The following is a 56,131-nucleotide window of genomic DNA, read 5'->3' as shown; positions in this document are numbered from 1 at the left end:
TCTATTGGCAGCTGGCTTTGCGCCTTTGCCGGATGTGCGGCGAGGGTCATGGCCGCAAGCGGCAGGACCAAAAGCGCTAGGGCCGCCAGACTGCTGCGCTGACGCAATTGTCCCGACAAGAGGAGCGTAGCAAGCACGTCAAGGCTCAGTAGCACCAGAGCAAGAGCTAGCAAGACACCGCCAAGGGGTTGCTCTGGTTGCACCTCATACCCTGTGAGGCGCAGGCCGGATCCCCATTGGGCCGGGTGCAGCTCATCCTCTGGGCGCAGGACATTTCGCGCCAGACTGCGTCCCGCACTCTGATAGAGCCCTGGCGGCAACTGTGGTCCTGTCGCATTGGCGACCAAATCGGGTCCGGCAACACCGGGCAGGGTCTCGGCACTCCGGAGGCGCCCAAACCCGTCCAGAACCGTGCTGGCCTGCCATGTCGTTCCTTCCAGACTCTCTGCGTCCGGTTGGGATGTGGCAGAAGAGACGGAAAGCCGTTCAAGCATTTGTACAAAAAGACCAGAGAGGGGCAGGCTGCTCCATTCCGCGTTTGCTGTCACATGGAACAGCACGACCTGACCGGCTCCCAACTCTTTGCGGGTCACCAGCGGGGTGCCATCTTCAAGTGCGGCGATCACCCGGCTGGCCAGGCTGGGATCGGGTTGCGCCACCACCTGTGAGGTGACAGAGACCTCCTGCGGGATGGTCAGGCCCTGAAAGGGTGAGTTCTCTGGAAAAGGAGCCAGGGTCTTGGGTTCCCCCCAGCTGAGCGCGCCGCCAATGCTGCGCCCGCCGATCCGCAGGCGAACCGGCATCAGGCGCTCCTCCTGACTGCGCGCCGTATCACTCGCGGCCAGTCGAGGACCGGCAAAACGCAGCAAGAGCCCGCCCGCTTCTACCCAATTGGCCAGATCCTCTTCCTGATCCGGGGCCAGGCGGGCGATATCAGCCAGGACTACGACATCGGGGTTTGCAGGCAGCAAGTCACTGAGACGCCCCTCCAGGAGATCCGCCGATGGGGCAAGTGCCTGCCGCAGATAATGCAGCTGCGAGAGCAGCGCCAGGCCCTCATCCTCTGATCCGGCACCGACCAGTGCGACTTCGCGGCGCCGCAGGCTATCATCGCTAAGGGCTACGGCCCCGGCAGAGGCCTGCCGTGGCAGCTCAAACCTGGTGATGCGCGCGGTGAGTTCGGCGGGCAGCGTGAAGCGGCTCTGTGTTTGGGTCTCACCCGTTGCAAAACTGGCCTGCAAAGAGGCAAGCACGGTGTCTTGCCCATTGGGATCACTGCCGCGCACCTGGATCAGTTGCGTTTCCTCTGCCGTTGCACGGCTGCGCAACAGGGTAAGCTGCAGGGCGCCTTCGGCCAGCTCAACAGGTCTGAGCCCATAGACAGGCAACCCGCTCTGGATCACGGTGACCTCTCCCCTAGCGGCAAGGGCTTCAGCCAGTTCTTTTTGGCCATCATAGGCAAGCCCATCGCCAAACCAGAGCGTGTCAAAGGCGCCCTCCATCTCGGCAAGCCGCTCTAGGCTCTGGGTGATCTGATCCGGCCCGGGCTGCCAGGGCTGGGGCAGAGTGCCGGGTAGCCGTTGCTGCCAGTTGGAGGCCGCCTGGAAGGTCAGGGCGCGTGGCTCTGTCAGGCGCAGCAGGGCAACCGGCCGTTCAGCGCGACCCGCCTGATCCAGACGGGCGGCGATCTGTTCGCGGGTTTTTTCCCACTCCGCCGCACCCGCCCAGGAAGCATCCAACACGAAAAGCAGAGGGCCAGAGCCCGCCTCTTCGCGATCGGGATTCAGGATCGGACCCGCTAGGCCAATAATGGCCGCCGCAACCGCCGCAAGCCGCAGCAAAAGCAGCCACCATGGGGTGCGGTCAGATTGGCTGTCTTCGTCCTTGAGTCCCAGGAGCAGCGTGATCGCCGGGAAGATCTGACGCCGCGGCGCAGGCGGGATGGCCCGGAGCAGCAGCCAGATAATTGGCAGTGTCAGAAGCGCCAGCAAAAGCCAGGGAGCCGTAAAACCTATGCCTGCAATCAAGGTCATGTGCTATGTCCAGACATCGCTTGAAAAAGCCACATTAGAGCCGAAAGCGGGCTTTGATCACTGCGATGTTGCCCCATCACCCAGCCCGAAGCACGGCAAAGCTTTTGCAGGGTTTCGCGCCGCTCCGCGAGTTTCTGCAGATAGCGCTCGCGCAGATCCGAAGCTTTGAGCGTTTCGTGCACCAGCGCTTTGGAGACGCTTTCAAACCGGGTCCGTCCGGCAAAGGGAAAGAGCTCTTCGCTGGGGTCCAAGACCTGAAACAGGACCCCGTGAACGCCGCGCTGCGCCGCCTTGGACAGGGCCTGTTCAACCGGTTCGGATGGGCCCAGGAAATCGGATATGAAAACAGCCTTGGCGTGGGGTGACATGGCGCGATCTTCGGGCGGGGCGTAGTCCGCCGCCTGATCTTGGCTCAGCGCTTCGGCAAGATGCAGGATCTGTAGATTGCCGGGGCGCGGTGGGAGCGTGCCGCCGGTCAGGCCCACGCGTTCACCTGCGCGCAGCATCAGGATGGATAGGGATAAACCCAACAGCCTGGCACGCTGAATTTTCTGGGGCAGTTGGTCGCTTGAGGCAAAGCGCATCGAGGCCCCCTGATCGACCCAGAGATGGACCGATTGGGCAATCTGTAACTCACGCTCGCGGACAAATTGCTGATCGCCGCGGGCAGAGCGGCGATAATCGATCATGCGGCGGCTGTCGCCCTGCTGCATGGGGCGGTATTGCCAGAAATCGTCCCCCAGTCCGGCACGCCTGCGCCCGTGCTCTCCAATCTGCACCGAGGCCGCCAATTGCTGTGCCTGCACCAAAAGGGGCGGTAGAGCCCCGGCCTCCACCTCGGACTGCTGGCGCAGTTGGGATGCTGTGGAGGAGGGGGAGTTGATCATGCGGCAAGTCCGCCGGATTTCAATTCCCGTGCAGTGCTTTGAATGAGATCGGCGAGATTGTCCCCGCGCGCCCGAGCGGCAAAGCTGAGCTGCATCCGGTGGCTGAGCACGGGCAGGGCCATATCCAGCACGTCATCTGTGCTGGGGGACAGGCGGCTTTGTAGCAGTGCGCGGGCGCGAACGGCCAGCATCAGTGACTGAGCCGCGCGCGGACCGGGTCCCCAGGCAACGGTTTGCGCCACGCGCTCGGATACACCGGGTTCATCGGGGCGGAAGGAGCGGACCAGGTCGAGGATCATCTCCACCACGCTTTCGCCCACGGGCATGCGCCGCAGCAAGGTCTGCGCTGCCGTCAGTTCCGCCGCAGTAAAGACCTGCTCGGCATGGGCGTCTTCTGTGCCGGTAGTGGTCAGGAGGATGTCCCTTTCGGTCTCGCGGTCGGGATAGGGCACATCGATCTGAAACAGGAAGCGGTCCAGCTGTGCTTCGGGCAGCGGATAGGTGCCTTCCTGCTCAATGGGGTTCTGGGTCGCCAAAACGTGAAAGGGCTGTCCCAGCGGGCGGTCTTGCCCGGCCACGGTCACCTGCCGTTCCTGCATGGCCTGCAATAGGGCCGATTGGGTGCGCGGGCTGGCGCGGTTGATCTCATCCGCCATCAGCAGTTGGCAGAACACCGGCCCCGGCAGGAAGCGGAAGGAACGGCGCCCGTCCTCGCCGGTGTCCAGCACCTCGGAGCCGAGGATATCGGCGGGCATCAGATCCGGGGTGAACTGCACCCGGTTGCCAGCCAGCCCCATCACGGTCGACAGGGTCTCAACCAGGCGGGTCTTGCCGAGGCCGGGCAGGCCAACCAAGAGCCCGTGCCCGCCACAAAGGAGCGTCGCCAGGGTGAGATCCACCACACGCTCCTGCCCGATGAACCGACGGGTGATCGACGCACGCGCCAGTTGCAGTTTCTGCTCCAATGCTTCGATCTCAGCCAGCAGCTCTGTGCCGTTGGCGGCAGCGTCATTGACGGGTTCGGACATGACATTCCTTTCGGGGCGGATATATGGTCTTACTCTATCGTGCTTGCGGGAAATGGCAAAAGCTATGAGTGGACAAAAAAACGTGACGCCATCGGTAGATGGGCTGGCCGCCTCACTGAAAGCGGCAGGGAATGCAGCGGGGCAGGAGGGTGGCTCTGCGAAACCCGGTGGCGGATTGCCGCCCGTTCACCTGTGGAACCCGCCGTTTTGTGGCGATCTCGACATCCGCATTGCCAGCGATGGGCGTTGGTTTCATGAAGGCGGGGAGATCCGCAGGGTGGAACTGGTCCGTCTTTTTGCTTCGATTCTCAAGCGCGAGGGGGAGAAGTTCTTTCTGGTGACTCCGGTGGAAAAGGTCGGGATCAGGGTGGAGGATGCGCCCTTTATTGCGGTGGATGTTGAAGCCTCGGGGCAGGGGGAACAGCAGGTGCTGCGCTTTACCACCCAGTTAGGCGATGAGGTGACAGCGGATGCCGAGCATCCTCTCAGGGTCGAGCAACCTAGCCCAGAAGCCGAACCCGCCCCCTATGTCATGATACGCAGCGGGCTGGAGGCGCGGATCGATCGTAAGAGCTTTTACCGGCTGGTCGAGCTGGGCTGTCATCATGAAGATTGGTTTGGTCTTTGGTCCGGGGGGGCATTCTTTCGCCTGCTGCCCTCTGCCGATCTGGCGTGATCCCTGCACACTGCTGCGTTTGGGGGGCAGACGGAGCGCTCTCCCTCATGTGGGCGGCGCAGGTTCCAGCAATTCGGTTTCAACAAAGCTGCAGGGAAAGTCGTTGCCGTTGATCACGTCATGGCGAACGCCAGCCTTGCGAAAATAGGGAACCCCTTCCTGCATTTCAGCTAGGCTGCGACTGCCATCCCCATTGTCGATCTCAAGCACCCCGGTAAAGAGCGGCACCACCACGTAGTCATACTCATGCTGATGCCAGCCGGTATTGTCACCGCGCTTGTCAAAAGACCATTCGGTCACCCGCACGCGATTGTTCAGGATCCTCTGGGTTCCCTTTGCCGTTCCTGCTGCGTCACACATAGTCACATCCTCCTGGTTGTATCAAAGCGGCTCAGGTTGCCGCAGTGTAGGGCCAGCTGACATCCGGGGTAGGGCCAGAACAAGGGGATGTTGTGGAGGTTCGGCAAGAGTTCACCGGAACGAGAATATAGGAAGAATGCAGTCTTTTCTTCCCTTGGCCTGGGTCGCTCACAAAGTTAAATTTTGTTTAGAAGATACGGAGGCTGCGCCAATGCCCAGATTTGCGGCAAATATTTCAATGCTTTTCACGGAACTGCCCTATCTGGAGCGGTTTTCGGCAGCCGCTGCGGCAGGGTTTGAAGCGGTAGAAGTATTGTTTCCCTATGAGGTAGCCGCAAAGGAGACCCAACGCGCGCTGCTGCGCAGCGGGATGGAGCTTTTGCTGATCAATGCACCGCCTCCGAATTACACCGGTGGGGCGCCGGGTTACGCCGCCGTGCCGGGGGGGCAGGACAGGTTTCAGCGCGATATTCGTCGGGTTCTGCGCTATGCGGATGTGCTGGGGGCCAAGATGATTCATATCATGGCAGGCTATGCCAAGGGGGGCGAAGCCTTTGATGCTTTCATCGAAAATCTGCGCTGGGCGGCGGATCAGGCGCCAAAGCAGCGCTTTACAATTGAGCCTTTGAATGCTGGTGATCAGCCCGGCTATTTCCTGGATGATTTTGATCTGGCTGGTGAGATCCTGGATGCGGTGGATCGGCCAAATCTGGGGCTGCAATATGACGCCTATCACGCGCAGATGATCCATGGGGATGCACTGAGGGTTTGGGAAAAACACGGTGCGCGTGCAGCTCATATTCAGATTGGTGCCGCCCCAAGCCGTTGCGAACCGGGAACGGGTCCGGTGGATTTCAAGGCTTTGTTTGAGGCAATTGATGCCAGTGGCTACAAAGGGTGGATCAGTGCCGAATAAAATCCCTCCACGCCACGGACCGAAGATAGTCTGGGATGGTTGCCCTAGAGCAAACTGTCACAGGGGGCTCCCGCCAATTCCGGGACATCCATAGGATGCCCCTCATAGTTGGGCCCAGCGCCGAGCTTTGCTCGGCGCTTTTGCTTTACTGCGAAGCGTTCTGGGTGCAGATCTGCACCTGGATGCGCCAAGGCAAGATTGTGTTTCATTGTTTCGCTTCAAGGGCTAGCCGCGCGACGGCTGGCGGCGCCCTTGACCCGAATGTTGTGGATCCAAACATAAGTATCAACGGGATTGCGTCGGGCCGTAGGTGCGGCGCTGGGCCCAACGGGGGAGATGCAATCTTTGATTGCAGCGAGACGGGCGGGAGGGCACCCTTGATTCTAGGCGAACCCCAGGGAGTGGCAAACCGCATGACCTGCATCCTCTTTGATTTGGACGGCACGCTGGTGGACAGCGAACCGCTGTGCAACCAGGCCCTGGGAGGTTTGCACCACCCCTTCTGCATTGCCTCTAGCGGCCCGCCGGCCAAAATACGCTCAGCTCTGGCCAAAACCGGGTTGGAAAACCTGATCCGAGACCGTCTCTTCAGCTCTTATGACATCGGCAGTTGGAAACCGGATCCCGGCCTGTTTCGGCATGCGGCGAAGGCAATGGGGGCGTTTCCCGCTGACTGCATCGTCGTGGAGGACAGCGCAGCGGGGCTGAAGGCAGCTCGCGCAGCAGGCATGAAAGCACTGCTGTTTGACCCCGGAAACCTCCACCCGGAGGCGCCCAACCGCCTTGCTGACTATGGCCAGTTGGACGCCGCGCTTGCCAGACTGAACAGGTCTTAGCCAGCCCCTCGGCTCGCGTAGTTAATGCGCTTCGGCCCAGTTTTGGCCCTGTCCTGCTTCAACCAGCAGCTTCACATCCAGATGCACTGCTGGATTGGCTGCGCCTTCCATGACCTCTTTGGCCACTGCGATGGTCTCTTCCACCGCCGCTTCTGGCACCTCGAAGAGCAATTCATCGTGCACCTGCAAGAGCATGCGCGCGGGCAGATGGGCGATGGCGCCCGGCATGCGGATCATGGCGCGGCGGATCACATCCGCAGCAGTGCCCTGGATGGGCGCATTGATCGCAGCGCGTTTGGCAAAGCCCGCCCGCGGCCCCTTGGCGTTGATTTCAGCCGTGTGGATCTTGCGCCCAAAGAGGGTCTGCACAAAACCGTGCTCCTTGGCGAATTCCACGGTGCTGTCCATATAGCGGCGGATGCCGGGGAAGCGCTGGAAATAGCGGTCGATAAAGTCCTGCGCTTCCTTGCGGGGAATGCGCAGATTGCGTGCCAGGCCAAAGCCCGAGATGCCGTAGATGACACCAAAGTTGATTGCCTTTGCCTGACGCCGGATATCTGGCGTCATCTCTGCCATGGGCACATCAAACATCTCCGAGGCGGTCATGGCGTGAATGTCCTGCCCTTCGGCAAAGGCCTGTTTCAGCGCGTCGATCCCGGCCATATGGGCCAGGATGCGCAGCTCAATCTGGCTGTAGTCGAGGGAGAGAAGCACATTGCCTTCCCCCGCCACAAAGGCCTCGCGGATGCGGCGGCCTTCTTCTGTGCGCACCGGAATGTTCTGCAGGTTCGGATCGGTTGAGGCCATGCGTCCGGTGCTGGCTCCGGTCTGGGCATAAGAGGTATGCACCCGCCGGGTCTCTGCATTGATGTGATCCTGCAGCGCATCCGTATAGGTCGATTTCAGCTTTGACAGTTGGCGCCAGTCCAGCACCAATCCGGGCAGGGCGTGCTCGGTTGCCAGATCCTCCAGAATATCCGCCCCAGTGGCATAGGCGCCGGTTTTGCCCTTTTTACCGCCGGGCAGCTCCAGCTTGTCAAAGAGGATCTCACCTAGTTGCTTCGGTGAGCCAACATTGAAGTCAGCGCCCGCCATCTCATGGATTTCAGACTCTAACCCGGCCATTTTCTGGGCAAAGGCATTGGACATGCGGCTGAGAACCTCGCGGTCCACCTTGATGCCATGGCGCTCCATCTGCGCCAGAACCGGCACCAGTGGACGCTCCAGAGTTTCGTAAACCGTGGTCACCTGCTCCTGATGCAGCTGTGGTTTGAACAGCTGCCACAGGCGCAGGGTGATGTCGGCGTCCTCGGCCGCATAGGGCACTGCATTTGCAATTGGCACCCGGTCAAAGGTGATCGCGGATTTACCGCTGCCCAGGAGCGGCTTGATCGGTATCGGTTTGTGATCGAGGTAACGCTCCGAGAGCGTATCCATCCCATGACCATGCAGGCCAGCGTGCAGCGCATATGACATCAGCATGGTGTCGTCGATGGGGGCGACATCGGCGCCATAGCGATGCAGGATCTTGGCGTCATATTTCATGTTCTGCCCGATCTTGAGGATCGCAGGATCCTCCAGCACGGGTTTCAGCATCTCCAGCGCTTGGTCCAGTGGCATCTGCCCCTCAGCGAGCCCCTCACCGCCAAAGAGATCATCGCCGCCAACCTTATGGGTCAGCGGGATGTAACAGGCTTCCCCCGGTTCAACACAGAGCGAGATCCCGACCAGATCCACCACCATTTCGTCCAGGCCGGTGGTTTCCGTGTCCACCGCCACATAGCCCCGCTCGCGGATCTGGGCGACCCAGGGAGCCAGCTCTTCGGCGCTGGTGACGCATTGGTATTTTTCCGCATCGAAAGGCACCGCTTCTGGAGGCGTCACCTCGGTTGACGTACCCTGCTGAGCAGGAGCTTCGGGGATCGCAGGGGCCTCCAGCCCCAGTTGATCCGCCATGCGTTTGGTCAGGGTGCGGAATTCCATTTCCGCCAGGAAGGTGAGCAGGGTCTCCGCCTCCGGCTCCTGCACCTCCAGATCGTCGATGGTAAAGTCCAGCTCCATGGCGCAGTCCAGCTGCACCAGCTGCTTGCTCAGCTCGATCTGGTCGCGTTTCTCGATCAGAGTCTGGCGGCGCTTGGGCTGTTTGATCTCTTCGGCGCGGTCCAAAAGCTCCTCAAGCGAGCCGTATTCATTGATCAGCAGCGCCGCTGTTTTAATGCCAATACCAGGCGCTCCGGGAACGTTGTCGACGCTATCACCGGCAAGCGCCTGCACATCAACCACCCGGTCCGGACCAACGCCGAATTTCTCATGCACGCCATCTGTGTCGATGCGCTTGTTCTTCATAGCATCCAGCATCTCAACGCCGCCGCCGACCAGCTGCATCAGATCCTTGTCCGAAGAGATAATCGTGCAGCGCCCGCCAGCAGCGCGGGCCTGATGGGCGAGGGTGGCGATGATATCATCGGCCTCATAGCCTTCGACCTCTTTGCAGGCGATATTGAAGGCGCGGGTGGCGTCGCGGGTCAGTGGAAACTGCGGGCGCAGGTCTTCAGGCGCCGGCGGGCGGTTGGCCTTGTAGAGATCATACAGATCATTGCGGAACGACTTGCCTGAGTGATCAAAGATCACCGCCACATGGGTTGGGGCATCGGGGCCTTTGTTGTCTTCAACCTGTTTGAACAACATGTTGCAGAACCCGGCTACGGCACCGATCGGCAACCCGTCCGACTTGCGCGTCAGCGGCGGCAGTGCGTGATAGGCGCGAAAGATAAAGGCGGAGCCATCGATCAGATGCAGGTGGCAGCCTTTGCCGAATGTTGTCTCGCTCATGGCCCGTCGCGCTCCCTTGGGAATTTGTTTCCGTTCTGTTTCCCCGGTTATCGGTGATCCGGGGGCGAAGGGCAATTACGTTTCCAGGTCTTTGCCACGGCGCGCGTGGTTTCAGGTTCTCGGGGCTGATTGACTGTGATAGATCCGGGGTCTTCTGATTTTTTGGAACAGGACGGGTCAAATGCAGCTTCAGGGAAAAACCGTTATTGTCACAGGTGGCAGCGATGGCATTGGGCGTCACATCTGTTTGAAACTCGCCGCAGAGGGCTGCAACCTAGCCATTCTGGGCCGCAACGAGGCCCGCCTATCTGCCGTTGCTGTAGAGGCCAGAACACTTGGCGCAGCAAAGGCGCGGGGGTATTCTGCCGATATGACCGATGCCGCAGCACTCCAATCCGTTGTGGCGGAGATCGAAGCGGATTTTGATGGGGTCGATATTCTGGTCAACAATGCCGGGATCTGGCACAAGGCGGGCCCCTTGGACACCATCTCTGACGAGATGCTGATCGCCACGGTGCAGACCAATCTCACAGGTTTGATGCAGCTGACCAAAGCAGTCCTTCCGCGCCTGCGCAGCCGTGATGAGGCGGCAATCCTCAATGTTTCTTCCAAGTCAGGCGTGGTCGCACAGGCGGGGCAGTCGGTCTATACCGCGACCAAATACGGTGTGCGTGGTTTTACCGATGTGCTGAAAGAGGATGAGGCCGAGAGCGGTGTGCGCGTTGCGGGTCTCTATCAGAGTGGCACCAACACGGGCATGTTTGTCAAGGCAGGCGAAGAGGTGCCGAACCATATCTTCACAGAGCCAGAGGATCTGGCAGATGTGGTGGTCTTCATGTTGTCGCGCCCAGCCAAGCTGTGGATGCATGAGGTGCGGGTCGAAATCTGAGACTTTCTCAGAGGTCTTCTCGCTGAAAACCCATGCCGCTCGCCGAGCAGCCTCCTCGGCGGGCGTTGGGCGCCTTTTGAAACTGCTCTATGAAAATCGAGGACAAGCTCTTTAACACCGCGCGAATTTCCCGTTTCTTGAGGCAGGTTTGTCGAAAGAATTTTAGATGCGTATTTCCCTTGTCCTGTTGTTGTCCCTTTTTGCAGTACCATCCTGGGCCGAAGAACCTTGCCAACTGAGAAACAATTATTGTGTTCCAATCGTCGCCTGCACCAAGGATGGCGCTGATTTCTTTGTGGGCAGGGCCTATGGAAAGGACGGCGGCCCGGTGCAAGCTCAATCCAAGAACGGGCGAAAATGTGAGGGGCGCTGGTGGCGCACCCTCATTGGTACGGGCAAAGCGGAACTGACCTGCTCTGACGGGTTGGAAGCCAAGATTTCCTACTCCTATTTTCACAAGGGCTCTGGCACCGTCCTGGGCAAGGCGCGCCTTTCAGATGGCGCGCGCATGTCCTTTTGGGCAGGTCATCGAATCCTTCCATATGTGCTGCACAGAGAACGGCATCGAACTGAAATGATAGATTGCGTTAGAGAGGCGCTTTGAGGCAGGCCTAGAACACTCCCAATGCCAGTCCGGCGCCGATTGCTTGGCCCAGATCTCGGCAGTGCTTCAACCCGTTTTCTGGAATGGTTTTCTCTGCCAAAATGTCTTCGGGTGTCTGCGCATGTGTGCAGAGGATCAGCGGTGCCTGAACCTCTTTCAGGCGCCAACCCGTCGCGATGCGGGCCAGTTGTTTGGCCGCTCCCGAACCATCAGATCCGGCGCAAATCATCTGCGCATAGGCACGGCCTTCGATCTGCCCCAAAATAGGGTAGTAGCAACGATCAAAGAACTCTTTCATCTCGCCGGACAGCGCGGCGAGGTTCTCTGGCGCGCAGAAGATGTAACCAGTGGCGGCAATCAAATCTGCTGGCTGGGCATCTGCGGCTGCTAGTAGCGAAACTTCGATTTCCTCGCGCGCGGCATCCGCCGCAGCCTCCGCCATCTGGCGGCTGCCGCCAGTGCGCGAGTGATAGACAATCAATAGATGTGCCATGGTTGCCCTCTGCTATTTCGCTCGAACCGCCCGATTTAGAGCCTAATCTGCCAGGTACAGCGCGTGGGATAGGGTGACGGAATAGGGCGTCGGGGTCCAGAGCCCAAATCGGCGGCCAGAGGCCCGGATCATGCGCGCAATCCAGGTGTTGCAGGTGCGGAACAGGTGAAATCTCCCTCGTGCCTCAAAGAAGCGATCACTCTGGGTCAACCCGGGGTGTTGCAAAACTTGGATTACCCCATCAGAACCGCGTGCAAAGCTCGCATCCAACGCCTTCAGAAAGGCCGCATACTCCCCTTCGCTAAAGGCGATTTCGGGCAGGTCCAGATGTGGATCAATCCTGCCAAGCACATCTGCTCGAAGGACGGAGCTGTCGCCGAAGAGGCCCCGACCGATGGCTTTGAGTGTGATGTCGCCATAGTCGCCGCTGGTTGTATAGAAGTCTTTGGCGCCCCAGCCCAAAACCAGCCAAGCAGCCTCACTGTGATTAAGCTCGGGTAAAACAGGCTCTAAAAGGGCGAAATACGCCTTGGTTGGCGCATCAAGAGGGATCAGAAAATCGTAGTGTATCGGCCCAGCTGCTAGTAGAACCCGATAAGGTCGACCCCAGGGTGCCGTGGTTTCCTGCCCGGCAGGTAGAACGGCACCGAGGAGGGCGGCTAGAAAGTAGGCCGCGAGTAGCCCGACCGGCCAGCGCAGTGCTCTGGCCAGCGCGTAGATCACCCAGCCACTTTGTCTGCGTAGTCTTTGTGGATGTATTTGCAGTCGCAATAGGGGCATTCGACAAAGCCGTCGCCTTCGGGGATCTGCAGGTAGACCCGCGGATGGCCCAAGGCACCTTCGCTGCCATCGCAGGCAACACGATAGCTCTCTACGATTTTGGTTTCCGGCGCTTCGATGGTCATCGCTGGCAGTCCTCTCGGTTTTAGGCTAGGCGCATTTCTGAACCCTTGTATGGGCGAAGGAAAAACCAGGGGCAAGAGCCGCGATGACAGAACAGGCAATCCGTATCGAAGCATTGCGCAAAACCTACAAGGGCGGCAAAGGCCAGCCCGAGAAACAGGCCCTGAATGGTGTGGATCTGGAAATTCCGCGCGGTTCTGTTTTTGGGCTCTTGGGGCCCAATGGCGCAGGCAAGTCTACCATGATCAATATCCTGGCGGGGCTGGTGCAGAAGACCTCTGGCAAAGTGACGATCTGGGGCTTTGATCAGGATGCAAACCCTCGTCAAAGCCGTGCCTCGATTGGCGTGATGCCGCAGGAGCTGAACCTCGACCCGTTCTTCACCCCGCGCGGAGCGTTGGAGGTTCAGGCGGGTCTTTATGGGGTGCCAAGATTGGCGCGGCGCAGTGATGAGATCCTAGAGATGGTGGGGCTGACGGATAAGGCCCATGCCTATGCGCGCACTCTTTCTGGTGGTATGCGGCGGCGGCTCTTGCTGGGCAAGGCGCTGGTGCATCACCCGCATATTCTGGTCCTGGATGAACCCACAGCCGGGGTGGACATCGAGTTGCGGCAGATGCTCTGGGCCAATATCCGCAAGCTCAATCAGCACGGCATGACCATAATCCTCACCACCCACTACCTGGAAGAGGCCGAGGAGATGTGTGATGAGATTGCCATCATCAACCAAGGGGAGCTGGTGGTGCGCGACAGCACGGCAAATCTGCTGGGTCGGCTGGATGCCAAATCCATGGTGGTACACCCCGCTTCACCGGTGGTGGACCTGCCACAGGGCACCGGCCTCACCTCTGAGCTGCGCGATGATGGAGCGGTTTTGCTGCGCTACCACAGCAACCAGACCAGTGCCGAAGAGGTTCTGGCCGCCGTCCACGCCGCCGGGATTTCCATTCGGGACGTCAAGACCAACGAAGCTGATCTGGAAGATGTCTTTCTGTCCTTGACCAAATCTGGGTGAGGCACTGGTCAGGCTTTCTGACGCAGGCCTTGCTGGCACGAGCAGATTTTTAGCCCGAAGTATCTTTTTGGCTGTGCGGTGGCGAACTGTGGTTTGCAAGAGCGCCTAGGGCGTCAGATTTCGTTTCAGAGCGGAGACCCTCTGATCGGGTGGGCTGCTGCAGGCCGGGAATTGCTGGCACGTAACCCCGGCGAATGTTTCGAACCCGTCCATTCATCCAATGACGCAGGGCATAGCGATAGAGCAGGGTTTTGACTGGGCCGAAATCCTGCTGATGATGGGCATAGAAATCATCAGGCGTATCCCAGAGACCTAGATCTTCGGCAATGCCCGTTGCTTGGATAAAGGTATCCTCCCCCCGCCATTCAACAGCGGGATCTGCTAGGCAATCGGTGCCCGCCCCATAGGCACAAAGCGCGTTCACCTGCGGGAAGGCGCGCTGCAGCGCTGTCAGAAAACGCTCATCCAGAATGAAGCCTTCCAGCTTGATCCAGTGCTCGCCGATCTGCACCTCGACCCAGGAATGCAGGATCCGCGCCGGAGCAATCGCATAGGCCAGCTCTGGCACCAAGCCACGTTGCAGTGCCTTGTGAATGGTGAAGCCATGCAGGCGGCAAGGAAGATCGAGGGCCCGCAAGAGCGCCATCAGCAGCGTCGCTTTGGTGTTGCATTGCCCATAGCCATCGGCCAGCACCTGAGAGGCCGGAATGTCATCCGCTTGGTTGTAGCCAAAAGCGATTTCATTGCGGGTGAAGTCATAGGCCGCCCCAACGCGATCATGGGGCGAAAGGTCGTGCCAGCCGCGCTGGGCGATGAGCCGTTTTAAATCGGGATGGGTGAAGTTCAGCAGGGCACTTGCCTGAAGTAGCGTGTTGGGCATGGTCATGAACGATCTTTCACAAGGGTTTCCTGGGTCAGATCGGGTTATGCGGCCTCTAGCTGCTAGAGCTTCAAGCAGTTTCTTGAATGGCGTGCGCCGTTGCCTGCGCACGCTGGGATAGGTTTTTGTTTTCTTTTCCTAATGGCAGGTAAATTGTTTCGCGCGCGAAACATTTTCACCCTCAGCTGCGGTCGATCCGGGCCTGATAACAATTGTTGCGGGAGGAGCGCACATGGACATAGGCCACCTTGTCATTCTCCAGAATGGCTTCGGCCCGGGCGATCATCTCTGACTGAGGGATAACAATGCCGGTGCCATAGACGATCCGGTCATCAGCGCTGTAGCCCTTGATCAAAAAATCTGGCGGGGTTGTCAGCACCTGCGGCAGGCCCTCTCCCTCATGCCGTTCGCAGTGATCTGCACAAAGAAAGATTGGCCCGGTTTCCGCATAGGGCTGCGCCGTGGGGAAAGGGCGATGGGCTAGGATCAACATCTCGGCACCTTCAGGGATAAACGTCAGGCAATGGCGGCAGGGGTTACCTCCTCCATGCGAGGTGCTGCGCTCAACAGGGTTGCCATAAGCATCCTTTCCTCCGTTTTGTAGAGCTCGGACCTCTTCAGTAGGCAGGGCGCAAATGCGGGTCATGTCGTTTCCTTTTCGTCGCTGAGTTTCTGCCAAACTCTATCCCCCGCGACGGCCATGGGGATCGACCCGTTTCCTGCCCATTCACAGACGAGTCGATGGCTGTGATCTTTTCGAAAGTTTCCCGCTTCAAGCCTGGAAGCACTCGGTTCAGACTAACGGGCTACAGCCATGTAGAGGCTGCCTCCCAGGAGGCAACTGCCGCCAGCCTGATCAAAACGACGCCTTGCCACGGGTGATTGGAAACCCTGGCGCAGGCGCGCAGCCAACAGCGCATAGGCGCCTAGAACACCCGCAACAATCACCGAGGAACTTGCCGCGACCAGAAGGTATTGCCCCAGAAGATCGGCCCCGGGGTTCAGGAACTGGGACAGGAAGGCGACGTAGAAGATCAGGGCTTTGGGGTTCAGGATTGCGGTCAGAAAGCCTGCGCGAAGGCTGGATCTGGCGATGTCTTGGCGTGGCTCAGACAGGTGGGATGCTTTGTGTGCACCGCGCAACTGACGCCAGCCCAACCAGGCCATATAAAGAACCCCGGCCCATTTTACCGCCTGGAACAGGTTGGCCGAGGCCGCGAGGATTGCCCCGACCCCTAAAAGCGAAAGCGCGATTATCCACAGGCCGCCGATCAGCTCACCCAGGATGCAAAAGGCAGCGGCGCGCATGCCATGTGACAGGGCCTGTCCCGTCACCATCATCACACTGGGGCCCGGAATGATCGAGATCACGGTATAGGCCAGGACAAAGGTCAGCCAGAGTTCAAAGGTCATCGCCTGTTCCACCTGTATTACGGCATCCGCCATGGGTTTCGGATTATCGATCAGAGAATGCGCAGAAAGCTGGGCAAAGGCCACTTCTGGCGCGGTTTCGCATCATGATAACGCCAACTGTGGCAGGAATGACGGTTCACCCCGGTGGTGCAAGAGGGTAGAAGGCGGTAACGCCTTGAAAAATTGCTTCTGCGGAGCCCTGATATGACCAGCCCGAAACCTGTTGTCCTATGCATACTTGATGGCTGGGGCAGCGCGGCACCTGGTGCAGCCAACGCCCCCTTTCTGGCACAGACCCCAACGCTGGATGTGATCGCCAAGACCTGTCCGGTGGCAGAACTGATCACCCATGGGCCGGATGTAGGCCTGCCAAGTGGGCAAATGGGGAACTCTGAGGTGGGTCATACCAATATCGGTGCAGGCCGAGTGGTGGCAATGGATCTGGGGCAGATCGACCTTGCCATCGAAGATGGCTCTTTCTACCGCAATGAGGCGCTGCAAGCCTTCATCGCAAAGCTGCAAGAAACCGGAGGGGCCGCGCATCTGATGGGGCTTGTTTCGGATGGCGGAGTGCATGGCCATATCACCCATATTCTGGCGGCCATCCGCGCCATTACCGATGCGGGGGTTCCGGTCTGGCTGCATGCTGTCACCGATGGCCGTGATGTGGCGCCGAAATCGGCTTTTGGCTATTTTGCCGAGCTCAGCGAGAAACTGCCCGAAGGCGCACGTATCGCCACCGTGACTGGGCGCTATTTCGCCATGGATCGCGACAACCGCTGGGAGCGGGTGAGCGAAGCCTATGGGGCCATGATCAAGGGTGAGGGCCGCTTTGTGCGCGATGCTCACAATGCAGTGGACCATGCCTATAACCAATCGGAAAGCGACGAATTCATCAGCGCTTCGGTGATTGAAGGCTATGAGGGCCTGAAGGACGGCGATGGTTTCTTCTGTCTGAACTTTCGTGCCGACCGGGCACGTGAGATCCTGCGTGCCATCGGGGAGCCCGGATTTGCTGAGTTTGACACCGGCAAGCGCCCCGCGCTTGCAGCCCTCCTGGGCATGGTGGAATACTCCGAAAGCCACAGCAGCTATATGACCACCGCATACCCCAAGCGGAAGATCGTCAATACTCTTGGCGAATGGGTGGCGAAACAGGGCAAAACCCAGTTCCGCCTGGCCGAGACCGAGAAATACCCGCATGTGACCTTCTTCCTCAACGGCGGCAAGGAGCAGCCCGAGGAGGGCGAAGACCGCTTTATGCCCAAGTCGCCCAAGGTGGCGACTTATGATTTGCAGCCGGAAATGTCGGCCCCCGAGGTGACCGGCAAATTCATCGAGGCGATCGAAGCGGGCTATGACCTCATTGTCACCAATTATGCCAACCCGGATATGGTGGGTCATACCGGGGATCTGCAGGCCGCGATCAAGGCCTGCGAGGCGGTCGATCAGGGGCTCGAGCAGGTGGTGGCTGCTCTGGAGAAAGCCGGTGGCGCCATGTTGGTCACTGCGGATCACGGCAATTGCGAAGTCATGGTTGATCCAGAAACCGGGGGTGCTCATACCGCTCATACCACCAATCTGGTGCCCGTTGCCCTGCTGGGTGGGCCCGAGGGTGCAAAACTGCGCAACGGACGTCTGGCGGATCTGGCCCCCACTCTGCTAGAGCTGATGGGGCTGACCAAACCTGAAGAGATGACCGGAGAAAGCCTGCTTACATGATCCTGCGCCCTGCCTGGTTGAGCCGCCTTGCCGCGGCCTCTGTGCTTGCACTTCTGGCGCTGCCCCTGCGGGCAGAACAGGACCCTGCCGCTGCCGCAATCGCAGCGGCGGCGCAGCTGGAGCAGGCAACGGTGCAGCTGGAACAGGCCGAAAGCGCGCGTGATCGGGTAAAAGCCCTGACCCAAACCCTGCGCGCCTATGAGGCGGGCTTGGGCGCCATGCGCGAAGGCCTGCGCCAGGTCGCGCGCCGCGAAGCGCAGGTTCTGGCGCAATTGGATGCCCGTCAGGATGAGGTGGCCGACCTCTTGGGCATTCTCCAGACGATAGAGACCTCCGCCCCACCGGTGCTGATGCTGCACCCCTCGGGTCCTTTGGGGGCCGCGCGCTCTGCCATGATGGTGGCAGAGGTCACACCCGGCCTGCATGCCCGCGTAGAATCGCTGCGCGCGGATCTGGAAGAGGTGCAGTCCCTGCGCCTGTTGCAGCAAAATGCTGCTGGAACCTTGGAAAAAGGGTTGAGCGGCGTGCAGGAAGCCCGCACCGCGCTGTCTAAAGCGATTGCGGATCGCACCGATTTGCCGCGCCGCTTTACTGCAGATGCAACACGCACGGCGATATTGATCTCCTCAACCGAGACCCTTTCGGGATTTGCCAGCGGATTGGCGGAAATCGCAATAGACGGGGAGGTCGCACCCGCGACGGCGGATATCTCTGCGTTGCGCGGTGAGCTACCTTTGCCATTGGAAGGCCTGGTTTTGCGCGGGTTTGGCCAAAAGGATGCAGCCGGGATCGCCCGGCCCGGCCTGTTGGTCGCAGCGCGTCCCCGGGCTCTGGTGACCTCTCCCACGGCTGCAACGATCCGCTACCGTGGGCCACTTTTGGACCTGGGCAATGTCATGATCCTTGAACCTCAGCCCGAGACCCTCTTTATTCTGTCAGGACTCGCAGAGGTTTTTGGCGATGCCGGTCAGGTGATCCCAGAGGGGACGCCGGTGGGCCTTATGGGTGGAGATACCCCGCAAGCTGGTGCCATTTTGTCACTTAGCGGTGAAGGGGGTGGAACTGACCGGACAGAAACGCTCTATATAGAAGTCAGAATGGAAAACAGCCCGGTGGACCCTGAGACATGGTTCCGCACCGGAAAAGGTGGATGAAAGTTTCATGAGAAAATTTGCCATGGCCGCTTTTGGCGGTACGCTTGCCGGGATTGTGGCGACAACCTATGTGGCGGGTCCGCTGCTGGCACAGGAAGGTGTGCGTGAGGCGACCGTCTATGAGCAGCTGGATCTTTTTGGCGATATTTTTGAGCGTATCCGCGCGCAGTATGTCGAAGATGTAGATGAGAAAGAGCTGATCGAAGCCGCGATTGGCGGCATGCTCTCCTCGCTTGATCCACATTCCAGCTACCTTTCTCCGGATGATGCCGCCAGCATGCGGGTGCAAACCCGTGGTGAATTCGGCGGTCTTGGCATCGAGGTCACCCAGGAAGAGGGCTTTGTCAAAGTCGTCTCCCCGATCGACGGCACCCCAGCGGATGAAGCCGGGATCGAAGCCGGGGATTTTGTCACCCATGTGGATGGGGATAGCGTGTTGGGCCTCAGCCTTGATGAGGCGGTGGATCTGATGCGTGGGCCGGTGGGTTCTGAGATCGTAATCACCGTTGTGCGCGAAGGTGAGCCTGAGCCCTTTGATGTCTCGATCATCCGCGACACCATCAAGCTGACTGCCGTGCGCGCCCGCACCGAGGGCGAGACCGTGGTCTTGCGCATCACTACCTTCAACGACCAGACCACGCCAAACCTGGAATCTGGCCTGGCCAAGCAGATCGAAGAGGCGGGTGGGCCCGAGAATGTGAACGGCATTGTTCTGGACCTGCGCAACAATCCCGGCGGTTTGCTGACCCAGGCCATTCGGGTGGCCGACAGCTTCCTTGAAAGCGGTGAGATCGTCTCCACCCGTGGGCGCAACCCCGAAGATGGCGAACGTTTCAACGCCACGCCCGGTGACCTCTCTGCGGGTAAGCCCATCGTGGTGCTGATCAACGGCGGTTCTGCCTCTGCGTCTGAAATCGTCGCCGGCGCGCTGCAGGATCACCGCCGTGCCATCGTCGTCGGCACCAAGAGCTTTGGTAAAGGCTCGGTCCAGACGGTGATGCCGCTGCGTGGCGAAGGGGCAATGCGCCTCACCACCGCGCGCTATTACACCCCGTCGGGTCGCTCCATCCAGGCGCTTGGCGTCTCTCCTGACATCGTTGTCGAACAGCCGCGCCGCCGCGCCACCGAGGAAGAGGAGGAGGCCAACGGTCGCCGTACACGTTCCGAGGCGGACCTGCGCGGAAGCCTGAACAATGACAGCCTGACCGAGGATGAAATCCGTCAGATCGAAGAGGATCGGGCAAAGGCGGAAAAAGCGGCGGAACTGCGTGAGCAAGACTATCAGCTGGCCTATGCAATCGACATTCTGAAAGGGCTTGTCGCCCTTGGGTCGAAATAGTGCTGTGCTGTGAAAACCAAGGGGCGGAGTCCCGGGTTTTCAACCGCTACAAGACAAATGGCCGCCTCGTGAGAGGCGGTCTTTTTACTGCTTTATCCTCTGCTTCAGGCCAGTGTCGACGGGGCGGAGTTGACCGTTGCGCGGCGCGCACCTATTCTGTCAGAGCAAACATGGAGAATGTATGTCCCGGTAAAAGGGGGAAGCGACAGCGGCTTCCCGCAGCAGTTTCATCTCAGCCTTCCCCAATGGCCAGCGCCAATGGGAACGGATGTGCTGCACACCCGAGATCCAGAAATTCCTTGGCTACGGCTCCGCGCCCAGGCCACTCCATGAAAGTTTCAAACCAATGATACGGGATTATTCCCAATTCCTCCCGAGCGAGGGAGATCAGACCGAAAAAGCAGCAGAGCTTGACCCGCTGACACAGCTTGGCTGGCAAAACTTCTTTGCCCATCAGACCCTGGACCGCGACTTACGTGAAACCCCGCCAGTTCGGGTGACCTCTGCCCACCGCAATGGCTTGCGGGTGCAGGGCGAAGAGATAGACGAGCTGATACCGCCGGGGCCAGAAGCCACGGTTGGCGATTGGCTGCTCCTCAATCGGGCCCTGCCTGCCAATAGCGAAGTGCTGGAGCGCAAGAGCCTGTTCAAACGCCGTGCGCCGGGTCATGACCGTTCAATCCAGTTGATCGCAGCCAATGCCGATACCAGCTTTATCGTCACCTCCTGCAATCAGGATTTTAACCTGGCCCGGCTGGAGCGGTTCATTGCATTGGCCTTTGAGGCCGAAGTGATGCCGGTGATCCTGCTGACCAAGCCGGACCTCTGTGACGACCCGATCCCTTATGTGGAGCAGGCGCGCAGCATCTCCGACCGGGTGCCGGTGGTTTTGCTTAATGCCAAAAGCCCCGAAGCCAGGGAGCAGCTGGCCCCCTGGTGCAAGCCGGGACAGACCCTGGTGTTTCTCGGCTCTTCCGGGGTGGGGAAATCCACCCTGGTCAATGCGCTTTTTGGAGAGGGGCGGGCAGCAACCGGCGAAATTCGTGAAGACGACGCGCGCGGCCGACACACCACCCGCCATCGGCAGATGCATTTCATGCCAAATGGCTGCGCTGTGCTGGACACTCCGGGCATGCGAGAGCTGCAGATGGCCGAGGCCGAAAGCGGTATTGCCGATTTGTTTGCGGATCTGGAAGAGCTGGCCGGGCAATGCAAATTCCGCAACTGCGCCCATGAAGGTGAACCGGGCTGCGCCATTGCAGCGGCTATCGCCAGCGGCGAGGTGGAAGAGGCCCGGCTGCAGCGCTGGAATAAGTTGAAAGCAGAAGAAAGCTTCAACACGGCCTCGCTGAGTGAACGCAAAGGCAAGAGCAAGGCGCTGCAAAAGACCATTCGCGCGGTCCAGAAGCGCAATCGCAAGAGCGGGCGCTAGCGCCTGGGATACCTAGCCTCGCCAGCCACTCTGGCGGGGCGCATCACACGCAAGCGTGATGAAAAAGATTTGCGATTAACGCCCGGAAACCGGCGACGGGCGGCGGATTGATTGGCTAAGCTTTGGCCATGATGTTCGATCTTCCTGATTCCAAAACCCTCTACGCGGCGCTATGTGCCCGCGACGAAACCTATGAAGGGCGCGCCTATGTGGGCGTGACCTCTACCGGTATTTTCTGTCGCCTCAGCTGCCCGGCGCGCAATCCCAAGTTTGAGAACTGCCAGTTCTTTGCCTCGCCGGGCCAATGTATCGAAGCAGGGTTTCGGGCCTGCAAGCGCTGCAAACCACTGAAAGCAGCGGCCGGGGATGACCCGATGGTGCAACCGCTTCTCGATGCATTGGAAGCGCGCCCGAGTTATCGCTGGGGCGAAGGTGATGTGGTGGCAATGGGGTTTGACCCCTCAACCGTGCGCCGCGCCTTCAAACGCCATTTTGGGATGACCTTTCTTGAAATGGCGCGACAGCGGCGGTTGCGTGATGGCTTTACCACGCTCAAAGCCGGTGAACCGGTGATTGCCGCACAGATTGATGCGGGGTTTGAGAGCCCCTCTGCCTTTCGCGCGGCCTTTGCCCGGCTGGTGGGACTGCCGCCCGGGGCCTTCCGCAAGGATGCGCTGTTGCAGGCCGATTGGATCGAGACCCCGCTGGGGGCGATGATTGCCATTTCCTGTCCGCACCGGCTGCATCTCTTGGAATTTGCCGACCGCAAGGCCCTGCCGCGCGAGATGCAGCGGCTGCAAAAGGCACAGCCTGGTGGTATTGGCTTTGGTCGCCCGGAGCCAACCCAGCAAATCGCCGAAGAGCTGCACCGCTATTTTGACGGGGAGGAGGCCAGTTTCAAAACTGACCTGGCTCTGCATGGTACAGCCTTTGAGCAGGAGGTCTGGCGCTATCTGCTGGAAATCCCCGCAGGGGAGACCCGCAGCTATTCGCAGATTGCGCAGGAGCTTGGTCGGCCTTCTGCAACCCGGGCCGTTGCGCGGGCCAATGGCAGCAATCAGATTGCCGTTGCGGTCCCCTGCCACCGGGTGCTTGCCGCCGATGGTGGCCTGACTGGCTATGGCGGTGGGCTCTGGCGCAAGCAGCGCCTGATAGAGATTGAAACAGGATACAAACAGAGGCTTTCAGCATGAGTTATCAGACCAGGGCACTTGCATTTGCGCAGCGGCATCAGCCAGGTGATCCCATTGTTCTCTACAATATTTGGGATGCCGGCAGTGCGCTTGCGGTGGAGCAGGCCGGGGCGCAGGCGCTCGCAACGGGCAGTTGGTCCGTGGCGGCAGCACAGGGCTATGGCGATGGGGAGCAGCTCCCACTGGATCTCCTCCTGACCATCGTGCGCCGGATTTCGGAGAGCTGTGAACTGCCGCTGAGTGTTGATTTTGAAGGTGCCTATGCGGTGGAACCGGAACAGGTGACGCAGAATGTGCAGCGCCTGGTTGAGGCCGGTGCCATTGGTCTGAACTTTGAGGATCAGATTGTTGGTGGCGAAGGTCTTTATGATGTCGCGACGCAGGGCAAACGCGTGGCTGCTGTTCGCGCAGCCAATGAAGACTTTTTTATCAATGCGCGTACCGACCTGTTCCTGAAGGAAAAAGACCGCTCCAAACATGAAGCGCTTTTGCCTGAAGCGCTGGAACGTGCTGCGACCTATGGTGAGGCAGGGGCCAGCGGCTTCTTTGTGCCGGGCCTAACGGATACCGAGCTGCTGGCGCGTTTTTGCGGTGCTTGCCCGTTGCCGGTTAATGCAATGATGCGGGGGTTGTCGATTTCTGATGCGGCAATGGCAGGCGTTGCGCGCTGCAGCTATGGGCCAATGCCCTATGCCAAGGCAATGAAACAGGTGGCAGAGGCATTTTCTGCGCTGTCCTAGAGTGTCTTCAGGCAGGGGACTCTTTGACATTGCCAATGGCTGCGGCAGCCCGTTTTGGAACTAGCTGGTTTCCACACAATGGCGGCGAAACGCGCGTTTCAGCATGTCCAGCTCAGCGCGCAGAAGATCGATTTCTGCGCGCATGTCATCAACCCCTGCGTCACCCGCAATCAGGGTAAAGCTGTCCAGCCTTTGCCCCTGTTGGCCAGCCTCTGTGATGACAAAGGTCTGCACCCCATCTGAGATGGCTTCTTGTGGGATGGTGATCTTAAGGTTCCACTCATCATCCGCCGTGCCCTCGCTGACTTCAACGCCCTCCAGGGGTTGATCTTGAAACAGGACTTGGATCTCAGGCGGCTCCCCTGCGCCAGTCTTCTGGCGAATGATGCCTTCCCAGGTGCCATTGCGAAAACAGGTTTTGCTGATAGCAAGATCGGCCATCTTGGGGTTCCTCAGATATTGGCGCGGCGATGGCGCGCAAAGGTCAGATCGCGTATGGTAACCTGGTTCATAACGGGGCCTTCAAAGATCAGGTCCAGCCAGATCTTCTCTATTCGTTTTTCGTTCAGGTTTGAGTAGGCCATATCATATTCGATTGTGGCCTGTCGTAGTCCAGCAGGGAGTTCCCGGACGAGTTGATCTGTGTTGGGGCCGTGGCGAACGTTCAGACGAGCGAAGATTTCCAGCGGCTTTTCGGTTTCGATGATCGTATCGATGCGGATCAGGTTCTGCTTGGTCAGACCCTTGCAGGCTTCCACCGGCAGATCCACGACTAGCGATAAGAATGAGCCATCGAAGTTGAACACATCCATGCGCAGGCCGAAAGGCGCCAGATCCTCTTCGCGGCTGTTGCGCAACTGACGAAGAGTCAGCTCTGATGTGGTGCAATCGTGAAATAGGGTGATCTCTTCGCCCAAGGTGGATTTCGACGGAGCAGAGGCGATGCCGGGGCTTGGCAGCGGGCCGCGCCACAGCTCCGGGCGCCAGGACCAATCGGTGCCATGGGGGCGTGGGAAGAAAGAGGAGCCGATCTGCGGCAGGGCCAGTCGACCATCAGCGACATGGATCAAGCGATCCAGCGCGCTGCGCAATTCCTTGGCCTGGGTGCGCTGCTCTCTCAGACCTGCCAGAGGAGCTGTTTCCGCTTGTGCGGCTGCACGACGCCACCGTCGAAGCGCATTGCGATAGTTCAGCTTTTCGAAAAAGGCGGCCATCGTTGGGTTTTGCTATCCTCTTGCCTGGGCTTCTGCCCGGATCCAGATCATTGACTTGTGGTTGGCCCGCTTTCTGACAGGCTGAAACCTAGGTCAATCTAGCCGCTTTAGGTCACTGAAATAAACCGGCAATCCGCTGCCCGAGTGAGAGTTTTTTACGCGGTTTCGTTTCCGGATGCGCGGAAACCGCGTCTTCGTCGGGCCTGGGCCTGGGGCGCAATAGGGCCGCGGGTTGCTGAATCTGGCGGGCCGCTTGGGAGGGGGTACCTTCCAAAGTTGGCTCTGGCGCGCTCTGCAGGCTGGCTTCCAGGCTGCGGCGGGTCATTTCGCGCAGCACTTCTGCTCCGGCCTCTCCCAGCATTGGGCTGCCTTCTGGAGCATAAAGCGCAAGCACCACCAGAGAACCGTCCAGCACAAAGGCACCACGCCAGTGCTCTGGGCTGGCCCCCTGGGCAAAGCTGGACCCTGTTGCCCCATGGCTTGGCCAGTGCAACCGGACCAAAGGAAGCAATCCGCTGTCATCATAGTGCAGCAGCTTGGCACCAGCCGCAGTATGGGCCAGGTCCCCGGATCCGGGTGCTGCATCGCCTTTTGCTTCGCCTATCGTGGCGGTTATGACTGCCGCGCGGTGCTTGCCGAACCAGCTGCTGCCCTGCATGAGACTGCAGCGCGGCAAGAGAGCAAAGCCGCCATCGGCTTCCTGGCGTAGGATTTCGGGATCAAAACAATGCCCGGAAGGGGCTGCAAGGGTGATTTTCCCGTCTGCAAACTGTGCCTGATTGCGAGAGGTTGGCACCTCCCTTTGCGGCCCCGAGCTGGATAGAAAAGCAAATGAGGAGCGGCTATTTGATGTATCTGCACAGCCGGACAAAAAGAGGCCGGCCGCCAGAACCGGGACCGTCAATGCGCCGCGCTGAAGCGCAGGCCGCATGGATCGCAATAGGGAAGATCGCAATGGAGGAAAAAGAACCTTGGTCATTCTGGCGGCAGGTCGATTGGCCACTGTGCTTACACTCCCTTACCTCTCTGGTGGAGGCTAGATTTGTCTTGTTGCCAGTGGCTTAGCGCTGGCCAAAGGAGGGGGCAAGGGCAGGTGGCTTGTCCTGCACAAAAGATCGCTGGGACTGTGTCCTTGTAAACCGACAAAGGGGCTGCGAATCTTATGGCGCAACTGGCCTTGTTGGATGTCCGGTTTCTTCCCTACTCCCCAGATGTAGAGGTGACACGGTTTTAGGGGGCAGCGGCAAGGTCACAAGCAACACCAAAAGAGGTTTGCAGCAGAAAAGACACAAGCCCTGCGGATTGGCTTGTCTGTGGTGTTGTGCTCTGATCGGGTGTGCCCAAAAGATCGATTTGGTTGTCAGGACGAGAAACACCCATGAACAGAGCAGATTATCAGCCGCAAGAGATCCTCAGCGCGCCTTTGCGCGAGGTGGCACAGATCTGGCGACTGGTGCTGGCTTTGGTGCTGATTGGCGTTGTGAGCACGCTCTTGAGCACGGTTTTTCTGCTCTCTGCGGTACGCCTGGTGCCAGGAGCCTGGGCCTGGCAATTGGCGGATGGGCTGAACCCGGTTGCAATGTTCCTGCTTCTGATGAGCTTCTCTTTCATGACCTTGGCCACGGGTATGGCAGCCCGGTTGCTGCAACGCCGCTCTCTGGTTTCGGTTCTGGGCGATTGGCCCCTGTTTGTGTTCCAGTTTCGCCGGGTTCTCCTGGGTATGTTCCTGTTGATGGGCGTGGTTTTCCTATTGCCGCCCTATGATATGGGAGAGCCGCTCAGGCCGAATTTGGCCTTTGGTGACTGGCTCTTGCTACTGCCGCTGTCGCTCCTGGGGGTGCTGATTCAGACTGGTGCCGAAGAAATTGTCTTTCGCGGTTACTTTCAACAGGCCCTGGCGGCACGGTTTAAATCCCCGTTGATTTGGTTGCTGCTGCCTTCGGTGTTGTTTGGTCTGGGGCATTACATGCCTGCGGAAGCGGGGGAGAACGCATGGCTGATCTGCCTTTGGGCGACTGTGTTCGGCCTTTTGATGGCGGATCTCACCGCGCGGTCGGGCACGCTGGGGCCCGCGATTGCAGTCCATTTCGCCAATAACATCGTGGCCTTGTTGCTTATTGCCTCTCCGGACAGCCTGAATGGCTTGGCGCTCTATCTTTCGCCCTACGCGTTGTCAGATACAGAGCATTTGCGATCCTGGCTGCTGGTGGATGGGGTGTTCCTCTTGGTGACCTGGCTGGTGGCACGGCTGGCTATAAGGCGCTGATTGCAATTCGTGGCAACTGCGCTTATCTGGGGGGCAAACCGGCCCCGGCCCGATTGGCCCTGACCTTGATTGGCCCTGACAGAGGCAAGATATGAACTGGATCACCAACTACGTCCGTCCACGGATCAACTCTATCTTTTCGCGCCGAGAGGTGCCTGAGAACCTTTGGCACAAATGCGATGAATGCGGCACCATGCTGTTTCACCGCGAGCTGAGCGACAATCAGAACGTCTGTACCAATTGCGACCACCATATGCATATCACACCGCGGGACCGGTTCACCGCGCTGTTCGATGGCGGTGTCTTCAATGAGGTCGCGGTGCCAGAGCCGATCGCGGATCCGCTGAAGTTCAAGGACCAGAAGAAATACCCCGACCGCATGAAGGCGGCGCAGAAGAAAACCGATGAGAAAGAGGCCATGCTGGTGGCCGCAGGCGAAATCGGGCGCACTCCGATTGTTGCCGCGGCGCAGGACTTCTCTTTCATGGGCGGTTCCATGGGCATGTATGTGGGCAATGCGATCATTGCCGCCGCTGAAGAAGCGGTGAAACTTGGCCGCCCGCTGGTTCTGTTCTCTGCGGCCGGTGGTGCTCGCATGCAGGAGGGGATCCTCAGCCTGATGCAGATGCCGCGCACCACTGTGGCGGTACAGATGCTGAAAGAGGCTGGCCTGCCCTATATCGTTGTATTGACTCATCCAACCACCGGCGGGGTGACGGCTTCTTATGCAATGCTGGGGGATGTGCATATCTCTGAGCCCAATGCGCTGATCTGTTTTGCGGGACCGCGTGTGATCGAGCAGACCATTCGCGAAAAACTGCCCGAGGGCTTCCAGCGCGCGGAATATCTGTTGGATCACGGTATGTTGGATCGGGTGATCTCGCGCACCGAAATGCGTGACGAGCTTATCAAGATCATTCGCATGATGATGCAGCTTCCGCCACAGATCGTGGGTGATCTGCCTGCACCGGAAGAAGGCGAAGAAGCCGCGAATGCGCCTGTTGATGCCGCTGCCAGCGAAGAAGCAGCACAGTAAATTTAGTTAGAAAACTCTGCCTGGCTTGCAGTCAGGCTGCGCCCATCCCGCCCGACACGGGGTGGGCGCTTTGCTTCCACCCCGCCGGGACGGGCGCGGCTACCGCAGGAATACCGCGGCAAACCCGGTTCGGAGGGTCAGACAGGACCAGGCTGATGACACAGAGCTCCGATGCAATCCTCGCCCGCATGATGGCGCTGCACCCAAAGATCATTGATCTGACCTTGGATCGGGTCTGGCGCTTGCTGGCGGCCCTGGACAATCCGCAGGAAAACCTGCCGCCGGTGATCCATCTGGCGGGCACCAATGGCAAAGGCTCCACACAGGCGATGATTCGCGCCGGTCTGGAGGGCATGGGTAAGTCCGTTCATGCCTATACCTCTCCGCATCTGGCCCGTTTCCACGAGCGCATTCGTCTGGCTGGAGAGCTGATCAGCGAGGAACACCTGAGCGAGATCCTGGATGAATGCTATGCCAAGAACGGTGGCATCGACATCACCTATTTCGAGATCACTACCTGTGCGGGACTTCTGGCCTTTGCCCGTACCCCGGCGGATTACACCCTGCTGGAGGTGGGCCTGGGGGGGCGCCTGGACGCCACCAATGTGATCACTCCTGAACTCAGCGTGATCACCCCGATCTCGATCGATCATGAGCAATTCCTGGGGGATACCCTGGCCAAGATCGCTACCGAGAAGGCAGGTATCATCAAACGCGGCGTGCCCGTAGTGGTTGGCCCCCAGGCGGATGAGGCACTGGAGGTCATCGAGGCCACCGCTGCCCGTTTGGGCGCGCCGTTGATTGCCTATGGGCAGCAATGGCATGTGCATGAAGAGCACGGACGGCTGGTGTTCCAGGATGAGCGCGGATTGCTGGATCTGCCTCTTCCTGCGCTGCTGGGCGCGCATCAGATCCAGAATGCCGGGGCAGCTCTTGCAGCTCTGCGCTACCTTGGTGCGGATGAGGCGGCCTGTGAGGCGGCGATGGTCAATGCAGAGTGGCAGGCCCGTATGCAACGTCTGAAGACCGGACCCCTGGTCGAGATGGCGACGGAAGCTGAACTCTGGCTTGATGGTGGTCACAACGCGGCGGCGGGTCTGGCGCTGGGGGATGTGCTTTCCAAGCTGCCCAAACGCCCGACTCATTTGATCTGTGGTATGCTGAACACCAAGGATGTGACAGGCTACATGGCGCCGCTGGCCCCTCAGGTGACGAGCCTCACTGCGATCTCCATCCCGGATGAGGTAAACACGCTGAGTGCCGAAGACACGGAAGCAGCAGCGCGGGACGTGGGCATCAAGGCCTGTACAGCAGAAAGCACCCAGGTGGCGCTGAAAGCGATCCTGGCAGAGGAGCCGGACGCGCGGGTGCTGATCTGTGGCTCGCTTTACCTTGCAGGTCACATCCTGCGGGAAAACGGCTGAGCGACCTGTGCAAGAGCAGCTCGGGTGGGGCTCCCGCCCAGCTTCGATCTGAAGATCTCATCCGGTTGGGCCTGGCGCCGCTGTTGCGGCGCCGGACGGGAAGAGCCCTGAGCGCAAAGCCCAAAGAAAGGGCGTGGCAAAAGAATGCACTGAGAAAGCGCATAGGTGTCGACCCATTGGTGCAGGCTGTTTCTTACAATCAAAGACCTGGGAGCAAAGACCGAGGAGTAAAGCCCGAGGGGCGGCGTGCAGTGGACGGCCTCCTCAGAAGTCAGTGCGGTCAGAAATCGATGGCAATGCCCTTTTTCTCCCAATCGCCATAGCGGGCCGGGTCCAGCCCGTCACGCCCGCCATATTCCGTGGGCGGGGGGGCTTTGGTTTGGGCCTCTTTGCGGCGCGCGGCAGCCTCGGCGAGGGCGCGCTGGGCGGCAGGGGGCAGGCTGGGGTCAATCTCGGGGCTTTCCGAAGCTGCATTGGTAGTGGCAGGCTCTGACGGGGTTTCGGCGCTCATAGCGGGTTCCTTTATGCTGGGGCCATGATATACGCCCCACCTGGCTGGGGACAAGTCGCCTGCTACCGAGAGAAACATACTTAACCGGCGACCCGCGCCACAGGAGTATCTGCGATGACCAGTCCAAAATCCGGTCCAAAACCCGGCCCGAAGTCCGATGGCATCCCAGCCCGCCGCACGGTGATCTACCTATTGGACCAGGTTCTGGGAGAGGGCAGGCTGCTGTCGGAATGCTATGCGGCTGGAGCTCTGGAGCGCCTGGCACCGGATGAACGCGCCCGTGCGCAACGACTGGCCGCGGAAACCCTGCGCAGTCTGGAACGGGCAGATCGTATCCTGCAAAAGCACCTGAAGAAATCGACGCCCCTGACGGTCCATAATGCCCTGCGCCTGGGCACGGTGGAGCTTTGCCAGGGTGGGGCGGCCCATGGGGTGGTCAATGCCATGGTGACCATCATTTCCAAACACCGCCGTCACGGAAAACTCAAAGGTCTGGTCAATGCTGTCCTGCGCAAGGTGGCAGAACAGGGCCCGGCCGAGTGGCAGAAGCTACGGGTGCCGCGACTGCCAAAATGGCTGCGCAGCCCCCTGGCAGAGGCCTGGGGCAATGAGGCGATGATGGCCATCGAGGCGGCGCATTTTACCGGCGCGCCCATTGATCTTACCGGAAAGAGAGGGGCAGACCTCTCTGCCTTGCCGGGGAAAAGACTGGCCACGGGGTCCTTTCGACTGGCCGAGGCGGGGCAGGTCTCTGCGCTGCCGGGTTATGAGGCCGGGGACTGGTGGGTTCAGGATGCGGCTGCGGCACTGCCCGCCCAAATGCTGGATGCAAAGCCGGGTGAGCGGGTTCTGGATCTCTGTGCCGCTCCCGGTGGTAAGACCATGCAGATGGCGGAGGCCGGCGCGCAAGTTTTAGCGGTTGATACCTCCGCGTCGCGGATGGAACGGTTGCAGGAAAACCTGACCCGAACCGGCCTAAACGCGGATCTGATCGTGGGCGATGCCCTGGAGCAAACCGGGCAATATGATGCGGTGCTGCTGGATGCGCCTTGTTCGGCAACCGGTACGATTCGTCGCCACCCGGATCTGCCTCATGCCAAGGATGGCAGCGGTTTTGGTGCTTTGATCGAGCTGCAGGCCCAGATGCTGGCCCATGCCTGGAGCCTGGTAAAGCCGGGCGGCCGACTGGTCTATTGCACGTGCTCGCTTTTGCCCGACGAAGGCGAATGCCAGGTCGAGGAAGCGCTGGATATGTTCCCGGATATGACAGTGGATCGCAGCGCTGTAGAGCTGCCAGGGGTGGAGCCGGATTGGATCACCGAAGAAGGTGGGCTGCGTCTGCGCCCCGACTACTGGTCTGATCGCGGCGGCATAGATGGCTTCTATATGGCGCTTCTGCGCAAATCCGCCTGAGCCTTACCCAAAGGTTGCATTCCCCGGTGACTTGCAGCCTTAGTCGGTCTATTGTTTCGGCAAAACGCCTGCAGTTTTTGGCATCGAGGGCGTGAGGCAGAGAGCATGTCCAGATATGACAGATTGGCGGGCCGCGGGACCCGCCTGATGAATAGGCTGTATGCCTGGCGCGCCCGCAAGCAGCCAGCGGCGACGGGCTTTGTCTCGCAGCCGGAACCCCGCACGATTGGCAGTTTTGCCCGTGGACGGCAGCTGGTGGCGGGCAACCTGCTCTTTGCGGGCTATCTGGTCGAATCAGAGACCACGGGCCTGTGGGAGGTTGCCGCTCCCGATGCGGCCTTTGAGGCAGAGCGTCAGGGCTTTGGCTGGTTGGATGACCTGGCTTCGGTGGGTGACATCCGCGCCCGCGTGAAAGCGCAGAACTGGGTCTGGGGCTGGATCAAGGCCCATGGCAGCGGTGGCCTGGGCACTCCGCTGGCCTGGAGCCCGGATCTGACCGGGCGTCGTTTGATTCGCTGGATCAACCATGCGCTCTTTTTGCTGAGTGGGCAGGACCGGGCAGAGAGTGATGTCTTCTTTCGCTGTCTTTCGCAGCAGACCTGGTTCCTGTCGCAGCGTTGGCAGGGGGCCTCTCCTGGGTTGCCCCGGTTTGAAGCGCTCACCGGTCTGATCTATGCGGGATTGGCTCTGCAGGGCCATGAGGAGCTGGCAGACCCGGCGGTGAAGGCGCTGGCGCTGGAATGTGAAACCCAGGTGGACAAAGAGGGTGGGGTGCCAACCCGCAACCCCGAAGAACTGCTGGAGGTCTTTACCCTGCTGACTTGGGCGGCAGCGGCGCTGCATGAAGCGGGACGCGCTGTTCCGGCCGCGCAAACCGCCGCAATCGAGCGGATTGCACCGGCCCTGCGTACCCTGCGCCATGCGGATGGCGGATTGGCCCGTTTCCACGGTGGCGGGCGCGGGCTGGAGGGTTGGTTGGACCATGCCCTGGCCGCAGCCCATGTTCCGGCGGTGCACAGCGAAGGGCTGGCCATGGGCTATGCCAGGCTGGCCGCGCGCCGCACTACGGTTGTGATTGATGCCTCACCTCCGCCAAAGGGCGCGGCTTCTGCCAATGGTCATGCCTCGACGCTGGCCTTTGAGCTGACCTCCGGCCGTCGGCCTTTGATCGTCAACTGCGGCTCTGGTGAGACCTTTGGGATGGAGTGGCGCCGGGCAGGCCGCGCGACGCCATCGCATTCGACGCTGTCTCTTGCGGGGCATTCCAGTGCCCGTCTGGCGGAGCCGGATCGTGCCACCGGGCAGGAACTGCTCATGGATGCGCCGACGAAGGTGCCGGTGGAGCTGCAGGAAATCGCGGATGGTATGCGATTTCAGGGGGGACACGATGGCTATCTTAAGGCTTTCGGCCTGACCCATGCGCGGACTCTGGATCTGGCTTTTGATGGCCGAGCGCTGGTTGGGGAAGACCTGCTCATTGCGATGGAAGAACAGGATGAGCGGCAGTTTTCCAAAGCGCTGGACAAAAGCGGGGTTGCAGGGATCGGCTTTGAAGTCCGCTTGCATCTCCACCCCGAAGTCGACGCGGCGCTGGATTTGAATGGCACGGCGGTTTCAATGGCCCTTAAAAGTGGTGAAATCTGGGTGTTTCGGCACGATGGGGTCTGCAATTTGAAGCTGGAGCCAAGTGTTTTTCTGGAAAAAACACGTCTGAAGCCCCGTGCGGCAAAGCAGATTGTTTTAACCGGGCGCGCAATCGAGTATGCGACACGCGTCCGGTGGACGCTGAGCAAGGCGCAGGAGACTGCTGTTGCGATCCGCGATCTCAACCGGGACGAGCCAGAGATTTTTGATTGAGCCTGCTAAGGACTGCCTGCCATGACCGAAATGACCCCCATCCGCCGCGCCCTTCTTTCCGTCTCCGACAAGACTGGATTGATCGATCTGGGTAAGGCTCTGGCCGAACGCGGCGTTGAGCTGCTCTCGACTGGTGGCTCCGCCAAATCACTGCGCGAAGCGGGCCTCACCGTCAAGGATGTCTCTGAAGTTACAGGGTTTCCTGAAATGATGGATGGGCGCGTCAAGACCCTGCACCCCAAGGTGCACGGCGGTCTTCTGGCCCTGCGCGGCAATGCGGATCATGTCAAGGCGATGGAAGAGCATGACATCGGGCCCATCGATCTCTTGGTTGTGAACCTCTACCCCTTTGAGGAGACCGTGGCCAAAGGGGCGGATTACGACACCTGCATCGAAAATATCGACATCGGTGGCCCGGCAATGATTCGCGCTGCGGCCAAGAACCACGGTGATGTGACCGTTGTGGTTGATGTTCAGGATTACGATAAGCTTCTGGGTGATATGGATCAGCATGGCGGCGCAACTTGCCCAAAATTCCGCCGCAAGCTGGCGCAGGTCGCCTATGCCCGCACCGCCGCCTATGACGCGGCTGTTTCCACCTGGCTGGCCGGCGCGCTGGATCTGGAAGCGCCGCGCCGCCGCGCCTTTGCCGGTGAGCATAAGCAGACCCTGCGCTATGGCGAGAACAGCCACCAGAAAGCCAGCTTTTACACCGATGGCAGCAACCGCCCCGGCGTGGCAACCGCCACCCAGCTGCAGGGCAAGGAGCTTTCTTACAACAATATCAACGACACCGATGCAGCCTTTGAGCTGGTGGCAGAATTCGACCCGGCTGAGACCGCTGCCGTGGCGATCATCAAACACGCCAACCCCTGCGGTGTGGCACGCGGGGAAACCCTGGTTGAGGCCTACCAAAAGGCCTTTGACTGCGACCGCACCTCTGCCTTCGGCGGTATTGTGGCGCTGAACCAGCCGCTGGACGCCGAAACCGCCGCCAAAATCGTCGAGATCTTCACCGAAGTGGTAATCGCGCCCGGTGCTTCTGATGAGGCCAAGGCGATCTTTGCCGCCAAGAAGAACCTACGCCTGTTGCTGGCGGATGGCCTGCCGGATCCGCGCCAGCCGATCACCGCCTACAAACAGGTTGCCGGCGGCGTGCTGGTTCAAGACAAGGATGTTGGCTATGTCGGCATGGAGGACCTGAAGGTAGTGACTGAAAAGGCCCCCACAGAAGAGCAGATGCAGGATCTTCTGTTTGCCTGGAAAGTCGCCAAACATGTCAAATCCAACGCCATCGTCTATGTCAAAGGCAGCGCCACCGTGGGTGTCGGTGCCGGTCAGATGAGCCGTCTGGACAGCGCCAATGTCGCTGCCTCAAAGGCGCAGCGCATGGCTGATGAGCTGGGTCTGGAAGAAAGCCTCGCCAAAGGCTCTGCCGTCGCCTCTGACGCCTTCTTCCCCTTTGCCGACGGTCTGCTGGAAGCGGCAGCGGCTGGCGCCACCTGTGTGATCCAGCCCGGCGGTTCGATGCGCGATGATGAGGTGATCGCCGCGGCCAATGAAAAGGGCATCGCCATGGTCTTCACCGGCATGCGCCACTTCCGCCACTAAGACGCAGAGACGAGAGATGACGGCAGCACGCATGATGTTCTGGGGCGCTTTTTGGGCCTTTCTGGTGGACCAGGCCAGCAAATATCTGGTGGTCCATTGGATGGGGCTTTCCCAGCGGCTCAGCATCGATGTGCTGCCGCCCTTTCTCAACTTTCGCTACGGTGAGAACACCGGCATCAACTTTGGTCTCTTTGGGGGCGGTGATGAGATCGGGCGCTGGGTCCTGATCGCGCTGCCCTTGGCGATTTGCCTTGGGTTGGCGCTTTGGGCTGGACGCGACGCCAGCAAAGGGCCTGTGGTCCATTGCTCTGCTGGTTTGGTTATTGGCGGTGCTCTGGGGAATGTTGTGGACCGTTTGCTCTATGGGTACGTTCTGGACTTCCTCAACATGTCCTGTTGCGGCATCAATAATCCCTTTGTTTTCAACCTCGCGGATGTCTTTATCTTTGCGGGAGCGGCGGGTTTGATCCTGTTTGACAACAGCAGCAAAAAGGCTGCGTGACCTCTTGCGCGGAATGGGTTAAAACCGCTGGGAAACTTGCAGGAGACTTGGGGAAATGAGGTTTTCTCTGACAATTTTGGTACTCACAAGCGCCCTTGCTGTGTCTGGTTGCGTCCAGAAAACCCTGCGGGATATCCGGCAGACAGGGGCCGGGCCGGATGAGTTCCTCGTACTCCCAAGTAAACCGCTGAGTGAGCCGACTAGTTACAGTGCTCTGCCGACGCCTACACCGGGTCAAAGCAATCTGTCAGATCCGAATCCTCGCGCCGAAGCTATTGCAGCATTGGGTGGGAGACCCGAAGCACTGATTCCGGGTGAAGGTATTCCTTCCAGTGAAGTTGGGTTGGTCACGGCCTCAAGTCGCTATGGCGTTGAGCCCAACGTACGTGCCGTGGCAGCTGCAGAAGATGCCGCCTTCCTCAAGCGCAAGCGCAGGGGTGGCAAGATCAAGATCGCACCAGTGGATCGCTATGAGCAGATCTATTCAAAGCAGACATTGGACCCGTTTGCTGCAAATGCAGCTTTCCGGCGCGCCGGGGTCGCAACACCCTCTGCACCCCCATATGTGAGCGAATAGAGAAAAGCATCCTCTCTCACAAACGAGTTGGACCGCCTGACAGAGAGAGGGCGGTCTTTTCAGTTCCAGCTCTTCAGTTTTCGCCAAGAGGCGAGCTCTCTCGGCCCAAATCGACACGTTCAAAAAAGCTGGATCAGAAGGCATAGGCGCCTGCCAGTTGGCCGCTATGGGTTTTTTGTTGATCCGGTCCTACGGCTCACATTTTCGGTAGTCCCGCTTGCACAAGCTGGGCAAGCGCGTAGGTTGAATGAAGCAGACGAACAGAGAAATCCAAAGCACAGGGCTGCGCGGATGGACCTAAATTGGATTGTTGTAGTGGTAATAAGCAATGCTCCATTTTGAAACCAGGCCCATGCCCCGCTCTGTGCGATGGGACAAAAAGCCTTTCCCACGGATGGAAAGGCCAAAAAAAGGAGGATGCCTCATGATCCGCAGGATCGTACTGGCGGCAGCAATCTTGACCGCCGGGTTAACAGGAGCCCGGGCTGATACCAGCCAAGGTGGCAGCGAAATCACTGATCAAATCACATCCTTCAGCCTCGATAACGGGATGCAGGTGGTTGTGGTTGAAGATCACCGCGTACCGGTGGTGCAGCATATGGTCTGGTACCGTGCCGGCTCTGCCGATGAGCCGATCGGGCAATCCGGTGTCGCCCATTTTCTGGAACACCTTCTCTTTAAGGCGACGGATAAGCTGGCGGCAGGGGAACTCTCTGCGACCGTTGCGGCCAATGGCGGGCGCGACAATGCCTTTACCAGTTACGATTACACCGCCTATTTCCAGCGTGTTGCTGCCGATCGGCTGGAGCTGATGATGCAGATGGAGAGCGACCGTATGGTCAATATCCGTCTTACCGAGGAAGATATCGTCACCGAACGCGAGGTGATTCTGGAGGAGCGCAATCAGCGCACCGACAACAACCCCCGCGCTCTCTTTGGTGAGCAGCTGAACGCAGCACAGTATCTCAATCATCGCTATGGCCAACCGATCATCGGTTGGCGCCACGAGATGGAAGAGCTGGACATGGCGGATGCGCTTTCCTTCTATGGCACCTACTACGCACCAAACAATGCCATCCTGGTGGTGTCCGGTGATGTCGACCCTCAGGAAGTGAAGCGCCTGGCAGAGGTTTATTATGGTGCAATCCCCGCCAATCCAGAGCTGCCGCTTGTACGACAGCGCAGCAAGGAACCTCCGCAGACTGCGGAGCGTCGCCTGACTTATAAGGATCCGCGCGTTGCCCAGCCCTATCTGCAGCGCAGTTATCTGGCACCAGAGCGGGACGCAGGGGCGCAGGAAAAGGCGGCTGCCCTTTACCTGTTGTCTGAAATCCTGGGAGGGGGGACCACCTCCTATCTGGCCAATGCCCTGCAGTTCGACCAGCAGGTTGCGGTCTATACTGGCGTTTTCTATTCCGGCACCTCACTGGACGATACCAGCTTTGATTTTCTCGTTGTGCCCGCTCAGGGTGTCAGCCTGGAGGAAGCAGAAGACGCATTGGATGCCAGCGTTGCGCAGTTCCTTGAGGAAGGGGTGGATCAAGAGCAGCTGGACCGGATCAAACTACAATTACGCGCCTCCGAAGTTTATGCCCGCGACAATGCCGAAGGGATCGCCAACCGCTATGGGCGGGCGCTGAGCAGCGGGTTGTCGATCGAGGATGTGCAGGCCTGGCCGCAGATCCTGCAATCCATAACCGGAGATGAGATCATCGCAGCGGCACAGGAAACCCTGCGCCCGCAAAGCTCGGTCACTGGGTATCTCATGCGCCAGGAGGAGGCCGAATGATGCGTTTCAAGACTATGATGGTTGCCCTCTGTGCCTGGATCTTGCTTGGAGCGCTGCCTGGGCGGGCTGAGATCAACATCCAGGAGGTGACCTCTCCTGGCGGCATCAAGGCCTGGCTGGTTGAGGACCACTCGATCCCTTTCACCGCGCTGGAGCTGCGGTTCCGCGGCGGCACCTCTCTGGACGCACCTGGAAAACGGGGTGCGACCTATTTGATGGCAGGCCTTCTGGAGGAAGGCTCTGGCGAGATGCAGGCGCAGGAATATGCCCGCGCACTGGAGAAGCTGGCAGCCTCCTTTGGCTATGACGCCGATCGTGACAGCCTGTCGATTTCAGCGCAGTTTCTCAGCGAAAATCGCGACGACGCCATGGCGTTGTTGCATCAGACATTGCATCAGCCGCGCTTTGATCAGGACGCCCTGGACCGGGTGCGTGCTCAGGTCCTGGCCGGTCTGCGTTCGGATCTGAAAGACCCCAATGAAATCGCCGGTCGCGCCTTTGCCAAGATGGCCTACGGCGATCACCCTTACGGCAGCCCCGGCAAGGGCACGATTGACAGCGTATCCGACCTCAGCCGACAGGATATGTTTGACGCCTATGAGGCGATTTTTGCCCGCGATAGGCTCTATGTGAGTGCTGTGGGCGACATCTCTCCGGCGGAGCTGGGCGCGCTGCTGGACCAGCTGCTTGGTGATCTGAACGAGGCAGGTGCACCGCTGCCTGGCCCAGCGAATGTGGCGATTGAAGGCGGCGTTTCCATCGTTGACTATGACACGCCGCAGTCGGTGGCGCTCTTCGGTCATGTCGGCATCACCCGGGACGATCCGCGTTTCTTTGCGGCCTATATCATGAACCAGATCCTGGGCGGGGGCTCCTTCGAGAGCCGTCTGATGACAGAGGTCCGCGAAAAGCGCGGGCTGACCTATGGGGTCTATGCCTATCTCTACCCGCAGGATCTTGCCTCGGTCTATCTGGGGCAGCTGGGGTCGGCGAATGAAAAGATGGCGGAAGCGGTGGAGGTTATTCAGAGCGAATGGCAACGTCTGGCAGGTGAAGGCGTCACGGAAAAAGAGCTGGCAGATGCCAAGACCTATCTGACCGGCGCTTATCCGCTGCGTTTTGACGGCAATGGCCGCATTGCATCAATCCTGGTCAGCATGCAGATGGACCGGCTGCCTATCGACTATGTGAAGACCCGCAACGACCATATCAATGCGGTGACACTGGAAGAGATCAACCGGGTAGCCTCGGAAATCCTGCTTCCAGAGCAACTGCATTTTGTTGTGGTTGGTCGCCCCGAAGGTCTTCGCGAAAGCAACTAACGCCCTTTTTGGGGTGGGCAGCGCCGCGCGTCAGCGTGGCGCTGGGCCCAACGGGAGTGGATCTGTCAAAGATCCAGCGACGGGCGGGAGCTCCCCGTGGCGATGGTCTTCCTGCGCCGGGGCAGCGTACTATTTCTTGCTGGCAGAGGCAGCGCGCAGCATATGTCCCATCATCTCGCCGGTGCTGCCTGAACCACGCTGATAAAGCGCGCCGTCGACTGCCAGCACCGTGCCGCTGATATAGCTGGCCTGATCTGAGCTCAGGAACAGGCAGGCATTGGCGACATCCTCACAGGCGCCGAGCCGTCCCAGCGGAATGCTGCGGGTGAGGCCCTTTAGCACTTCCGGGCTTGGCGCCAGACGCTTGGCGCCCTCGGTGCCGTCGATAAAGCCGGGCACCACCGAATTGACCCGGATGCCCTCCAGCCCCCACTCCATGCTCAATGTGCGGGTGATTTGGTCGACACCGGCCTTGGCGGCGCAGACATGGGCCTGGCCCTCATAGGGCAGGTAGGACTGCGGGGCAGAGATATTGATGATGCTGGCACCGGGGCGCTTCAGATGCGGATAGGCCGCCTTCATCACATGGATGGTGCCCATCAGGTCAATATCGATCACGGTCTTGAAGGCATTGACCGACATATCCGCCGCCAGAGCCGGAAAATTGCCCGCAGCACCCGAGACCAGCACGTCAATCTCGCCATAGGCTTCCTGGATTGCGGCAAAGCCCTCGGCAACGGCCATCGCATCGCGCACATCAAAAGCGATGCCCATGGCGGTCTGCGCGCCCGCGCTTTCCAGCGCGGTCACGGTATCGTCGACCTTGTCCTGAGAGCGGGAGGCAACGGCCACGCGGGCGCCCGCTGCGGCAAAGCTCTCGGCGATACTGCGGTTGATACCGCTGGTGCCGCCGATCACGACCACTGTTTTGTTGTTGAAATCAAAGACGGTGGCCATGGCAGTGCTCCTGTTTGCCTTGGGCTATTCCCCGTAGGGCACCCAGATGTTTTTGACTTCCGTACTTTCTAACAGGAATTTCCGGCTGTGATCGACAGACCAGTCAGGCGACGTGGCGTTAGCCACCCAGCTGCGCTTGAGGTTGCTTGCAGAGGCAAGCTCCACCGTTTCAGCCACATCAGAGGAGGAGAAGCTCCAGACCGCATCCACATTCATATGTGAGGCCAAGGGGCCTGCGATTTCATCCGCAGAACCAGTGAGGATGTTCACCACCCCGCCTGGCAGATCCGAGGTCTCCAACACCTGGTAGAAATCGGTTGCTACCAATGGGAAGGGTTCTGACGCGAGCATGACCATGCGATTGCCCATGGCAATGGCAGGCGCCAGGACCGAGACCAACCCCAAGAGCGGCGCATCATCCGCGCAGAGCGCACCGATGACGCCAACCGGTTCTTTCATCGCCAGTGCCACCGCCCGCATTGGCACCCCATGGGCCTGACCATCATATTTGTCGGCCCAGGCAGCGGCGGTGAAGAGCCGCTGGATCGAGGCCTCAACCTCCTTGGCGCCGCTCTTCTTGCCAGTCATGGCATCGATGCGATGGGCAAACTCCGCCGCCCGGGCAGAGAGGTTCTCACCGATGTAATAGAGGATCTGTGCGCGCAGGTGCCCGGTTGTCTTGGACCAGCCCTTGGCGCCCGCTGCGGCCTCAACCGCGTTGCGCACATCCTTGCGATTGGCCAGACCAACCTGACCCAGAAGATCGCCCTTTGGGCCATAGACGGATTTTGAATATCCGCTATCGGGGCGGGCTTGCTTGCCACCGATATACATTTTTGCGGTGCGGTCTATCACATCCACAGGCGCGCTGCCGGGTTTGCCTTCAAAGGCCGCAACTTTGCTGCGCGCTTTGCCCTTGGTTTTTTCACGGGTATAGGCCGAAAGCCCCTCCCAGCCACCTTCGCGTCCAAAGCCGCTTTCACGAACCCCACCAAACCCGGCGGCGGCATCAAACATATTGGTGCCATTGATCCAGATGACCCCCGCTGCCAGTTGCGGCGCAATATCCAGGGCCAGATTGATATTCTCGCTCCAGACCGAGGCAGCAAGGCCGTAACGGGTGTTATTGGCCAGTTCCACTGCCTCTGCCGGGGTGCGGAAGGTGCAGGAGACCAGGACCGGGCCAAAGATCTCTTCCTGCATCAGCGTATCAGCAGGAGAGAGGCCTTCGATCAAGGTCGGAGGGAAATAGCAGCCCTGATGCGGTAGGCGCATCTCCGGCTGATAGGTCTCACCGGCGGTATTGGCTTTGACCATGCCTGCAACCGTATCCAACTGTACCGGATCAACAAGGGCACCAATATCGATGGATTTGTCCAGCGGATGGCCCAGCCGCAGCTTGTCCATGCGGGCCTTCAGCTTCTTGTAGAAACGCGGGGCAATGCCCTCCTGCACCAAAAGGCGCGAGCCGGCACAGCAAACCTGACCCTGATTGAACCAGATCGCATCCACCAGCCCTTCGACAGCGCTGTCGATATCTGCGTCATCAAAGACGATGTAGGGGGACTTTCCGCCCAGCTCCAATGTCAGTGCCTTGCCGGTACCAGCGGTGGCTTCGCGGATCTTGCGGCCCACGGCGGTGGAGCCGGTAAAGGCGATCTTGTCGACCTCTGCATTGACGATCAGCTCACCCACAGAGCCATCGCCGGTGACGATATTGACGACACCCTTGGGTAGGCCGGCCTGGCGGCAGATATCCGCAAAGAGGAGAGCGGTGAGCGAGGTATATTCCGCGGGTTTCAGCACTACCGTGTTGCCCATGGCAATGGCGGGTGCCACTTTCCAGGCCAGCATCAAAAGCGGGAAGTTCCAGGGAATGATCTGACCGCAAACGCCCAGGGCCTCTGCATCGGGCAGTTCACTTTCCATCAGCTGGGCCATGCCGGCGTGATAGTAGAAGTGGCGCTGCGCAAGTGGCACGTCGATATCACGTGTCTCGCGGATTGGTTTGCCGTTATCCAGGGTCTCCAGCACCGCAAAAAGGCGAGAGTGCTTCTGCAAAAGCCGCGCCAGCGCATAGAGGTACTTTGCGCGGCCAGGGCCCCCCAGTTTTTCCCATTTGGGCTGTGCAGAACGGGCGGCCTTTACCGCGCTTTCCACATCTGCCTGTGTGGCCTGGCTGAGGGTTGCCAACACTTCGCCGGTGGCAGGGTTGCGGCTTTCAAAGCCATCGCCGGGCGTGGTGAATTCGCCATTGATGTAATGGCCAAAGCGGTCGCCCTGGTCGACCAACCAAGCCAGTGCCTCGGCAGCGCTTTCGGGTGCGGGGCCATAGTCCATGGATTCGAACTTCTCTTTGACGGTCATAATCTGTGTCCTTTCACGGGGCGCCAATTGCCCCAAAACGCCGAGATCATCCTGAGGCAGGAGATCTCGAGGCGCGGGTTAGCCCATGGCGTGACGGTGACCGGCGGAATAGGCGCCGGTGATGTGGTGCTCCAGCTGGCGCTCGATATCGCCCAAGAGCGAGGAGGCACCAAAGCGGAACAGATCCGGCTGCAGCCAGCGGTCCCCCAACTCTTCTTTGATCAGAGCCAGATAAACCAGCGAATCCTTGGCCTTGGAAATACCGCCCGCTGGCTTGTAGCCGACGCGGAAACCAGTGCGCTCATAATAGTCGCGGATGGCGCGGATCATCACCAGAGAGACGGGCAGGGTGGCGTTGACGCTCTCCTTGCCGGTGGAGGTCTTGATGAAATCGGCGCCCGCCATCATGCAGACCAGCGAGGCACGCGCCACATTGCGCAAAGAGCCCAGCTCGCCGGTGGCGAGAATGGCTTTTACATGGGCTTCGCCGCAGGCCTGACGAAAGGCCCGCATCTCGTCATAGAGCGCCTGCCAATTGCCAGAGAGTACATGGCGGCGCGAGATCACGATGTCGATCTCGGTGGCGCCGGCTCTGACGCTCTCTTCGATCTCCGCCACTCGCAGGTGGAAGGGCGACAGTCCCGCCGGGAAGCCGGTGGAAACCGCAGCGACTGGAATATTGGTGCCTTTCAGGGCTTCGACAGCGGCTGGGATCATATCGTGATAGACGCAGACCGCACCGGTGGTGATGCCCTCCATGCCGAGTGCTTTCAGCATCTCTGGTCGCACTGGCTGGCGTGCCTTGGCGCAGAGGCGGCGGACGCGGGGCTCGGTGTCATCGCCTGACAGGGTGGTCAGGTCCATGCAGGTGATGGCCTTCAGCAGCCAGGCTGCCTGGTTGTCCTTTTTGACGCTGCGCCGTCCGGGCAGCGTGCCGCAGCGACGCTCGATCGCTGAAGTATTGGCCTGCACGGCGGCGACCCAGTCCAGGTCCAGCGGCATGCCTGGGTTGCGCGGCTCATCGCCATGCGCCTCGGTGGCGCGGTGTTCCATGGTTTGGCTTTCCATTCCGGGGTCCTCAACAGAGTTCTGCGCGAAAGTCGCACGGGTGCGGCATCTTGGCAAGAAATCCCGGGCCAAATTCGGGGGAAATTTGACCTTTTGGACAAATAATATGCTCTTTGTTGCGAATAATTCGCATTTTCATTGACAGTATTGAGAATCATTCTCATATAGACAGCAGGTTTGAATTTACGGAGGCTGCATCCCATGCGGTTCAAGAATCTCTTTCTGGCGGCGGCTGCTGCTGTTCTGGCGGCAAGCCAGGCCTGGGCCGAGGCCCCTCTCAAAGTGGTGGCGACCACTGGCATGATTGCAGATGCCGCGCGCCAGGTGGGTGGCGATGAGGTTGATGTGAAGGCCCTGATGGGGCCGGGCGTGGACCCGCATGCCTACCGCCAGACCCGCTCCGACATCGTGGCGATGACCCGCGCCGACCTGGTGCTGTGGCATGGCCTCTATCTTGAGGCGCAGATGGAAGAGTTCTTCCATGATCTGGAGCGTAAGCGCACCGTGGTGGCAGTGGCCGAGGGCCTGCCCAAGGATGTGTTGCGCGGGCATGATGATTATGCCGACAAATTCGACCCGCATGTCTGGATGACGCCTGCGCTGTGGAAACTGGTGGTGGGCGAGGTGCAAAAAGCCCTGACAGAGGCGCGTCCTGAGGCCGCAGATGAATTCGCCGCCAATGCTGCGGCGCATCTGAAAGACCTCGACCGTCTGATCGCCTATGGTTCGGAAATGCTGGCCCGCGTGCCCGAAAGCAACCGCGCCTTGGTCTCTGCTCATGATGCATTCGGCTACTTTGGCCGTGACTATAATTTTGACGTTCTGGGCATCCAGGGCATCTCCACCCAATCCGAGGCTGGCCTTAACCGTATCGGCACCCTGGTGGACCTGCTGGTCGAGCGCGGCATCACCGCCGTCTTCGTAGAAAGCTCGGTCTCTGACCGTTCTGTTCGCGCCCTGATCGAAGGAGCTGCGGCCCAGGGCCATGAGGTCACCATCGGCGGTGAGCTGTTCTCCGATGCCATGGGGGCGGACGGCACCTATGAGGGCACCTACGTGGGCATGCTGGACCACAACTTCACCACCATCGGCGGTGCCCTGGGCGCGGAAGTGCCCGAGCGCGGCATGGACGGCAAACTCTCGGCGGGGCTCTAAGATCATGACAGTGGAACTTGCCAGCATCGAAGGCCAGCGCCCGGACGGACAAGAGCGGGAGCAGGATCTCTCCAAAAGCCCGCTTTCGATCCGCGGTCTGACGGTCACCTACGGGGAAAAACCCGCGGTCTTTTCGGTCGACATGACCGTGCAGCCCGGTCAGATGACCGCAATCATCGGCCCCAACGGGGCTGGCAAGTCCACCATGCTCAAAGCCGCCCTTGGCATCGTGCCGCCAGTTTCTGGCCGGGTGCAGGTCTTTGGCCGGCCCCTTGAGGAGCAGCGCGCCCGCATCGCCTATGTGCCGCAGCGCGCCAGCGTCGATTGGGATTTCCCCACCCGCGTCATTGATGTGGTGCTGATGGGCCTCTACCGCGAGCTGGGCCTGCTTTCCCGCATCAGGGGCGAACACAAGGCCCGCGCGCAGGAGTGCCTCGAACGTGTTGGCATGGCCGATTTTGCAGAGCGTCAGATCGGCCAGCTCTCTGGCGGCCAGCAGCAGCGGGTCTTTCTGGCCCGGGCCCTGGCGCAGGGGGCGGACCTCTACCTTCTGGACGAGCCCTTTGCGGGCGTTGATGCAGCAACGGAAAAGGCGATCATCTCGGTGCTGAAATCGCTGCGCGCAGCGGGCAAGACCGTGGTCGTGGTGCATCACGATCTGGCGACGGTGGCCGAGTATTTCGACAATGTCTTCCTGATCAATACCCGCCGCGTGGCCGAAGGCCCGGTGGCCGAGGCCTTTACCGAGGCGACGCTGCAAGCGGCCTATGGCGGGCGTCTGGCCACCACCCAGGTGTCGCAGCTGGCACATAAAGCCTGAGAAAGGACGCGAGACAATGCTGTTGGACGCGCTCCTTCTCCAGCTGGGGTATAACGCCACCCTGGTCGCCATTGGCGCTGCCCTTCTGGGCACGGCCGCCGGCATTACCGGCACCTTTCTGTTCCTGCGCAAACGCGCGCTGGTTTCCGATGCGGTGAGCCATGCGACCCTGCCGGGCGTCTGCATTGCTTTCTTGCTGATGGCGGCACTGGGCGGCGACGGGCGCAATCTGGCCGGGCTCCTCCTGGGCTCTGCGGTTTCAGCGGGCGCTGGGCTTTGGTGCATGAACTGGCTGACACGCAATACCCGCCTGGCGGAAGACGCCGCAATCGGCGCGGTGCTCTCGGTCTTCTTCGGTTTCGGTGTGGTGCTGCTGACGGTCATTCAAACCCTGGGCATTGGCCGTCAGGCCGGGCTGGAGGGCTTCCTCCTCGGCTCCACTGCAGGCATGCTCTACAGCGATGCGCTGGTGATTGCCCTTGGCGGCGCGGCGACCCTGTTCCTGGTGCTGCTGACCCGCCGCCCAATGACCTTGGTGGCTTTTGACCCCGAATACTCAGCGGCCCGCGGGCTGCCGGTCAGCAAGATCGATATGCTGATGATGGGTCTGGTCATGGCGGTCACAGTTGTGGGCCTCAAGATCGTTGGCCTCATTCTGATCGTCGCACTGCTGATCATCCCGCCGGTCACCGCCCGCTTCTGGACAGAACGATCCGAGCACGTGGTGCTCTTGGCCGGTCTCTTTGGCGGGCTTGCCGCCTATAGCGGTGCTGCGGTCTCGGCCTCCGCCCCCAACTTGCCCACCGGGCCGATCATAGTGCTGATGAGCTTTGTCTTTTTTGCGCTCTCTCTGTTCTTTGCTCCGAACCGCGGCGTGCTGGCGGCTTTTTTGCGCCACATGCGTTTCCAGCGCCGGGTGCACCTGCGCCAGGGCCTTTTGGCTCTGGCCCAGGGGCAGGCCATCTATGAGGCCCTGACCCTGCGGCTGCTGCGGCGGGCGGGCCTCGTGCGCGCCGACGGGGTGGCAACTGAAAGGGGCCGCGCCCGCGCCGCCAAGGCATTGCGGGATGAGCGCCGCTGGGAGGTGGTGCGCAGCGATATGGCGCATGAGGCCACAGCAGCGCTTTACGATGGGCTGCGTGACATCGAAACGGTGCTGACCCAGGATCAGATAGCAGAGATCGACCGCCGCATTGGCGGACCTCAGGAGGTGCCGGCATGAGCGGCGAAGAATTTGTCCCCCTTTCCCTGACGCCCCTGCTGATTGGTGTCTTTGCGGCGGTGGCCTGTGCCCTGCCGGGGAATTTCCTGCTCCTGCGCCGACAGGCCTTGATTGGCGATGCCATCAGCCATGTGGTGCTGCCGGGCATCGTTGTTGCCTTCCTGATTTCGGGAGCGATTTCGGCGGGGCCGATGATGCTGGGCGCGGCCGGAGCTGCCGTGGTGGCGGTGGTGCTCATCGAGGCCATCCGCCGCCTGGGCCGCATCGAGCCCGGCGCCGCCATGGGGGTGGTCTTCACCACCATGTTTGCCGGCGGCGTGCTGCTGTTGGAGCAAACCGATACCTCCACCGTGCATCTCGATGTAGAACATGCGCTCTATGGTAATCTGGAAAGCCTGATCTGGCTGGATGCCATCGGCTGGTCCTCGCTCCTGGACGCAGAAGCGCTCAGCAACCTGCCGGTGGAGCTGCCGCGCATGGCGCTGACCCTGGTTGGGGTCTGCCTCTTTATCGCGGTCTTCTGGCGGGCGCTGAAGATCTCGACCTTTGATGAGGGCTTTGCACGCACCATGGGGATCCGCACCAATGCGCTGGGGCTTGGCCTGGTGATCACCGCAGCGGTGGCGGCGGTGGCTGCCTTTGATGCGGTGGGCTCGATCATCGTGATTGCGATGTTCATCTGCCCGCCGGCGGCAGCGCGGATGATGACCAACCGTCTGGAGGCGCAGATCGGCTGGAGCGTTGGTTTTGCGGTGATCGCAGCGGTTGTGGGCTATGTGCTGGCGGGCTACGGGCCGCTTTGGCTGGGCCAGCAGGATGCGGTGAGTGCGGCCGGGATGATCGCGACTATATCCGGCCTGATCCTGGCCCTGGCGGCTGTTTTTGGCCCCTGCCGCAGCCGCGCCGGAGCCCCCGCCGGAGTCTGAGGGCTCTCTAAAGAGGAAAAGACCCGCCGCCCCTGCTTCGGGGCGGCGTTTTTCTGTACATTACATCCTGCGGGCCATCTGGAGCTTTGTTCCCCTCTTGTTCGATTTGCCATGGCAGAATCAAGGTGACCTGCTAGATTTGGGGGCATGAGCAGCTCTGACACCTATAAAGCCCCCCATAGCGACCCCAATCCAGCCTCCCATACCGGCGGCAGCAGCCGTCCTCAGATCCGTCAGCTGGATGACAGCGCCATCAACCGTATCGCCGCTGGCGAGGTGGTGGAACGCCCGGCTTCTGCGGTCAAGGAACTGGTGGAAAACGCCATTGATGCAGGTGCACATCGTATCACGGTAGAGATTGCTGATGGCGGCAAGACCCTGATCCGGGTCACCGATGATGGCTGCGGCATGAGTGCTGAGGACCTTCCTCTGGCCCTCTCGCGCCATGCCACCTCCAAAATCGACGGTTCGGATCTGTTGAATATCCATACCTTCGGTTTCCGCGGTGAGGCACTGCCCAGCCTCGGCGCCGTGGGGCGGCTGACCATCACCAGTCGCGCGGCGGGCCATGATGCGGCCCAGATCAAAGTTTCTGGCGGCAGGATGGATCCGGTCAAACCCGCCGCTCTGCGCGCGGGCACGGTGGTGGAGCTGCGCGATCTCTTTTATGCGACGCCCGCGCGCCTCAAGTTCATGCGCACCGATAGGGCAGAGGCCCAGGCGATTGGCGATGTGATCAAGCGCCTGGCCATGGCGGAGCCTTCGGTTGGCTTTACCCTGCGTGATGTCTCCGGCGGTGGCGAAGGCCGCGTCACCTTCCGCGCCGATCCCCTGAGCGGGGATCTTTTTGATGCGCTGCACGGGCGCCTGGCCTCGGTGCTGGGGCGGGAGTTTGCGGAAAACGCGCTGAAGATCGATGCGGAGCGCGAGGGCGTGCGGCTCTTTGGCTATGCGGCGCTGCCGACCTATTCGCGCGGTGCGGCAGTGGCGCAGTTCCTCTTTGTGAATTCGCGCCCGGTGAAGGACAAGATGCTAACCGGTGCGCTGCGGGCGGCCTATTTCGATTTCCTCAGCCGCGACAGGCACCCGGCGGCGGCGCTATTTATCGATTGCGACCCGACCCTGGTCGATGTGAACGTACACCCGGCCAAATCCGAGGTGCGTTTCCGTGATCCTGGAGTGGCACGCGGCCTCATAGTTTCGGCCCTGCGCCATGCCCTGGCAGAGGCGGGGCACCGGGCCTCGACCACAGTTGCGGGGGCCACCCTTGGCGCCATGCGTCCCGAAGCTCCCACCGCGAGCGGCGCGCCACGGGTCTATCAGATGGACCGGCCCTCTTTTGGCGCACGCAATGCTTCCTATGCGGCGCAATCCCCCGGCCAGCCGCTGGCGCAGAGTGCTGATGCGCCGCCATCGCAGGGCTTTGCGGAGCTCGCCACGGCCTATAGCGGCAGGGTGCTGGAGGAGACCGCAGAAGCACCGGGTCAGATGCCGGATGCGCCCACGACCTCCTCGCCCGGTGCTGAAGAACTGCCTTTGGGTGCGGCGCGCGGCCAGGTGCATGAAAACTACATCATCGCCCAGACCCGCGATGGCATGGTCATCGTCGACCAGCATGCAGCTCACGAACGCCTGGTCTATGAAAGGCTGAAGGCGCAGATGGCGGAAAACGGGGTCGCCGCCCAGGCGCTGCTGATCCCCGAAATCGTCGAGCTGGGCGAAAGTGACTGCGCCCGCCTCCTTTCCCATGCGGAGGATCTGAAAAAATTCGGCCTCACCCTGGAAGCTTTCGGCGGAAATGCTGTTGCCGTGCGTGAAACCCCTGCACTCCTGGGAGAGGTGAACGCAGGGGCCATGGTGAGGGACATTCTGGATGAGCTGGATGATCTGGGCGAAAGCCAGCTGGTGCAGGCCCGGCTTGAGGCGATCCTCAGCCGGGTCGCCTGCCATGGCTCGATCCGCTCGGGCCGCCGGATGCGCGGTGAGGAAATGAACGCGCTGTTGCGGGAGATGGAGGCGACGCCGCACTCCGGCCAGTGCAACCATGGCCGGCCGACCTATGTGGAGCTGAAACTCGCAGATATCGAACGGCTCTTTGGGCGCAGCTGATGGAAGGCATGGGCGAAGCCATAGCGGCAATGGATGAGATCTGGATGCTGATCCTGATCGCGGGCAGCGGCGCGCTGGTTCTGCTCCTAGTGTTGTTTCTCTCGCTCAGAGCGTCCAACCGGGCGGCGCAGGCCTTGCTGCCGATGAGCCGCCAGATGGCGCAGCTGGGGCAATCGGTGCAGCAGCTGCAGGGCGGATTGCAGCATGTCTCTGATACGCAGGCGCAGGCGCAGTTGCAGCTGATGCAGGTGGTCGAAACCCGTCTGGGCACGGTTCAGCAGCAGATGAGCGATAGGCTGGCGGAGAATGCGCTGAAACAGAACCAGGCCATGGCTGAGCTGCAGGAACGTATGAAGGAGAGCCTGCACGGCAATACCAAGCATACCGTGACCTCGCTGACGCAGCTGCAGGAACGGCTGGCGGTGATCGACAAGGCACAGGACAATATCACCAAGCTTTCAGGCGATGTGCTGTCGCTGCAGGATATTCTGTCAAACAAGCAGACCCGTGGCGCCTTTGGTGAGATCCAGTTGCATGACATCGTGTCAAAGGCGCTGCCAGCGGGCAGCTTTACGATGCAGGCGACCCTCAGCAATGGCAAGCGAGCTGACTGCCTAGTACATCTGCCGGACCCGCCTGGGCCGATCGTGATCGACAGCAAGTTCCCGTTGGAGCCCTATGAAGCGCTGCGCCGGGCCGAAAGCCGAGATGAGATGGCCTATGCCATGCGGCAGATGAAAACAGCGGTAAGGGCGCATATCCGGGCCATTTCGGAAAAATACATTCTGGAGGGCGAAACGGCGGAAGGGGCGCTGATGTTTCTACCGTCTGAGGCGGTCTACGCAGAGCTGCACGCCAACTTCAACGCCGTGGTGCGTGAGGGCTTTGCCGCCCGGGTCTGGATCGTTTCGCCAACAACCTGCATGGCGACGCTGAACACTATGCGGGCGATTCTGAAAGACGCGCGCATGCGCGAACAGGCGGGCGCTATCCGCAGCGAGCTTTCACTGCTGCACCGGGATGTAGAGCGTCTGGGCGACCGGGTTGGAAATCTGGACCGGCATTTCGGCCAGGCGGCTAAGGATATCGCCGAGATCCGGATCAGTGCGGAAAAAGCCGGGCGCCGCGCCAAGAGGTTAGACAGTTTTGATTTCGAGGAAATCGAACCGGCCTCTGAACCGACAAATATCGTACCGCTGGAGCAGAGAGAATGACTAAGGCACGCACGCCGGACCAGGCGCTTCTGCGTAAAGCAGAGGTCGAGATTGAACGCCTTGTCGCCGCGCTGCGGGTCGGGGCTGCCCTGATATTGCTGACGGCCTTTGTGCTGGCGGTAAAGGGAGGCGGCGAAGAGGTGCCGGATCTTTACCTGCGGCGGCAGTGGATCATCGCCTTCCTGGCGATTCTCTCCTATCTGGTCCTGGGGTGTTTTGGCTATTGGCTGTCGACAACTGGGAAGTTTCGCAGCTGGATGGTCTGGCCAGCGGTGACACTGGACTGCCTCTTTATGCTGGTCAACAGCTGGGCCAGCCTTGCCAATGGCGGCTTTCCCGGTGAAATGACATTCATGCTGCCGCCGATCTGGCTGGTTCCGGTTGTGCTGGGATTTACCCTGTTACGCTTCAACCCCTATCTGCAGGCCTATTGTGTGTTCCTGATAGCAGGTGGCTTGGCCTATCTGACACTATGGGACCCGGTGAGCATCACGCCTGATATTGCTCGCCGCGCCGAAGAACTGGTCTCTACCCCTCCTAATATCGTGCGGGTTGTGATGATCGCTCTGGGCGGTGCAGTCTTGGTCATTGCGGCCTATCGGACCCGAAGGCTGCTGCACGATTCCCTGGTGGATGCCCAGGCCCGGGCCAACCTCACCCGCTATCTGCCAGCACAGATGGCTGATCAGCTTGCTGGTGGCGCGTTGGAAGAATTACGTCAGGGGCGCCAGGAGGAAATGGTGGTGATGTTCACAGATGTTCGTGGCTTTACCGAATGGTCCGAGGGGCGGGCACCTGAAGAAGTCGGCGCCTATATCAGTGAGTTCCGCCATCGCGTTTCAAAAGCAGCGGGGGTCTCGGGAGGCATGATTGATAAGTTCATTGGTGATGCGGCCATGATCCTCTTCCGGGGCGGTGATGCGGCTCAGCGTTCTTTGAGCTGTGTCGATGCCCTGCTGCAGGAGCTGCGGGACTGGGGGGCAGAACGTCAGGCCATGGGGCGCAATCCTGTGAGAGCAGGCATTGGCCTGCACATGGGGGACGTTTTTTCTGGGGTAGTCGGAGATGAGGCACGTTTGGAATATTCCGTCTTTGGCGATACAGTAAACATCGCCGCGCGGTTGGAAGAGCTGACCAAAAGCGCCGGGGTTGCAGTGGTAACATCTGCTGCGGTGCTGGAAGCGGCGGGAACAGAGCCCGCGCGCGAGGGCTGGTCTCAACTGCCGGCGATGCCCCTGCGCGGGCGCAAAGAGCCGCTTGCCCTCTTTGGACGGGAACAGGTTGATAGCGCGGTTCAGTTGAAGGGCACAGGCTAGGACTTTCAAGGATCTGGTGCATTGCCTCAGATCAAAGACCGCAGAGCTGTTCTCCTGTCACATGAAGACAAGCGGCGAACAGAAGGAGTGTTGCAATGCTGGAGATCTCTAACCGCAAGGTGGCGCAGGTGGCCGTTATGGCGCGTGAACTCGACCGGGCTGAGGGAGAGCTCAGAGCCTTTATTGACCGCCTGGGGATGGATGAACAGGCGGAACTGACCGCCATCATGTGGATCGGGCGCGGCAGCTTTGAGGCGGAAGAGCTGGGCGAAGCCATCGAAACTGCAAAACGCGAAGCCACCACCCCGACCGCCGACTACCTGATCGGCACCCCGCATCTGGCCGATAATATCGAAGCCGGGTTGGAAGCCTTGGGCGTGGATGTGCACGAGGCCGAAGGGGATGTGATCGGGCGCTGAGCCCGGTCCGACCGTTCCCGGCCTTTCTGGTGCACGGGTCGCAGAGGCTTCTAAAGAGGCGCTGAGCAGGCTCCGCCCCGTGCCAAGCCCGCACGGCCGCTTCCCTGGCAGGCATGGCTTCCCCACAAGACGGGTGCCATCCCCTAGAGCTGCGGCATGGCCAGTTTCAGGCTGCTTGCTTCTGCACGGCTCAGCTGCTCACCCTGTTTGCGTTTCAAGAGCACCTCGCGGGCACGGGCATATTGGTCGTCCTGCCAGAAGATCAGACAGCCGTTGCAGCCCTTGCCGCAGCAGCCATCAACGCCGACCCGGTTGGTCTTGAAACGTCGTTCATTGCCGTCCTCGGCGATGCTTTCAACCAGGGCGTCACGGCGTTTTTCATAGGCCTTGGGGTTTTCCTTGCCGCTGATCTCCAGACCCTGGGTGAGCTTGTCAAAGCGCACCCGGTTCCACTGTTCTTCGGTCAAGGCGCGTTCCTTGCGCATCACCGAATACTGCGGGAAACGGGCTTTCAGGTCATCCAAGTTCTCATGGTCAAACAGGGTAAAGGGCAGGCGGATCACTGTCTTGGTGCTGCCCTGGACCACATCTGTGCGTTTGCCGTTTGCCGCATTTTCAAAGTCATAGACCCGCAACAGTACTGTCTCGCGCGAAATGGGTGAGACAAACTCCAGCACCTCGCCGGCCACCAGCTTGTTCTTCACTTCGACGTGGAAGGCATCTTCTGTGACCTCGCGCACCACACCAGCATATTCCCACTGCGCCAGTGAGGCTGTGTGCTCGTAGTTATGGGAATAATTGGTCAGGCGCCCTTCGTGGAAGGCCAGAGTGTAGCCGCGGTTCCCCACAGCTTCCAGCTCACGCATATAGGGTTTGGGATCCCAGTTTTCCGGGTCGGCATAATAGTCATCGATGGCCATGCGGTAGGTGCGGGCGACGATGGCGCAGTAGTATTCCGATTTGCCCCGGCCCTCGACCTTGAGGCTGTCGACGCCGATGCGCAGGTAATCATCGAGCTTGGGCATAATGCAGAGGTCTTTGGAGTTGAGGATATAGGACCCGCGCCCGTCTTCCTCGATCGGCATCAGCTCACCGGGGCGGCAGCCCTCTTCCAACAGGAACTCAAACATATCCGCATTGTCTTCGGTGATGTTCAGCTCCTGCACGGTGCCGTCCTTGAGGCGCATGCGGACGCCATAGTTCCAGCGGCAGGAATTGGCGCAATTGCCCTGGTTGGCGCCGCGCTCAGCCATGAAGTTCGACAGGAGGCAGCGCCCGGAATAGGTCATGCACATCGCACCATGCACAAAGGCTTCCAGCTTGATATCCGGGCATTTCTCGCGGATTTCTGCCAGTTCGGCAAAGGAGACTTCGCGCGCCAGCACGCAGAGATCGGCGCCCTGGTCCTGCCAGAATTTCACCGAGAGCCAGGAGCATATATTGCTCTGGGTCGAGATGTGTAGCGGCAGCTCGGGCGCGCGGTCCTTGACGTATTGGAATACGCCGGGATCCGCGATGATCAAGCCATCGGGACGCACCTTGCGCACCGTCTCGATATATTCATCTAGCTTGCCGACGTCCTTGTTATGGGAAAACAGGTTCAGCGTCAGATAGGCGCGCCGCCCGTGCTGATGGCAGAACTCGACCCCCTCGATGACCTCTTCCAGCGAGAACTCCGATTTGGTGCGAAGGGACATATCCGGGGTGCCCAGATAGACAGCATCCGCACCATAGAGGATTGCGAGCTTTAGCTTGCGCAGATTGCCGGCGGGCATCAGGAGTTCGGAGCGTTTCATGGCCTGGTCTCACATAGAGGCGGGGAAGGCTGCGCTATAGGACAAAGCCACCGCCAAGGGAACCTATATACCAAAGGCATGTTTCTGTGGGCAGAGCAGAAGGCGGCGCAAGAAATGAAATTCTCCTCTGTCTGCTTCGAGCCCAATTTGCACCTTGGATTTCTTCGCTGCGCGTGCTCGCAGCAGCAAAATCGCCGCGGCTGTACCATTTTGGACGCCGCTGGGCGGCGTAAAAACCAGCTGTTCAAGCATGTTGCAGAGAGATCTGTCACCCGAATCCACAGGTCGCCAACCGGAGCTGAATTCCACCCCAACTACAGCTTAGGGTGCCACGAGTGTCGGCTTCGCGCAGGGAGGCCAACTTAATTGAGGCACTGCCTAACAGGCTGGTTCATTACAACACAGGTTACTGAGGCAATTTAGCTGAACCATTAGCTGCAATGGCCATGTCCATTGAAACTGACGCTCTTGAATTTTGCTGCTTTTGGCCCAACTCGAAGCCTTACCTTTTGGTTCGGGGCAATTGACAATTCTGTCAGCGTGCGCCTACCTGTTTTCGATGGTTCCTCAGGGCAGAATGCTGAGAGGATGAAAAAGGGAACACGGTGAGGTGTAGCCAACAGGCGCTGAATCCGTGACTGCCCCCGCAACTGTAAGCGGATAGCGACGCCAAGCACCCACTGGCCGTAAGGCTGGGAAGGATGGCGCAGCCAAGACCCGCAAGTCAGGAGACCTGCCATCGTGAATTCAACCAAGCCGGGACGGGGCGTCCTGGAAGGAGGCCTTATGGCGCGCATCCTGCGTATCTCGGAAACTTGCTCCCACTGTCTGGGCTCGCTTGGACGTAGCCGCAGGTGCGGTTGGCCTCCCTGACAACATCTTGTCCATGTAGGTTCCGCAGCTGCCTGCGTAACACCTGAGCTGACGCAGCTGTCTGCTGAATCAGTGCTTGTTATATTATTACATAACCTGTACACCTCCCCCAAATTTCCCTTGTCAGAAACCTAAGGACCAAGGACATGCCGAATTACTCACGCGCTTTCTGGACCAAAACCCTCGCCGCAACCGGCCTCGCCGCAGCGGCGCTTTTGAGCCCTGCAGACGCAGAAACCAAATTGGAAATGGTGATTGCCGCGCCATTTGGCCCCAAGAGCAGCATTCCTGATCCCCGTGCCCGCCAGAATGGCTGGCTCAGCAACCGGGCAGGCGTGTCGGAAACGCTGATTGGTATCGGCTATGACATGACCCTTCAGCCGCGCCTTGCCACCGGTTTTGAAAACCTGTCTGAACGGGAATGGAAAATCACCCTGCGCGAGGGTGTAAAATTCCATGATGGCTCTGCGGTCACCGCCCAGGCTGTCAAAGAGTCGTTTGAAAAGCTGAGCGAAGAGGGTCACCCTGGGAATAACCCGCGCCTGGTCAAGCTGCTAAACATCGAATCCATCGAGCTGGTTGATGATAAAACTCTGGTTTTCCGCACCAATGCGCCGAATTCAGCTTTCCTGTGGTCGCTGACCGAGCCGTCGGCGGCTGTCATGAAAGACGGCACCGATGCGATGCCGCTGGTGGGCACTGGTCCGTTTGTTTTTGAAATGGCGGAAACGGACAAAACCTATGTGGCCACTGGGTTTGCCGACTACTGGGGCGGCGCGCCGAAACTGGACCGCTTAGTGATCGACGCGATCAGTGACCCTTCGGTAGCGGCACTGGCACTGCAGGCGGGTGATGTTGATCTGGTCACCAACTACCCGGAACCGGATTTCGCCAAGCTGCTTGAAGAAGGCAAAGGCCAGCTGTTCTCTGAAGCAACCGCGCGGCTGTTCTTCTTGCAGCCACGGGTGAATGGCGGTCCGCTGTCCAACCAGACGGTTCTGAATGCCGTTTCGCTGGGCCTA

The 56,131-nt window shown here is 60.1% G+C and carries 50 protein-coding genes and 1 riboswitch (2 of these 51 running past the window's edge); of the genes, 31 read left to right on the top strand and 19 right to left on the bottom strand.

Annotated elements, in window-relative coordinates:
* The 3 genes in view from RSK20926_RS07355 to RSK20926_RS07345 are tightly spaced (each overlapping or abutting the next) and all read right to left on the bottom strand, a layout consistent with a single transcriptional unit that may run on beyond the window.
* Window positions 1–2,033, bottom strand: the 5' portion of a protein-coding gene (locus RSK20926_RS07355; RefSeq protein WP_008205481.1) for a DUF4159 domain-containing protein. The gene continues 775 nt to the left of window position 1, outside the view; 2,033 of the gene's 2,808 nt are visible here — the first part of the coding sequence; its start codon is at window positions 2,031–2,033; its stop codon lies off the left edge, out of view.
* Window positions 2,030–2,920 carry a DUF58 domain-containing protein gene (locus RSK20926_RS07350; RefSeq protein ID WP_008205479.1) on the bottom strand — a complete coding sequence of 297 codons (891 nt, stop codon included), beginning with the start codon at window positions 2,918–2,920 and terminating at the stop codon, window positions 2,030–2,032. Before RSK20926_RS07350 ends, RSK20926_RS07355 begins: the two co-directional genes overlap by 4 nt.
* Window positions 2,917–3,948: an AAA family ATPase gene (locus tag RSK20926_RS07345; RefSeq protein WP_008205478.1), complete on the bottom strand. Its 1,032-nt coding sequence runs from the start codon at window positions 3,946–3,948 to the stop codon at window positions 2,917–2,919. Before RSK20926_RS07345 ends, RSK20926_RS07350 begins: the two co-directional genes overlap by 4 nt.
* A 64-nt stretch (window positions 3,949–4,012) precedes the next feature.
* Here RSK20926_RS07345 and RSK20926_RS07340 point away from each other — a divergent pair, with 64 nt between their 5' ends.
* The gene (locus tag RSK20926_RS07340; RefSeq protein WP_037254137.1) at window positions 4,013–4,624 is read left to right on the top strand and encodes a DUF1285 domain-containing protein; all 612 of its coding nucleotides are present in this window, start codon (window positions 4,013–4,015) and stop codon (window positions 4,622–4,624) included.
* 45 nt (window positions 4,625–4,669) lie between these two features.
* Here the strand turns inward: RSK20926_RS07340 and RSK20926_RS07335 are convergent, their stop codons facing one another.
* A complete protein-coding gene (locus RSK20926_RS07335; RefSeq protein ID WP_008205474.1) occupies window positions 4,670–4,984 on the bottom strand; it encodes a cupin domain-containing protein in 315 nt (104 codons plus the stop codon).
* Between the two features lie 211 nt (window positions 4,985–5,195).
* Between RSK20926_RS07335 and RSK20926_RS07330 the strand changes: the two genes are divergently transcribed.
* Together RSK20926_RS07330 and RSK20926_RS07325 are read left to right on the top strand one after the other, a co-directional pair.
* Window positions 5,196–5,900, top strand: coding sequence for a hydroxypyruvate isomerase family protein (locus tag RSK20926_RS07330; RefSeq protein ID WP_008205472.1), 705 nt, complete (start codon window positions 5,196–5,198; stop codon window positions 5,898–5,900).
* 413 nt (window positions 5,901–6,313) lie between these two features.
* Entirely contained in the window at window positions 6,314–6,736 is a 423-nt protein-coding gene (locus RSK20926_RS07325; protein WP_050773050.1) for an HAD-IA family hydrolase, read from the top strand.
* Window positions 6,737–6,757: 21 nt separating this feature from the next.
* On the opposite strand, the gene polA is transcribed toward RSK20926_RS07325, so the two are convergent.
* Entirely contained in the window at window positions 6,758–9,568 is a 2,811-nt protein-coding gene (polA, locus tag RSK20926_RS07320; protein WP_008205468.1) for a DNA polymerase I, read from the bottom strand.
* A gap of 181 nt (window positions 9,569–9,749) precedes the next feature.
* Between polA and RSK20926_RS07315 the strand changes: the two genes are divergently transcribed.
* The gene (locus tag RSK20926_RS07315) at window positions 9,750–10,457 is read left to right on the top strand and encodes an SDR family NAD(P)-dependent oxidoreductase (protein ID WP_008205467.1); all 708 of its coding nucleotides are present in this window, start codon (window positions 9,750–9,752) and stop codon (window positions 10,455–10,457) included.
* A gap of 166 nt (window positions 10,458–10,623) precedes the next feature.
* Window positions 10,624–11,061 (top strand): hypothetical protein, encoded by a 438-nt coding sequence (locus RSK20926_RS07310; RefSeq protein ID WP_008205465.1) that lies wholly within the window; start codon window positions 10,624–10,626, stop codon window positions 11,059–11,061.
* A 7-nt stretch (window positions 11,062–11,068) separates the two neighbouring features.
* Here RSK20926_RS07310 and RSK20926_RS07305 read toward each other — a convergent pair whose 3' ends face one another.
* Genes RSK20926_RS07305 through RSK20926_RS07295 form a run of 3 tightly spaced genes read right to left on the bottom strand, consistent with a single transcriptional unit; the run spans window position 11,069 to window position 12,459 of the window.
* Window positions 11,069–11,554 carry a flavodoxin family protein gene (locus RSK20926_RS07305; RefSeq protein ID WP_008205464.1) on the bottom strand — a complete coding sequence of 162 codons (486 nt, stop codon included), beginning with the start codon at window positions 11,552–11,554 and terminating at the stop codon, window positions 11,069–11,071.
* A 42-nt stretch (window positions 11,555–11,596) separates the two neighbouring features.
* Entirely contained in the window at window positions 11,597–12,277 is a 681-nt protein-coding gene (locus RSK20926_RS07300) for a DUF2459 domain-containing protein (RefSeq protein ID WP_008205462.1), read from the bottom strand.
* Window positions 12,274–12,459: a zinc-finger domain-containing protein gene (locus tag RSK20926_RS07295; RefSeq protein ID WP_008205461.1), complete on the bottom strand. Its 186-nt coding sequence runs from the start codon at window positions 12,457–12,459 to the stop codon at window positions 12,274–12,276. Before RSK20926_RS07295 ends, RSK20926_RS07300 begins: the two co-directional genes overlap by 4 nt.
* A gap of 83 nt (window positions 12,460–12,542) precedes the next feature.
* Here RSK20926_RS07295 and RSK20926_RS07290 point away from each other — a divergent pair, with 83 nt between their 5' ends.
* Window positions 12,543–13,472 carry an ABC transporter ATP-binding protein gene (locus tag RSK20926_RS07290; RefSeq protein WP_008205460.1) on the top strand — a complete coding sequence of 310 codons (930 nt, stop codon included), beginning with the start codon at window positions 12,543–12,545 and terminating at the stop codon, window positions 13,470–13,472.
* 49 nt (window positions 13,473–13,521) lie between these two features.
* Here RSK20926_RS07290 and RSK20926_RS07285 read toward each other — a convergent pair whose 3' ends face one another.
* From RSK20926_RS07285 to RSK20926_RS07275, 3 genes are all read right to left on the bottom strand, one after another.
* Window positions 13,522–14,352, bottom strand: coding sequence for a transglutaminase-like domain-containing protein (locus RSK20926_RS07285; RefSeq protein WP_198136566.1), 831 nt, complete (start codon window positions 14,350–14,352; stop codon window positions 13,522–13,524).
* A gap of 181 nt (window positions 14,353–14,533) precedes the next feature.
* Window positions 14,534–14,998, bottom strand: coding sequence for a DUF1203 domain-containing protein (locus tag RSK20926_RS07280; RefSeq protein ID WP_008205458.1), 465 nt, complete (start codon window positions 14,996–14,998; stop codon window positions 14,534–14,536).
* A 152-nt stretch (window positions 14,999–15,150) separates the two neighbouring features.
* Window positions 15,151–15,798, bottom strand: a complete 648-nt coding sequence (locus tag RSK20926_RS07275; protein ID WP_232281862.1) for a LysE family translocator — start codon at window positions 15,796–15,798, stop codon at window positions 15,151–15,153.
* A gap of 171 nt (window positions 15,799–15,969) precedes the next feature.
* Between RSK20926_RS07275 and gpmI the strand changes: the two genes are divergently transcribed.
* The 6 genes from gpmI (at window position 15,970) to RSK20926_RS07245 (ending at window position 23,345) form a co-directional block, all read left to right on the top strand.
* Window positions 15,970–17,487, top strand: a complete 1,518-nt coding sequence (gpmI, locus tag RSK20926_RS07270; protein WP_008205456.1) for a 2,3-bisphosphoglycerate-independent phosphoglycerate mutase — start codon at window positions 15,970–15,972, stop codon at window positions 17,485–17,487.
* Window positions 17,484–18,641 carry a murein hydrolase activator EnvC family protein gene (locus RSK20926_RS07265; protein ID WP_008205454.1) on the top strand — a complete coding sequence of 386 codons (1,158 nt, stop codon included), beginning with the start codon at window positions 17,484–17,486 and terminating at the stop codon, window positions 18,639–18,641. The genes gpmI and RSK20926_RS07265 overlap by 4 nt, the downstream gene beginning before the upstream one ends.
* Before the next feature lie 7 nt (window positions 18,642–18,648).
* Window positions 18,649–19,980 (top strand): S41 family peptidase, encoded by a 1,332-nt coding sequence (locus RSK20926_RS07260; RefSeq protein ID WP_037254133.1) that lies wholly within the window; start codon window positions 18,649–18,651, stop codon window positions 19,978–19,980.
* 346 nt (window positions 19,981–20,326) lie between these two features.
* Window positions 20,327–21,412 carry a ribosome small subunit-dependent GTPase A gene (gene rsgA, locus RSK20926_RS07255; protein ID WP_037254131.1) on the top strand — a complete coding sequence of 362 codons (1,086 nt, stop codon included), beginning with the start codon at window positions 20,327–20,329 and terminating at the stop codon, window positions 21,410–21,412.
* Window positions 21,413–21,540: 128 nt separating this feature from the next.
* Window positions 21,541–22,605, top strand: coding sequence for a bifunctional transcriptional activator/DNA repair enzyme AdaA (locus RSK20926_RS07250; RefSeq protein WP_008205451.1), 1,065 nt, complete (start codon window positions 21,541–21,543; stop codon window positions 22,603–22,605).
* On the top strand, window positions 22,602–23,345 hold the full coding sequence (locus RSK20926_RS07245; RefSeq protein WP_008205450.1) for an isocitrate lyase/PEP mutase family protein: 744 nt from the start codon (window positions 22,602–22,604) through the stop codon (window positions 23,343–23,345). The genes RSK20926_RS07250 and RSK20926_RS07245 overlap by 4 nt, the downstream gene beginning before the upstream one ends.
* A gap of 60 nt (window positions 23,346–23,405) precedes the next feature.
* Here the strand turns inward: RSK20926_RS07245 and RSK20926_RS07240 are convergent, their stop codons facing one another.
* The 3 genes from RSK20926_RS07240 to RSK20926_RS07230 form a co-directional block, all read right to left on the bottom strand.
* Window positions 23,406–23,786: a hypothetical protein gene (locus RSK20926_RS07240; protein ID WP_008205449.1), complete on the bottom strand. Its 381-nt coding sequence runs from the start codon at window positions 23,784–23,786 to the stop codon at window positions 23,406–23,408.
* An 11-nt stretch (window positions 23,787–23,797) separates the two neighbouring features.
* Window positions 23,798–24,559, bottom strand: coding sequence for a DUF6478 family protein (locus RSK20926_RS07235; protein ID WP_008205447.1), 762 nt, complete (start codon window positions 24,557–24,559; stop codon window positions 23,798–23,800).
* Between the two features lie 112 nt (window positions 24,560–24,671).
* On the bottom strand, window positions 24,672–25,490 hold the full coding sequence (locus RSK20926_RS07230; RefSeq protein WP_008205445.1) for a hypothetical protein: 819 nt from the start codon (window positions 25,488–25,490) through the stop codon (window positions 24,672–24,674).
* A gap of 447 nt (window positions 25,491–25,937) precedes the next feature.
* Here RSK20926_RS07230 and RSK20926_RS07225 point away from each other — a divergent pair, with 447 nt between their 5' ends.
* The 3 genes from RSK20926_RS07225 to RSK20926_RS07215 all read left to right on the top strand — a co-directional run bounded on the left by RSK20926_RS07225 (window position 25,938) and on the right by RSK20926_RS07215 (window position 29,285).
* Complete coding sequence (locus RSK20926_RS07225; RefSeq protein ID WP_008205443.1) at window positions 25,938–26,825, top strand: CPBP family intramembrane glutamic endopeptidase; 888 nt, start codon at window positions 25,938–25,940, stop codon at window positions 26,823–26,825.
* A gap of 91 nt (window positions 26,826–26,916) precedes the next feature.
* Entirely contained in the window at window positions 26,917–27,861 is a 945-nt protein-coding gene (accD, locus tag RSK20926_RS07220; RefSeq protein ID WP_008205442.1) for an acetyl-CoA carboxylase, carboxyltransferase subunit beta, read from the top strand.
* Window positions 27,862–28,016: 155 nt separating this feature from the next.
* Window positions 28,017–29,285 (top strand): bifunctional folylpolyglutamate synthase/dihydrofolate synthase, encoded by a 1,269-nt coding sequence (locus tag RSK20926_RS07215; RefSeq protein ID WP_008205441.1) that lies wholly within the window; start codon window positions 28,017–28,019, stop codon window positions 29,283–29,285.
* Window positions 29,286–29,565: 280 nt separating this feature from the next.
* Here RSK20926_RS07215 and RSK20926_RS07210 read toward each other — a convergent pair whose 3' ends face one another.
* On the bottom strand, window positions 29,566–29,796 hold the full coding sequence (locus tag RSK20926_RS07210) for a DUF1674 domain-containing protein (RefSeq protein ID WP_050773049.1): 231 nt from the start codon (window positions 29,794–29,796) through the stop codon (window positions 29,566–29,568).
* A 114-nt stretch (window positions 29,797–29,910) separates the two neighbouring features.
* On the opposite strand from RSK20926_RS07210, the gene RSK20926_RS07205 reads away from it, so the two are divergent.
* The 7 genes from RSK20926_RS07205 to RSK20926_RS07175 all read left to right on the top strand — a co-directional run bounded on the left by RSK20926_RS07205 (window position 29,911) and on the right by RSK20926_RS07175 (window position 38,867).
* Window positions 29,911–31,209 carry an RsmB/NOP family class I SAM-dependent RNA methyltransferase gene (locus tag RSK20926_RS07205; protein ID WP_008205439.1) on the top strand — a complete coding sequence of 433 codons (1,299 nt, stop codon included), beginning with the start codon at window positions 29,911–29,913 and terminating at the stop codon, window positions 31,207–31,209.
* 105 nt (window positions 31,210–31,314) lie between these two features.
* Window positions 31,315–33,066, top strand: a complete 1,752-nt coding sequence (locus RSK20926_RS07200; protein ID WP_008205438.1) for a heparinase II/III family protein — start codon at window positions 31,315–31,317, stop codon at window positions 33,064–33,066.
* 21 nt (window positions 33,067–33,087) lie between these two features.
* On the top strand, window positions 33,088–34,677 hold the full coding sequence (purH, locus tag RSK20926_RS07195) for a bifunctional phosphoribosylaminoimidazolecarboxamide formyltransferase/IMP cyclohydrolase (protein ID WP_008205437.1): 1,590 nt from the start codon (window positions 33,088–33,090) through the stop codon (window positions 34,675–34,677).
* A gap of 16 nt (window positions 34,678–34,693) precedes the next feature.
* The gene (gene lspA, locus RSK20926_RS07190) at window positions 34,694–35,179 is read left to right on the top strand and encodes a signal peptidase II (RefSeq protein ID WP_008205436.1); all 486 of its coding nucleotides are present in this window, start codon (window positions 34,694–34,696) and stop codon (window positions 35,177–35,179) included.
* A gap of 55 nt (window positions 35,180–35,234) precedes the next feature.
* Complete coding sequence (locus RSK20926_RS07185; RefSeq protein ID WP_037254128.1) at window positions 35,235–35,756, top strand: DUF3035 domain-containing protein; 522 nt, start codon at window positions 35,235–35,237, stop codon at window positions 35,754–35,756.
* A gap of 424 nt (window positions 35,757–36,180) precedes the next feature.
* Window positions 36,181–37,545: a M16 family metallopeptidase gene (locus RSK20926_RS07180; RefSeq protein WP_008205432.1), complete on the top strand. Its 1,365-nt coding sequence runs from the start codon at window positions 36,181–36,183 to the stop codon at window positions 37,543–37,545.
* Window positions 37,542–38,867 (top strand): M16 family metallopeptidase, encoded by a 1,326-nt coding sequence (locus RSK20926_RS07175; RefSeq protein WP_008205431.1) that lies wholly within the window; start codon window positions 37,542–37,544, stop codon window positions 38,865–38,867. The genes RSK20926_RS07180 and RSK20926_RS07175 overlap by 4 nt, the downstream gene beginning before the upstream one ends.
* 129 nt (window positions 38,868–38,996) lie before the next feature.
* Here RSK20926_RS07175 and RSK20926_RS07170 read toward each other — a convergent pair whose 3' ends face one another.
* From RSK20926_RS07170 to deoC, 3 genes are all read right to left on the bottom strand, one after another.
* Window positions 38,997–39,824, bottom strand: coding sequence for an SDR family oxidoreductase (locus tag RSK20926_RS07170; RefSeq protein ID WP_008205430.1), 828 nt, complete (start codon window positions 39,822–39,824; stop codon window positions 38,997–38,999).
* 24 nt (window positions 39,825–39,848) lie between these two features.
* Complete coding sequence (locus RSK20926_RS07165; protein WP_008205429.1) at window positions 39,849–42,191, bottom strand: aldehyde dehydrogenase family protein; 2,343 nt, start codon at window positions 42,189–42,191, stop codon at window positions 39,849–39,851.
* A gap of 78 nt (window positions 42,192–42,269) precedes the next feature.
* Window positions 42,270–43,259 carry a deoxyribose-phosphate aldolase gene (gene deoC, locus RSK20926_RS07160; RefSeq protein ID WP_008205428.1) on the bottom strand — a complete coding sequence of 330 codons (990 nt, stop codon included), beginning with the start codon at window positions 43,257–43,259 and terminating at the stop codon, window positions 42,270–42,272.
* 201 nt (window positions 43,260–43,460) lie between these two features.
* Here deoC and RSK20926_RS07155 point away from each other — a divergent pair, with 201 nt between their 5' ends.
* The 8 genes from RSK20926_RS07155 to RSK20926_RS07120 all read left to right on the top strand — a co-directional run bounded on the left by RSK20926_RS07155 (window position 43,461) and on the right by RSK20926_RS07120 (window position 52,440).
* Window positions 43,461–44,414 (top strand): metal ABC transporter solute-binding protein, Zn/Mn family, encoded by a 954-nt coding sequence (locus RSK20926_RS07155; RefSeq protein WP_008205427.1) that lies wholly within the window; start codon window positions 43,461–43,463, stop codon window positions 44,412–44,414.
* Between the two features lie 4 nt (window positions 44,415–44,418).
* Window positions 44,419–45,234, top strand: coding sequence for a metal ABC transporter ATP-binding protein (locus RSK20926_RS07150; protein ID WP_008205425.1), 816 nt, complete (start codon window positions 44,419–44,421; stop codon window positions 45,232–45,234).
* 16 nt (window positions 45,235–45,250) lie between these two features.
* A complete protein-coding gene (locus RSK20926_RS07145; RefSeq protein ID WP_008205424.1) occupies window positions 45,251–46,456 on the top strand; it encodes a metal ABC transporter permease in 1,206 nt (401 codons plus the stop codon).
* Window positions 46,453–47,382 (top strand): metal ABC transporter permease, encoded by a 930-nt coding sequence (locus RSK20926_RS07140; RefSeq protein ID WP_008205423.1) that lies wholly within the window; start codon window positions 46,453–46,455, stop codon window positions 47,380–47,382. The genes RSK20926_RS07145 and RSK20926_RS07140 overlap by 4 nt, the downstream gene beginning before the upstream one ends.
* Window positions 47,383–47,529: 147 nt before the next feature.
* Window positions 47,530–49,491, top strand: coding sequence for a DNA mismatch repair endonuclease MutL (mutL, locus tag RSK20926_RS07135; protein ID WP_008205422.1), 1,962 nt, complete (start codon window positions 47,530–47,532; stop codon window positions 49,489–49,491).
* The gene (locus RSK20926_RS07130) at window positions 49,491–50,705 is read left to right on the top strand and encodes a DNA recombination protein RmuC (RefSeq protein WP_008205421.1); all 1,215 of its coding nucleotides are present in this window, start codon (window positions 49,491–49,493) and stop codon (window positions 50,703–50,705) included. The genes mutL and RSK20926_RS07130 overlap by 1 nt, the downstream gene beginning before the upstream one ends.
* A complete protein-coding gene (locus RSK20926_RS07125) occupies window positions 50,702–52,021 on the top strand; it encodes an adenylate/guanylate cyclase domain-containing protein (protein WP_008205419.1) in 1,320 nt (439 codons plus the stop codon). Before RSK20926_RS07130 ends, RSK20926_RS07125 begins: the two co-directional genes overlap by 4 nt.
* Window positions 52,022–52,116: 95 nt before the next feature.
* Complete coding sequence (locus RSK20926_RS07120; RefSeq protein WP_008205418.1) at window positions 52,117–52,440, top strand: DUF3775 domain-containing protein; 324 nt, start codon at window positions 52,117–52,119, stop codon at window positions 52,438–52,440.
* 143 nt (window positions 52,441–52,583) lie between these two features.
* Here the strand turns inward: RSK20926_RS07120 and RSK20926_RS07115 are convergent, their stop codons facing one another.
* Window positions 52,584–54,236, bottom strand: coding sequence for a U32 family peptidase C-terminal domain-containing protein (locus RSK20926_RS07115; RefSeq protein ID WP_008205417.1), 1,653 nt, complete (start codon window positions 54,234–54,236; stop codon window positions 52,584–52,586).
* 543 nt (window positions 54,237–54,779) lie between these two features.
* Window positions 54,780–54,991: riboswitch (cobalamin riboswitch) on the top strand.
* 264 nt (window positions 54,992–55,255) lie between these two features.
* Between RSK20926_RS07115 and RSK20926_RS07105 the strand changes: the two genes are divergently transcribed.
* Window positions 55,256–56,131 carry the 5' portion of an ABC transporter substrate-binding protein gene (locus RSK20926_RS07105; RefSeq protein ID WP_008205415.1) on the top strand. Its footprint extends 684 nt past the window's final position, so the window shows 876 of its 1,560 coding nt (coding positions 1–876); its start codon is at window positions 55,256–55,258; the stop codon falls past the right edge of the window.

It is taken from the genome of Roseobacter sp. SK209-2-6 (assembly GCF_000169455.1).
Taxonomy (GTDB): domain Bacteria; phylum Pseudomonadota; class Alphaproteobacteria; order Rhodobacterales; family Rhodobacteraceae; genus Pseudophaeobacter.
Note: the sequence above shows the minus strand (reverse complement) of the source record. Positions and strands in the feature narration are given on the sequence as shown.

Bases quoted from the DNA above. Each gene is read 5' to 3' on its own strand.
- RSK20926_RS07350 (WP_008205479.1), bottom strand. From the start codon at position 2,920: ATGATCAACTCCCCCTCCTCCACAGCATCCCAACTGCGCCAGCAGTCC.
- RSK20926_RS07345 (WP_008205478.1), bottom strand. From the start codon at position 3,948: ATGTCCGAACCCGTCAATGACGCTGCCGCCAACGGCACAGAGCTGCTG.
- RSK20926_RS07340 (WP_037254137.1), top strand. From the start codon at position 4,013: ATGAGTGGACAAAAAAACGTGACGCCATCGGTAGATGGGCTGGCCGCC.
- RSK20926_RS07335 (WP_008205474.1), bottom strand. From the start codon at position 4,984: ATGTGTGACGCAGCAGGAACGGCAAAGGGAACCCAGAGGATCCTGAAC.
- RSK20926_RS07330 (WP_008205472.1), top strand. From the start codon at position 5,196: ATGCCCAGATTTGCGGCAAATATTTCAATGCTTTTCACGGAACTGCCC.
- RSK20926_RS07325 (WP_050773050.1), top strand. From the start codon at position 6,314: ATGACCTGCATCCTCTTTGATTTGGACGGCACGCTGGTGGACAGCGAA.
- polA (WP_008205468.1), bottom strand. From the start codon at position 9,568: ATGAGCGAGACAACATTCGGCAAAGGCTGCCACCTGCATCTGATCGAT.
- RSK20926_RS07315 (WP_008205467.1), top strand. From the start codon at position 9,750: ATGCAGCTTCAGGGAAAAACCGTTATTGTCACAGGTGGCAGCGATGGC.
- RSK20926_RS07310 (WP_008205465.1), top strand. From the start codon at position 10,624: ATGCGTATTTCCCTTGTCCTGTTGTTGTCCCTTTTTGCAGTACCATCC.
- RSK20926_RS07305 (WP_008205464.1), bottom strand. From the start codon at position 11,554: ATGGCACATCTATTGATTGTCTATCACTCGCGCACTGGCGGCAGCCGC.
- RSK20926_RS07295 (WP_008205461.1), bottom strand. From the start codon at position 12,459: ATGACCATCGAAGCGCCGGAAACCAAAATCGTAGAGAGCTATCGTGTT.
- RSK20926_RS07290 (WP_008205460.1), top strand. From the start codon at position 12,543: ATGACAGAACAGGCAATCCGTATCGAAGCATTGCGCAAAACCTACAAG.
- RSK20926_RS07285 (WP_198136566.1), bottom strand. From the start codon at position 14,352: ATGCCCAACACGCTACTTCAGGCAAGTGCCCTGCTGAACTTCACCCAT.
- RSK20926_RS07280 (WP_008205458.1), bottom strand. From the start codon at position 14,998: ATGACCCGCATTTGCGCCCTGCCTACTGAAGAGGTCCGAGCTCTACAA.
- RSK20926_RS07275 (WP_232281862.1), bottom strand. From the start codon at position 15,798: ATGGCGGATGCCGTAATACAGGTGGAACAGGCGATGACCTTTGAACTC.
- gpmI (WP_008205456.1), top strand. From the start codon at position 15,970: ATGACCAGCCCGAAACCTGTTGTCCTATGCATACTTGATGGCTGGGGC.
- RSK20926_RS07265 (WP_008205454.1), top strand. From the start codon at position 17,484: ATGATCCTGCGCCCTGCCTGGTTGAGCCGCCTTGCCGCGGCCTCTGTG.
- RSK20926_RS07260 (WP_037254133.1), top strand. From the start codon at position 18,649: ATGAGAAAATTTGCCATGGCCGCTTTTGGCGGTACGCTTGCCGGGATT.
- rsgA (WP_037254131.1), top strand. From the start codon at position 20,327: ATGATACGGGATTATTCCCAATTCCTCCCGAGCGAGGGAGATCAGACC.
- RSK20926_RS07250 (WP_008205451.1), top strand. From the start codon at position 21,541: ATGATGTTCGATCTTCCTGATTCCAAAACCCTCTACGCGGCGCTATGT.
- RSK20926_RS07245 (WP_008205450.1), top strand. From the start codon at position 22,602: ATGAGTTATCAGACCAGGGCACTTGCATTTGCGCAGCGGCATCAGCCA.
- RSK20926_RS07240 (WP_008205449.1), bottom strand. From the start codon at position 23,786: ATGGCCGATCTTGCTATCAGCAAAACCTGTTTTCGCAATGGCACCTGG.
- RSK20926_RS07235 (WP_008205447.1), bottom strand. From the start codon at position 24,559: ATGGCCGCCTTTTTCGAAAAGCTGAACTATCGCAATGCGCTTCGACGG.
- RSK20926_RS07230 (WP_008205445.1), bottom strand. From the start codon at position 25,490: ATGCGGCCTGCGCTTCAGCGCGGCGCATTGACGGTCCCGGTTCTGGCG.
- RSK20926_RS07225 (WP_008205443.1), top strand. From the start codon at position 25,938: ATGAACAGAGCAGATTATCAGCCGCAAGAGATCCTCAGCGCGCCTTTG.
- accD (WP_008205442.1), top strand. From the start codon at position 26,917: ATGAACTGGATCACCAACTACGTCCGTCCACGGATCAACTCTATCTTT.
- RSK20926_RS07215 (WP_008205441.1), top strand. From the start codon at position 28,017: ATGACACAGAGCTCCGATGCAATCCTCGCCCGCATGATGGCGCTGCAC.
- RSK20926_RS07210 (WP_050773049.1), bottom strand. From the start codon at position 29,796: ATGAGCGCCGAAACCCCGTCAGAGCCTGCCACTACCAATGCAGCTTCG.
- RSK20926_RS07205 (WP_008205439.1), top strand. From the start codon at position 29,911: ATGACCAGTCCAAAATCCGGTCCAAAACCCGGCCCGAAGTCCGATGGC.
- RSK20926_RS07200 (WP_008205438.1), top strand. From the start codon at position 31,315: ATGTCCAGATATGACAGATTGGCGGGCCGCGGGACCCGCCTGATGAAT.
- purH (WP_008205437.1), top strand. From the start codon at position 33,088: ATGACCGAAATGACCCCCATCCGCCGCGCCCTTCTTTCCGTCTCCGAC.
- lspA (WP_008205436.1), top strand. From the start codon at position 34,694: ATGACGGCAGCACGCATGATGTTCTGGGGCGCTTTTTGGGCCTTTCTG.
- RSK20926_RS07185 (WP_037254128.1), top strand. From the start codon at position 35,235: ATGAGGTTTTCTCTGACAATTTTGGTACTCACAAGCGCCCTTGCTGTG.
- RSK20926_RS07180 (WP_008205432.1), top strand. From the start codon at position 36,181: ATGATCCGCAGGATCGTACTGGCGGCAGCAATCTTGACCGCCGGGTTA.
- RSK20926_RS07175 (WP_008205431.1), top strand. From the start codon at position 37,542: ATGATGCGTTTCAAGACTATGATGGTTGCCCTCTGTGCCTGGATCTTG.
- RSK20926_RS07170 (WP_008205430.1), bottom strand. From the start codon at position 39,824: ATGGCCACCGTCTTTGATTTCAACAACAAAACAGTGGTCGTGATCGGC.
- RSK20926_RS07165 (WP_008205429.1), bottom strand. From the start codon at position 42,191: ATGACCGTCAAAGAGAAGTTCGAATCCATGGACTATGGCCCCGCACCC.
- deoC (WP_008205428.1), bottom strand. From the start codon at position 43,259: ATGGAAAGCCAAACCATGGAACACCGCGCCACCGAGGCGCATGGCGAT.
- RSK20926_RS07155 (WP_008205427.1), top strand. From the start codon at position 43,461: ATGCGGTTCAAGAATCTCTTTCTGGCGGCGGCTGCTGCTGTTCTGGCG.
- RSK20926_RS07150 (WP_008205425.1), top strand. From the start codon at position 44,419: ATGACAGTGGAACTTGCCAGCATCGAAGGCCAGCGCCCGGACGGACAA.
- RSK20926_RS07145 (WP_008205424.1), top strand. From the start codon at position 45,251: ATGCTGTTGGACGCGCTCCTTCTCCAGCTGGGGTATAACGCCACCCTG.
- RSK20926_RS07140 (WP_008205423.1), top strand. From the start codon at position 46,453: ATGAGCGGCGAAGAATTTGTCCCCCTTTCCCTGACGCCCCTGCTGATT.
- mutL (WP_008205422.1), top strand. From the start codon at position 47,530: ATGAGCAGCTCTGACACCTATAAAGCCCCCCATAGCGACCCCAATCCA.
- RSK20926_RS07130 (WP_008205421.1), top strand. From the start codon at position 49,491: ATGGAAGGCATGGGCGAAGCCATAGCGGCAATGGATGAGATCTGGATG.
- RSK20926_RS07125 (WP_008205419.1), top strand. From the start codon at position 50,702: ATGACTAAGGCACGCACGCCGGACCAGGCGCTTCTGCGTAAAGCAGAG.
- RSK20926_RS07120 (WP_008205418.1), top strand. From the start codon at position 52,117: ATGCTGGAGATCTCTAACCGCAAGGTGGCGCAGGTGGCCGTTATGGCG.
- RSK20926_RS07115 (WP_008205417.1), bottom strand. From the start codon at position 54,236: ATGAAACGCTCCGAACTCCTGATGCCCGCCGGCAATCTGCGCAAGCTA.